Annotated in this window: 47 protein-coding genes (2 of these 47 only partly in view); 24 read left to right on the forward strand and 23 right to left on the reverse strand. The window is 72.6% G+C overall.

Translation table 11 applies throughout. The features are described 5' to 3' along the window. A protein-coding gene (locus tag ACZ79I_RS31840; protein ID WP_471501916.1) for a xanthine dehydrogenase family protein molybdopterin-binding subunit crosses the window boundary here: on the forward strand, positions 1 to 81 show its 3' end. The gene continues 2301 nt to the left of window position 1, outside the view; 81 of the gene's 2382 nt are visible here — the last part of the coding sequence; the start codon falls outside the window, past its left edge; it ends in the stop codon at positions 79 to 81. Here ACZ79I_RS31840 and ACZ79I_RS31845 read toward each other — a convergent pair. From ACZ79I_RS31845 to ACZ79I_RS31905, 13 genes are all read right to left on the reverse strand, one after another. Then, positions 68 to 724 (reverse strand): class I SAM-dependent methyltransferase, encoded by a 657-nt coding sequence (locus ACZ79I_RS31845; protein WP_471501918.1) that lies wholly within the window; start codon positions 722 to 724, stop codon positions 68 to 70. The two genes, ACZ79I_RS31840 and ACZ79I_RS31845, sit on opposite strands and share 14 nt — an antisense overlap. 55 nt (positions 725 to 779) lie before the next feature. After that, on the reverse strand, positions 780 to 1229 hold the full coding sequence (locus ACZ79I_RS31850; RefSeq protein ID WP_471501920.1) for an SRPBCC family protein: 450 nt from the start codon (positions 1227 to 1229) through the stop codon (positions 780 to 782). Between the two features lie 106 nt (positions 1230 to 1335). Beyond that, entirely contained in the window at positions 1336 to 1815 is a 480-nt protein-coding gene (locus tag ACZ79I_RS31855) for an acyl-CoA thioesterase (protein ID WP_471501922.1), read from the reverse strand. 39 nt (positions 1816 to 1854) lie between these two features. After that, positions 1855 to 2634, reverse strand: coding sequence for a polysaccharide deacetylase family protein (locus tag ACZ79I_RS31860; protein ID WP_471501924.1), 780 nt, complete (start codon positions 2632 to 2634; stop codon positions 1855 to 1857). A 78-nt stretch (positions 2635 to 2712) separates the two neighbouring features. Further along, complete coding sequence (locus ACZ79I_RS31865) at positions 2713 to 3165, reverse strand: YbhB/YbcL family Raf kinase inhibitor-like protein (RefSeq protein WP_471501926.1); 453 nt, start codon at positions 3163 to 3165, stop codon at positions 2713 to 2715. Positions 3166 to 3279: 114 nt separating this feature from the next. Then, complete coding sequence (locus ACZ79I_RS31870; RefSeq protein WP_381079343.1) at positions 3280 to 3426, reverse strand: hypothetical protein; 147 nt, start codon at positions 3424 to 3426, stop codon at positions 3280 to 3282. A gap of 67 nt (positions 3427 to 3493) precedes the next feature. Further along, positions 3494 to 3700: a hypothetical protein gene (locus ACZ79I_RS31875; RefSeq protein ID WP_471501928.1), complete on the reverse strand. Its 207-nt coding sequence runs from the start codon at positions 3698 to 3700 to the stop codon at positions 3494 to 3496. A gap of 19 nt (positions 3701 to 3719) precedes the next feature. After that, the gene (locus ACZ79I_RS31880) at positions 3720 to 4307 is read right to left on the reverse strand and encodes a DUF5947 family protein (RefSeq protein WP_471501930.1); all 588 of its coding nucleotides are present in this window, start codon (positions 4305 to 4307) and stop codon (positions 3720 to 3722) included. Then, on the reverse strand, positions 4304 to 4855 hold the full coding sequence (locus ACZ79I_RS31885) for a NifU family protein (protein ID WP_471501932.1): 552 nt from the start codon (positions 4853 to 4855) through the stop codon (positions 4304 to 4306). Before ACZ79I_RS31885 ends, ACZ79I_RS31880 begins: the two co-directional genes overlap by 4 nt. Then, on the reverse strand, positions 4848 to 6641 hold the full coding sequence (locus ACZ79I_RS31890; protein ID WP_471501934.1) for a nickel-dependent hydrogenase large subunit: 1794 nt from the start codon (positions 6639 to 6641) through the stop codon (positions 4848 to 4850). The genes ACZ79I_RS31885 and ACZ79I_RS31890 overlap by 8 nt, the downstream gene beginning before the upstream one ends. Positions 6642 to 6719: 78 nt before the next feature. Continuing rightward, positions 6720 to 7808: an NADH-quinone oxidoreductase subunit B family protein gene (locus ACZ79I_RS31895; RefSeq protein ID WP_471501936.1), complete on the reverse strand. Its 1089-nt coding sequence runs from the start codon at positions 7806 to 7808 to the stop codon at positions 6720 to 6722. Then, positions 7805 to 8350 (reverse strand): hemerythrin domain-containing protein, encoded by a 546-nt coding sequence (locus ACZ79I_RS31900; protein ID WP_471501938.1) that lies wholly within the window; start codon positions 8348 to 8350, stop codon positions 7805 to 7807. Before ACZ79I_RS31900 ends, ACZ79I_RS31895 begins: the two co-directional genes overlap by 4 nt. Further along, on the reverse strand, positions 8322 to 9914 hold the full coding sequence (locus ACZ79I_RS31905) for a hypothetical protein (RefSeq protein WP_471505334.1): 1593 nt from the start codon (positions 9912 to 9914) through the stop codon (positions 8322 to 8324). The genes ACZ79I_RS31900 and ACZ79I_RS31905 overlap by 29 nt, the downstream gene beginning before the upstream one ends. 218 nt (positions 9915 to 10132) lie before the next feature. Here ACZ79I_RS31905 and sqr point away from each other — a divergent pair, with 218 nt between their 5' ends. The 3 genes from sqr to ACZ79I_RS31920 are packed head-to-tail and all read left to right on the forward strand — an operon-like array spanning position 10133 to position 12217. Beyond that, positions 10133 to 11374 (forward strand): type III sulfide quinone reductase, selenoprotein subtype, encoded by a 1242-nt coding sequence (gene sqr / locus ACZ79I_RS31910; protein WP_471501940.1) that lies wholly within the window; start codon positions 10133 to 10135, stop codon positions 11372 to 11374. A 19-nt stretch (positions 11375 to 11393) separates the two neighbouring features. Next, positions 11394 to 11711 (forward strand): TusE/DsrC/DsvC family sulfur relay protein, encoded by a 318-nt coding sequence (locus ACZ79I_RS31915; protein ID WP_471501942.1) that lies wholly within the window; start codon positions 11394 to 11396, stop codon positions 11709 to 11711. A 32-nt stretch (positions 11712 to 11743) separates the two neighbouring features. Continuing rightward, on the forward strand, positions 11744 to 12217 hold the full coding sequence (locus ACZ79I_RS31920) for a DsrE/DsrF/DrsH-like family protein (protein WP_471501944.1): 474 nt from the start codon (positions 11744 to 11746) through the stop codon (positions 12215 to 12217). A gap of 96 nt (positions 12218 to 12313) precedes the next feature. Here ACZ79I_RS31920 and ACZ79I_RS31925 read toward each other — a convergent pair whose 3' ends face one another. Then, a complete protein-coding gene (locus ACZ79I_RS31925; protein WP_471501946.1) occupies positions 12314 to 13336 on the reverse strand; it encodes a LacI family DNA-binding transcriptional regulator in 1023 nt (340 codons plus the stop codon). Between the two features lie 138 nt (positions 13337 to 13474). On the opposite strand from ACZ79I_RS31925, the gene ACZ79I_RS31930 reads away from it, so the two are divergent. The 4 genes from ACZ79I_RS31930 to ACZ79I_RS31945 are packed head-to-tail and all read left to right on the forward strand — an operon-like array spanning position 13475 to position 18939. Next, entirely contained in the window at positions 13475 to 14782 is a 1308-nt protein-coding gene (locus ACZ79I_RS31930) for an ABC transporter substrate-binding protein (protein ID WP_471501948.1), read from the forward strand. Between the two features lie 7 nt (positions 14783 to 14789). Next, complete coding sequence (locus ACZ79I_RS31935) at positions 14790 to 15746, forward strand: carbohydrate ABC transporter permease (RefSeq protein WP_471501950.1); 957 nt, start codon at positions 14790 to 14792, stop codon at positions 15744 to 15746. Continuing rightward, positions 15743 to 16561, forward strand: a complete 819-nt coding sequence (locus ACZ79I_RS31940) for a carbohydrate ABC transporter permease (protein WP_471501952.1) — start codon at positions 15743 to 15745, stop codon at positions 16559 to 16561. The genes ACZ79I_RS31935 and ACZ79I_RS31940 overlap by 4 nt, the downstream gene beginning before the upstream one ends. Next, complete coding sequence (locus tag ACZ79I_RS31945; RefSeq protein WP_471501954.1) at positions 16558 to 18939, forward strand: beta-xylosidase/alpha-l-arabinosidase; 2382 nt, start codon at positions 16558 to 16560, stop codon at positions 18937 to 18939. Before ACZ79I_RS31940 ends, ACZ79I_RS31945 begins: the two co-directional genes overlap by 4 nt. Before the next feature lie 142 nt (positions 18940 to 19081). On the opposite strand, the gene ACZ79I_RS31950 is transcribed toward ACZ79I_RS31945, so the two are convergent. The 5 genes from ACZ79I_RS31950 to ACZ79I_RS31970 are packed head-to-tail and all read right to left on the reverse strand — an operon-like array spanning position 19082 to position 23915. Next, a complete protein-coding gene (locus ACZ79I_RS31950; RefSeq protein WP_471501956.1) occupies positions 19082 to 19876 on the reverse strand; it encodes a citryl-CoA lyase in 795 nt (264 codons plus the stop codon). Beyond that, entirely contained in the window at positions 19869 to 21038 is a 1170-nt protein-coding gene (locus tag ACZ79I_RS31955) for a CaiB/BaiF CoA transferase family protein (protein ID WP_471501958.1), read from the reverse strand. The genes ACZ79I_RS31950 and ACZ79I_RS31955 overlap by 8 nt, the downstream gene beginning before the upstream one ends. 3 nt (positions 21039 to 21041) lie before the next feature. Beyond that, on the reverse strand, positions 21042 to 22517 hold the full coding sequence (locus tag ACZ79I_RS31960) for an amidohydrolase family protein (protein WP_471501960.1): 1476 nt from the start codon (positions 22515 to 22517) through the stop codon (positions 21042 to 21044). A gap of 4 nt (positions 22518 to 22521) precedes the next feature. Next, positions 22522 to 23037: a DoxX family protein gene (locus ACZ79I_RS31965; RefSeq protein WP_471501962.1), complete on the reverse strand. Its 516-nt coding sequence runs from the start codon at positions 23035 to 23037 to the stop codon at positions 22522 to 22524. After that, on the reverse strand, positions 23034 to 23915 hold the full coding sequence (locus ACZ79I_RS31970) for a dioxygenase family protein (RefSeq protein WP_471501964.1): 882 nt from the start codon (positions 23913 to 23915) through the stop codon (positions 23034 to 23036). The genes ACZ79I_RS31965 and ACZ79I_RS31970 overlap by 4 nt, the downstream gene beginning before the upstream one ends. A 153-nt stretch (positions 23916 to 24068) precedes the next feature. Here ACZ79I_RS31970 and ACZ79I_RS31975 point away from each other — a divergent pair, with 153 nt between their 5' ends. Further along, positions 24069 to 24875, forward strand: a complete 807-nt coding sequence (locus ACZ79I_RS31975) for an IclR family transcriptional regulator domain-containing protein (protein WP_471501966.1) — start codon at positions 24069 to 24071, stop codon at positions 24873 to 24875. A 33-nt stretch (positions 24876 to 24908) separates the two neighbouring features. Here ACZ79I_RS31975 and ACZ79I_RS31980 read toward each other — a convergent pair whose 3' ends face one another. Then, a complete protein-coding gene (locus tag ACZ79I_RS31980; protein ID WP_471501968.1) occupies positions 24909 to 25553 on the reverse strand; it encodes a YbhB/YbcL family Raf kinase inhibitor-like protein in 645 nt (214 codons plus the stop codon). A 144-nt stretch (positions 25554 to 25697) separates the two neighbouring features. Here ACZ79I_RS31980 and ACZ79I_RS31985 point away from each other — a divergent pair, with 144 nt between their 5' ends. Next, a complete protein-coding gene (locus ACZ79I_RS31985) occupies positions 25698 to 26249 on the forward strand; it encodes a DUF1697 domain-containing protein (RefSeq protein ID WP_471501970.1) in 552 nt (183 codons plus the stop codon). Positions 26250 to 26322: 73 nt separating this feature from the next. Then, complete coding sequence (locus tag ACZ79I_RS31990; protein WP_471501972.1) at positions 26323 to 27234, forward strand: DUF6039 family protein; 912 nt, start codon at positions 26323 to 26325, stop codon at positions 27232 to 27234. A gap of 65 nt (positions 27235 to 27299) precedes the next feature. On the opposite strand, the gene ACZ79I_RS31995 is transcribed toward ACZ79I_RS31990, so the two are convergent. Then, positions 27300 to 28016 (reverse strand): PIG-L deacetylase family protein, encoded by a 717-nt coding sequence (locus ACZ79I_RS31995; protein WP_471501974.1) that lies wholly within the window; start codon positions 28014 to 28016, stop codon positions 27300 to 27302. 130 nt (positions 28017 to 28146) lie between these two features. On the opposite strand from ACZ79I_RS31995, the gene ACZ79I_RS32000 reads away from it, so the two are divergent. Genes ACZ79I_RS32000 through ACZ79I_RS32015 form a run of 4 tightly spaced genes read left to right on the forward strand, consistent with a single transcriptional unit; the run spans position 28147 to position 34538 of the window. Next, on the forward strand, positions 28147 to 32100 hold the full coding sequence (locus ACZ79I_RS32000) for an alpha/beta fold hydrolase (RefSeq protein ID WP_471501976.1): 3954 nt from the start codon (positions 28147 to 28149) through the stop codon (positions 32098 to 32100). Next, a complete protein-coding gene (locus ACZ79I_RS32005; protein WP_471501978.1) occupies positions 32090 to 33064 on the forward strand; it encodes an LnmK family bifunctional acyltransferase/decarboxylase in 975 nt (324 codons plus the stop codon). The genes ACZ79I_RS32000 and ACZ79I_RS32005 overlap by 11 nt, the downstream gene beginning before the upstream one ends. Beyond that, complete coding sequence (locus ACZ79I_RS32010) at positions 33061 to 33303, forward strand: phosphopantetheine-binding protein (protein ID WP_471501980.1); 243 nt, start codon at positions 33061 to 33063, stop codon at positions 33301 to 33303. Before ACZ79I_RS32005 ends, ACZ79I_RS32010 begins: the two co-directional genes overlap by 4 nt. Beyond that, positions 33300 to 34538 (forward strand): hydroxymethylglutaryl-CoA synthase family protein, encoded by a 1239-nt coding sequence (locus ACZ79I_RS32015; RefSeq protein ID WP_471501982.1) that lies wholly within the window; start codon positions 33300 to 33302, stop codon positions 34536 to 34538. Before ACZ79I_RS32010 ends, ACZ79I_RS32015 begins: the two co-directional genes overlap by 4 nt. On the opposite strand, the gene ACZ79I_RS32020 is transcribed toward ACZ79I_RS32015, so the two are convergent. Then, positions 34514 to 34735: a ferredoxin gene (locus ACZ79I_RS32020; RefSeq protein WP_471501984.1), complete on the reverse strand. Its 222-nt coding sequence runs from the start codon at positions 34733 to 34735 to the stop codon at positions 34514 to 34516. The two genes, ACZ79I_RS32015 and ACZ79I_RS32020, sit on opposite strands and share 25 nt — an antisense overlap. A 153-nt stretch (positions 34736 to 34888) precedes the next feature. Here ACZ79I_RS32020 and ACZ79I_RS32025 point away from each other — a divergent pair, with 153 nt between their 5' ends. The 5 genes from ACZ79I_RS32025 to ACZ79I_RS32045 all read left to right on the forward strand — a co-directional run bounded on the left by ACZ79I_RS32025 (position 34889) and on the right by ACZ79I_RS32045 (position 45697). Continuing rightward, positions 34889 to 36067 carry a cytochrome P450 gene (locus tag ACZ79I_RS32025; RefSeq protein ID WP_471501986.1) on the forward strand — a complete coding sequence of 393 codons (1179 nt, stop codon included), beginning with the start codon at positions 34889 to 34891 and terminating at the stop codon, positions 36065 to 36067. Between the two features lie 69 nt (positions 36068 to 36136). Then, on the forward strand, positions 36137 to 37021 hold the full coding sequence (locus tag ACZ79I_RS32030; RefSeq protein ID WP_471501988.1) for a DUF6039 family protein: 885 nt from the start codon (positions 36137 to 36139) through the stop codon (positions 37019 to 37021). Positions 37022 to 37058: 37 nt separating this feature from the next. After that, entirely contained in the window at positions 37059 to 37739 is a 681-nt protein-coding gene (locus ACZ79I_RS32035) for a Crp/Fnr family transcriptional regulator (RefSeq protein WP_471501990.1), read from the forward strand. Positions 37740 to 37754: 15 nt separating this feature from the next. Then, positions 37755 to 44924, forward strand: a complete 7170-nt coding sequence (locus ACZ79I_RS32040) for an amino acid adenylation domain-containing protein (protein ID WP_471501992.1) — start codon at positions 37755 to 37757, stop codon at positions 44922 to 44924. Then, positions 44921 to 45697: a thioesterase II family protein gene (locus ACZ79I_RS32045; RefSeq protein WP_471501994.1), complete on the forward strand. Its 777-nt coding sequence runs from the start codon at positions 44921 to 44923 to the stop codon at positions 45695 to 45697. The genes ACZ79I_RS32040 and ACZ79I_RS32045 overlap by 4 nt, the downstream gene beginning before the upstream one ends. On the opposite strand, the gene ACZ79I_RS32050 is transcribed toward ACZ79I_RS32045, so the two are convergent. After that, a complete protein-coding gene (locus ACZ79I_RS32050; protein ID WP_471501996.1) occupies positions 45604 to 46377 on the reverse strand; it encodes a 4'-phosphopantetheinyl transferase family protein in 774 nt (257 codons plus the stop codon). The genes ACZ79I_RS32045 and ACZ79I_RS32050 overlap by 94 nt on opposite strands. Positions 46378 to 46463: 86 nt before the next feature. Here ACZ79I_RS32050 and ACZ79I_RS32055 point away from each other — a divergent pair, with 86 nt between their 5' ends. The 4 genes in view from ACZ79I_RS32055 to ACZ79I_RS32070 are tightly spaced (at most 2 nt apart) and all read left to right on the forward strand, a layout consistent with a single transcriptional unit that may run on beyond the window. Then, positions 46464 to 47699 carry a hydroxymethylglutaryl-CoA synthase family protein gene (locus ACZ79I_RS32055; protein ID WP_471501998.1) on the forward strand — a complete coding sequence of 412 codons (1236 nt, stop codon included), beginning with the start codon at positions 46464 to 46466 and terminating at the stop codon, positions 47697 to 47699. A gap of 2 nt (positions 47700 to 47701) precedes the next feature. Then, positions 47702 to 48499 (forward strand): enoyl-CoA hydratase-related protein, encoded by a 798-nt coding sequence (locus ACZ79I_RS32060; RefSeq protein ID WP_471502000.1) that lies wholly within the window; start codon positions 47702 to 47704, stop codon positions 48497 to 48499. Then, positions 48496 to 55131, forward strand: a complete 6636-nt coding sequence (gene fabD, locus ACZ79I_RS32065; protein WP_471502002.1) for an ACP S-malonyltransferase — start codon at positions 48496 to 48498, stop codon at positions 55129 to 55131. Before ACZ79I_RS32060 ends, fabD begins: the two co-directional genes overlap by 4 nt. After that, positions 55128 to 57074 carry the 5' portion of a PfaD family polyunsaturated fatty acid/polyketide biosynthesis protein gene (locus ACZ79I_RS32070; RefSeq protein WP_471502004.1) on the forward strand. The gene runs 489 nt beyond the window's last position, so 1947 of the gene's 2436 nt are visible here — the first part of the coding sequence; the start codon lies at positions 55128 to 55130; its stop codon lies beyond the right edge, outside the window. Before fabD ends, ACZ79I_RS32070 begins: the two co-directional genes overlap by 4 nt.

Consider the following 57074-nt stretch of genomic DNA (forward strand, 5'->3'; position numbering starts at 1 on the left):
GTCCTCGCGGCGATCCGCGACGCGACGGGCCTGGAGCTGAACAGGGCGCCGGTGCGCCCGGAACACCTCACCGGCAGGTGAGAGGCTTCCGGGCCAGGAGGTACCCCTGTGGGGTCTTCTCCCCTTCCTCGGCCGCCCGCACGAGGCGGGCGACCTCGTCGAAACCGGCCCGGCCCAGCAGCTCGGACACCCGCTCCGGAGGAAAGCGGTAGACGTCGAGGGACACGTCGTGGCCGTACGCGTGGTCCAGGTGCACCCGTTCGTCGCCGGCCTTGAAGGCCAGCAGCAGATGGCCGCCCGGAGCCAGCACGCGGTGGAACTCGGCGAACAGCACCGGCAGTTCGTGCGGAGGGGTGTGCACCGTCGAGTACCAGGCGAGGGCTCCCGCGAGCGAGCCGTCCGCGAGGTCGAGGCCGGTCATGGACCCCACCTCGAACCGCAGCCCGGGGTACGCCCGCCGGGCCACGGCCACCATCCCCGGCGACAGGTCGATCCCGAAGGCGTCCAGCCCGAGCTTGTCGAGATACGTGGTCACCCGACCCGGCCCGCACCCCAGGTCCCCGACCGGCCCGCCCCCGCCGGCCAGCACCCGCTCGGCGAACACCCCCAGCATCGCCCGGTCGAAGGGCTTGGCGTCCATCAGGTTCCTGAGCAGCCGGTCGTAGTCCTCGGCCACGGTGTCGTACGACGCCTTGGTGAGGTGCAGATGTGAGGTCTCGGTCATGGGCCAGGACTGTAGGGGCCGCCACCGACATCGATGGTGCCGGGCGGGTTCGGACCTACCGGTGCCGCGCCTCGGGGCCGGGGCCGGACCGCAGCAGTCCGTCCACCGCGCGCCCGAACGTCCGCCGGGCCACCCACCCGAGCGGCCGGTCGAAGAGGCCCGGCAGCAGGCTCACGGACAGGTCCGCCCGCCACACCACATGCGAGCGTTCCGCGCCGTGCGGATGCACCTCGATCTCCGCCCAGCCGGTGACGACACGGCCCCGCTTGGCCATCCGGCACAGGGTCGGCGGCCGCCAGGCGACCACCTCCATCGTGTCGTCGAAGGCGAGCGGACCCACACCGGAGCGGGCCACGAACACGGTGCCCACGGCCGTCGGCGGCGGGGTGAGCACCGTGACCCGGGTCAGCGGGACCACGTCCGTGTGGCGCGGCCAGTCCGTGAGCCGCAGCCATGCCTGCTCGGCGGGGAGCGGCGCGACGCGTTCGAGGCGGAAGAGGACCACCGGGGGATCGTATGCGGTGGGTCCCGCGTTTCCCGGTCCCGACTCACCCGGGTGATCCAGGGGCGCGTCCCGCGTCGCGGGCGTGGCCCGCGTGAGGTGGCGTGGATCAGGAAGCCGCCCGGGTGAGGAGGCTCTTGGCGCGGGCGAGGTGCTCCGCGGGCAGCGGGCATGAACGCCGTGTCCTCGTGTCGAGATGCACTCCGGTCAGGACGGTGACGGCCGCCACCTCGCCGGTCGCCGCGTTCTCCATCTGGTGGCGGAAGCGCATGACCTTGTCACGTACTTCCAGGATCGCCGAGCGGACCAGCACGACGTCTCCGGCGACCAGTTCCCGGCGGTAGGAGATCTGCTGATCGACCGCGACCATGCCGCGGTGGTCCGACCTCAGATACGCGGGCGTGATGCCGATGTGCGACATGAGGTTCCATGTCGCCTCGTCGAACTTCCCGACGTACCACATGACGTTCATGTGTCCCATGTGATCGCAGTGCCAGGGGTAGACCGTCCCCCGGTAGGTCACGTCCAGGCCGTCCACCAGCGCCTCCCGAGTCGGCGGCTCGTCAAGGCCCACATGGTCACACGGCATGTGAGTTAACGTTAACTCACATGCCGTGTGACGTGTGTCTCAGGGCCGGTACACCGTGCCCGGCTCGGCCTTGCCCGGGGCCAGCAGTTGGGGCACCGTGACGAACGCGTATCCCCGCTCCTTGAGCGCGTCGATGATGCCGGGCACCGCGGGCACGGTGCCCGGGTAGATGTCGTGCAGCAGGATGATCCCGTCCCTGGACGCCTGCTCCAGCACACGCTTCTGGATCAGCCGCGAGTCGTCGGTCGTGTAGTCCTTGGCGGTCACGCTCCACAGCACCTCGGCGAGGCCCTCCTCGCGGCAGATCCGGTGCACGGTGTCGTCCGTGCGCCCCTGGGGCGGGCGCATCAGCGTGGGCCGGCGACCGGTGAGCCTCTCTATCGCGTCGTCCGGCTTGCGCAGCTCCTCGCGTATCTCCCGGGCCGGGATCCCGGTGAGTATCTTGTGGTCCCAGGTGTGGCTGGCCACCTCGTGCCCCTCGGCGGCCATTCGCCTGACCAGCTCCGGGTACTTCTCGATGTGCCGTTTGCCGAGCAGGAAGAAGGTCGCGGGGACCTGCTTCTCCTTCAGGATGTCCAGCAGACGCGGAGAGTTCTCGCTGGGTCCGGCATCGAAGGTCAGCGCGATGCACTTGGCCCGGCGGCAGTCCACGGTCCCGAACCGTGCCGGTGCGCCCGCGGCGGCGTGCGCGCGCACGGCGCTGGGCGCGGTGGTGTGGAGCGTGGTGCATCCCGAGAGCGCGAAGGCGCTCGCCGCGACGACCACGGACGCGGCACGCAACCCGGCCGCACGTCTGTTCGTCTTCCCCGTCGAAAACATGCGGCGACTATACATGCGGAGTATACGCGCCATGTATAGTCGGTCGGTGCTGCCCGGCCACGCCCCGGGGACGCGGGCTCAGCGGTGGTAAAGGCCCATCAGCGTGCCGTCGGCGATCTCTCGCCTCCCCACGGCCTCGTGCACCTGGTCGGCGCTGGGGGCGTCCGGCAGGGCGCACGGCTCCGAGAGGGCGTAGAGGTGGAAGACGTAGCGGTGCGCCTCGTCCCCGGGCGGTGGATGGGGCCCGCCCCAGCCCTGCCGGTGGAAGCCGTTGACGAGTTCGGTGCCGCCCGGTGGGCACCGCCCCGCCGCCACGCCGTCGCTGTGCGGATCGACACCGACCACGATCCAGTGCACGAAGGTGCCCGACGGGGCGTCGGGATCCTCGCACAGCAGGACCAGTTCGGCCGCGTCCTGGGGCACGCCCGACCAGGTGAGGGGAGGCGAGAGGTTCTCGCCCTCCAGCGCGTACCGGCGCGGCAGGAAGGCGTGGTCACTGAAGGCGCTGCTCATGAGTTCGATGCCGGCCATGCGGCCCGGGTACCCCGGAGCGAGGGGCCCATCGCACCGCGGCCGGCGCCGTTCGCACGCCGCCGCCCGGCAGGGGAGACGGAGGGCGCCGGGAACGGCACCGGCCGCCGGGGCTCAGCGGGGCCGCCGGGAGCCCGCGCGGACTCCCACCATCCGCCAGATCCGCACCTCGCGGACCAGCCCCGGGAACTCCCTGGCCAGCAGGGTCAGGGCGATGCCGCCCACGACCACCGCCTGTGCGATCAGCACGCGTCGTGCCATGTCCCGTACTCCTTCGGTCGTCGTGTCGCTACCGCGCCCGCTCGGGGCGCCCGTCCTGATCGCCGCGTCATCCCGGGGGAAGGCTCGGCATGATCTTCATGAGCGCGTCGTGCTTTTTCCAGTGGATCCCGGTCGAGCGGCGGGCGTCGGCCGTTCCGTCCTTGTGATGGCCGGGCTGCCGGTGGTAGGGCCCCTTGTTGCCCTGGTGCAGCCCGGTGACGGTGGCGGGCGTGTCGGGTTTCACCTGTCGTCTGCCGACTCGGATGCTGCCCATGTCTGCTCCTCGTGGTCCGTTACGGCCGTTCGGTCAGTTCCGCGAAGAACCGCTCGATCTCGGGCCACACCCGGCCCCCGCCGGACAGGCCCCGCCACTCCCGCCGTACGACGGCGACCAGCCGGAAGCAGTCGTCGACCGGGACGATCCAGTGGTGCTTCGCCGCGCGCGCGGTGTTGACCAGCAGCGCCTCCACATCGGGTTCGAGGCCGGCGAGCGGCGGGCAGTGCGCAACCGCGTCACGCCACGCCTGTGGCTCGGCCTCCCAGCGGGTGGCCCCCGCCGGGCTCGGGTAGTGCGCGGTCACGGTGCCGTCGCCGCGCGGCACGAAGTAGGCCAGCCCGACGGGGACGCCCAGTGCCCGCGTCCCGACCGGAGGCAGCCGCACCCGCCGCCGGGGCACCAGCCGGTAGCGGCCCTGCGCCGCTTCCCCGCCGGCGAAGAGGAGGGAGCACGGCCGGCAGGCGCACAGCAGGCCCTCGCGGTCGGTGTCCAGCAGGTGGCGGTGCCCGGGCGGCACGTCAGCGCCGCACAGGTCGCACCGCTCCGCGTCCGGGCGCCGGCCGGCGGCGGAGCGGATGACGCGGGCCAGCGCACCGGAGGTCATGACCGCTTCCCGGCGGGAGCGGCCCGCAGGGTGACCGTGTCGACGGGCACGAAGGCGGCCTGCCGCCCGCCGGCCGACGGCGCCCGCTCGACGCCGGACAGTTCGGGGGCCAGGGCGAGCACGGCCTCGCGGACCGCGTCCTCGAACCCGGCCGAGGAGGACCCGCAGCCCTTGGCGGACAGCCGCACACGGGCCACGCCCTCCTCCACACCCGTCAGTTCGACGTCCCCGCCGCGCTCGCGCACCGCCGGCCGGAGGCGGTCGACGGCACGGGCGGCCCGGCGCTCGGGCGGCTCCGGGTGGATCCCGTGCAGCACCAGGAGATGGCCGACGAGGTCGTCACCGGCCATACGGTCGGTGAGCCGGGCGTCGGCGTGGTCCAGCACCCGGGCCAGCGCCTCGCCGTAGAGCTCGGTCAGGGCCTGCACCGCCTCGATCGCCGCGCCGGTCATCGCGCCGGGAGCGCCCTCGATCTGTTCCAGCAGCCGGTCGAGGCGGGACAGCCGCTCCGCGACCGCCGCCTCGTCCAGGCGCCCGGTGTCAGCCATGGACTGCCCCGAAGGTGGGCGAGTGCGTCGTGGTCAGCGTCCTGCCCTTGCCGACGTACATGTGCACACCGCAGGGCAGACAGGGGTCGAAGCTGCGTACGGTGCGCATGATGTCGACGCCCTTGAAGTCGTCGGGGCCGTTCTCCTCGAAGATCGGCTGCCCCTGGACGGCGTCCTCGTACGGGCCGGGCGTGCCGTAGACGTCCCGCGGGCTGGCGTTCCACGGGGTCGGCGGGTACGGGTGGTAGTTCGCGATCTTCTTGTCCTTGATGACCAGGTGGTGCGAGAGGACACCGCGGACCGCCTCGTGGAAGCCGCAGCCGATCGCCTCGTCCGGCACCTCGTAGTTCTCGAAGATCTTGGTGTCGCCCGCGCGGACGTGCTCCATCGCCCGCTCCAGGAAGAAGAAGGCCATGGCGGCGGAGTACGCCACGAAGTACGGCCGGGCCCGGTCGCGCTCGATGGTGTTGCTCCACTGGGGGATCTTCCACTCCAGCGTCATCTCGGGCAGTTGCTCGCTCTTGGGCAGCGAGATCCGCACGCTGTGCCCGGTGGCCTTCACATAGGGCGTGTCGACCAGTCCGTTGAGCGCCGTCGACCACAGGCGGGCCAGGGCACCGCCACCGGTGTCGAGTGCGAGGTGCTGGTCGCTGGTCCTGTCGTACCAGCGGGGGCTCATCACCCAGCTGTACTTGTCGTCGAAGTTGCGCTTCTGGGGCACCGGGACCGTGGTCTGGTTCCAGGGGTGGCGCATGTCGACCGGGTTGCCGAGCGGGTCGTGGGTGACGAACGGCTCCTCGGCGGCCCAGTCGTCGTAGTAGGAGCTGCCCAGCAGGATCCTCATGCCCAGGTTGATGTCGACGAGGTCGTTGGTCAGGAGCTTGCCGTCCACGATGATGCCCGGGGTGACGTACATGGCACGGCCCCAGTCGCCCATCGTCTCGTAGCGGTAGTCGCACACGTCCGGGTCCTGCCAGGCGCCCCAGCAGCCGAGCAGGGTCCGCCGGCGCCCCACCTCCTCGTAGCCGGGCAGTGCCTCGTAGAAGAAGTCGAAGACGTCGTCGTTCATGGCGACGGCCCGCTTCACGAAGTCGATGACCCGCAGCAGCCGCGAGAGGTAGTCGGTGAAGGTGGTCGGCTCGGGCATGGTGCCGACCCCGCCGGGGTACAGCGTGGACGGATGGACGTGGCGCCCCTCCATCAGGCAGAACATCTCCCGGGTGACCCGGCTGATCCTGAGGGACTCCTTGTACACCTCGCCCTCGAACGGGTTGTAGGCGCGCATGATGTCGGCGACGGTCCGGTAGCCGTGGATGCGGCCGCCCCGGGCCTCGGTGCGCTCGGCCCGGGCCAGCACGCCGGGGTTGGTGGCCTTGACCATGGCCTCGCAGAAGTCGACGAACACCATGTTGTCCTGAAAGATGGTGTGGTCGAACATGTACTCGGCCGCTTCGCCCAGGTTGACGATGGTGTCGGCCAGCTTCGGTGGTTTGACGCCGTAGGCCATCTGCTGGGCGTAGTTGGAGCACGTGGTGTGGTTGTCCCCGCAGATGCCGCAGATGCGGGAGGTGATGAAACCCGCGTCGCGCGGGTCCTTCCCCTTCATGAACACGGAGTAGCCCCGGAAGAGCGACGAGGTGCTGTGGCACTCCACCACCTCGCGGTTCGCGAAGTCGATCTTCGTATAGATGCCGAGATTGCCGATGATCCGGGTGATCGGATCCCAGGACATGTCCACGAGTTGCGCCGGTTTGCGCTCCGTGGGCCGCGCCGCGGTTGCCGTCATGGTCGTTCCTGCCTCGCTCTCTGTGCATGGGCGTGCTGCGGGGGGCACCGGTGCGTGGTGCGGGGCGCCTTGCGTGCTTCAGGGGCGCCAGTACGGGTCGTAGCCGCTGGTCACCTTGTCCCGGTTGTGGCGCCACTTGGGCTCCCGGTTCACGGCGATGTTGGTGATGCCGCGCAGACGGCGGATGACGGCGCCGTAGGGCCTGATGATCGCGGAGGACAGGGTGCCGCCGGTGGGCTCGTCCATGAACGGCATGAAGGCGTCCGGGAAGCCGGGCATCGTGCAGCCGATGCAGACACCGCCGACGTTGGGGCAGCCGCCCACGCCCGACATCCAGCCGCGCTTGGGCACGTTGCAGTTCACCACCGGGCCCCAGCAGCCCACCTTCACCTGGCACTTGGGCGAGTTGTAGTCCTTCGCGAAGTCGCCCTGCTCGTAGTACGCGGCCCGGTCGCAGCCCTCGTGGACCGTCTTCCCGAACAGCCACTGCGGACGCAGCATGTGGTCGAGCGGGGGCGGCGGCGCGGACCCGGCCGCATGGTGGAGCAGCCAGGTCAGCGTCTCCATGAAGTTCTCCGGCTGGATCGGGCAGCCGGGCACGTTGACGACCGGCAGCGCGCCCTGCGACTTGAAGTCCCAGCCCAGATAGTCGGACAGGCCCATGGAGCCGGTGGGATTGCCCGCCATCGCATGGATCCCGCCGTAGGCGGCGCACGTGCCGACGGCGACGACCGCCCATGCCTTGGGGGCGAGGTGGTCCAGCCACCAGTTGAGGGTGAGCGGCTCCCCGGTGTCCGGGTCGTTGCCGAACGACGTCCAGAACCCGTCGCCCTCGATGATGTTCTGGTTGGGGACGGACCCCTCGATGACGAGGATGAACGGGGCCAGTTCGCCGCGGGCCGCGGCGCGGAAGGGCGTGAGGAAGTCCTCGCCTCCCTCGCTGGGCGAGAGCACCTTGTTGTACAGGTGGACCTTCGGCAGGCCCGGCACGAGGCCGAGGACGATGTCCTCGATCGCCGGCTGGCCGGACGCCGTCATCGACACCGTGTCGCCGTCGCAGCTCATGCCCTCCGAGATCCACAGGACATGGATCTCGTCGAAACCGCCCCTGTCCGAAGCCCCTGCGGGCTGTTGGCTGACTTCCGTGGTACCGCTTTCAACGGTCATGTCTTCGGCCTCCCTTGCAGTCGGTCCCGGAGCCGGTCGTATGCCGCGGCCACCGGGCCGACGAGCGTCAGCGCCGGAGGCTGGTCCGGCGCGTTGGGGTGCGGGCGGGTGGGGGCGGCCTGCTTGGCCCGTGCGAGGAGCTGCCCCAGCTCGTCCAGCTCCTTCTGGTCGACCGCCTCGCGCACTCTCGGCAGCAGTTCGTCCTCCTCCTCGCGCACGTGCTCGCCGATCTGCCGGCGCAGGCGCTCCATGAGCTCGTCCGTGCGCTCGTCGCCGGCGGACAGCTTGTCCAGGGCCAGGAGGGTCCCCTTGACCGCCTGGTGCTGGGCCAGGTGCTCCTGGATCTCTCCTTCGCCGTCCGGGAGAACCCTCCTGGCCAGCGGATAGACCATCAGCTCCTCCAGCGCCGCGTGCTTGGACAGCTCGCGGACCAGCGTCTCGACCACGGCCCGGCGCTGGGCGCCGGAGGCCGCGATCCCGTAGTCGCGGAACAACTGTTCGATCATCCGGTGGTCATGCTTCAGCAACTCGATGGCGTCCATCGCACCCTTCCTCGTCTGGGACGCGGGCCGGCCGCTCGTCCGGCTCCACGGCCGACGGCCGCACCTCGTCCGGGCGGAAGTAGAGGTAGCGGCCGTACCAGCTGTGGAGTTCGGCCGCGGGATCGTCCTCGAGCGTCACGGCGAGGTGCACGCTCCCGTCGACGTCGTGGTGGACGGCCGCCACCCGGGCGGAGCGGCCGGCCAGGAACATGTCCTGTGCGTCGGCTCCCCGGCCGCGCGGACACAGCAGCACCCGGCTGCCGCCCGCCAGCGCGACCCCGTCGACCAGGACGCTGTCCGTGGCCGGTGACAGGCCCTCGTCGCCGCCGCCCTCCTGCCACCATGCGACCGACACGCGCCGGGGGACGGCCTCCTCGTGCGCCGTCCCGTCCCCGGGCTGCGGTCCCTCCGGGACGCGGGGGACCGCGCAGGGGACGGGCCCGGACGCGGGCGCACCGGCCGGAGCCCCGGCGGGAGCGAGGGAACGGATCGCTCCGTGCAGTCGGGCGAACACCTCGGACGGCATGGTCTCGACCCGGTCCAGGATGTGCGCGGCCCGCGGATCGGTCGCCCGCGCCTCACGCTTCTCGTCGTCCGTCAGCAGGAGGGTGCGCAGGGTCAGGATCTCGTCGATCTCCGCGGCGTCGTGCAGATCGCCGGGGCTCTCCGGCGCCACCTGCGGATGGTCGGGGAGGATGATCGGCGCCGACAGCACGAGGCCGTCGGACCCCTCCGCGCCGGCGAGCACCGGGAAGGTGTGCAGATTGACGCTGTCCCGCACATGGGCGGCCACCTCGTCGGGCGGGTCGATCGCGGAGAAGAACCGCACACCGTCGCCGCCGAGGAGGGTGTGCGCCGCGACGAGCGCATGGCGCAGGGCCTCCTCGCGGCCGGCTCCGGGCGCCGTGGACCGCCCGGTGTTCTCGGTGCGCACCCGCAGCCGGTACAGGGAGCCGGAGTCGTCGAGCCGCTGGGCGTGCAGCGTCGTCCGCGCCTCGACCGGGTGGCACCGGCGCACCAGGCGCCCCACCCCGCCCGGGAGCGCATCGGTCACCAGGCCGCCGGGGGCGCCGACCGGGAACTCCCGGTCCCCCGGCAGGAGCGCGGCCAGCGGGACGGCGAGGTCGTGCTCGCGGGGGACCGCCTCGTCGAAGGCCAGGTGCACCTCCCCGCCGGCCGAGAGGGACTCCACCGGCTCGTACCGGCCCTCGCCGGTCCGGCGCTCCACGCCGCGGTGCTGCACCTGCAGATAGCGCACGCGCACGCGCACCACGGCATCCGGCTCCGCCCGCAGCACGCACTCGGTCTGCTGCTGCCACGTCTCGACGGAACCCGAGACGCCCGGGGCCACCGGGCCGCGCGCCTCCGCCCAGGCGCGCGGGGCGAGGATGCCGAACTGCCATCGCACCCGGTTCTTGGGCGACGACCTCCGGTACGGGTACAGCAGGTAGCCCTCGTAGAGGACGGCGTCCGCCACCGCGCATGCCTGGTCGAACGCGGAACGTGCGTGGGGCGCCCTACCGGGCGTGGGGGCGGGGTGGCTCACGCTCGCTCCTCGCTCCATCGGCTGGCTCACGGTCACTGTCTTCTCAGTATTCACATCATTTACACGCATAAGCGACTATTCGCTGCATATGAGTGACAGTGCCCCCCCGGTCACCCCTGGGGCCGCCTCGGACCTGCGGACATCCGCATCCGGCCCTCCCGGGATACCCCTACCGGTACCGGAGCGGGGACCACCGGACCCTGACGCCTCCTCACCGTCCTGACGACAGTGGAGGCATGGGCAAACACATAGTGGTTCTCGGAGGCGGTACCGCCGGCACGCTCACGGCCAACCGGCTGCGCCGGATGTACGACGAACGCGACTGCGGTATCACGGTCGTCGACCAGGACGACGACCACATCTACCAGCCGGGACTGCTGTTCGTGCCCTTCGGGCTCGCCCAGCCGCGGCACCTGGTCCGCTCCCGGCCGCAGCAACTGCACACCGGCATCGACTACCGGCGGGCGGGGATCGACCGGGTGGACCTGGACGCGCGGACGGTGTACTTCACGGCGGGCGGCTGGGTCCGCTACGACGTGCTGGTGGTGGCGACCGGGGCCAGGCTGCTGCCGGAGGAGACGGAGGGGCTGACCGGTCCCGGCTGGGGCGAGAACGTCTTCACCTTCTACGACCTGCCCGGCGCCATCGGCCTGCACCACGCGCTGGAGCGCTTCGACGGCGGCCGGATCGTGATCGACGTGGCCGACCTGCCCATCAAGTGCCCCGTCGCGCCCCTGGAGTTCGCCTTCCTCGCCGACTGGTACTTCCAGCGGCTGGGCATCCGCGACCGTGTCCGGCTGAGCTACGTCACCCCGCTCGACGCCGCCTTCACCAAGCCGGTCGCGGCCAAGGCGCTCGGTGGCCTGCTGGAGGAGAAGGGCGTCGAACTGGTCACCGAGTTCACCCTCGGCGAGGTCGACGGGACGGGCGGCCGCCTGGTGTCCTACGACGAGCGCGAGGTTCCGTTCGACCTGGCCGTCGTCGTCCCGCTGCACGGCGGCGCGGAGTACGTCGGGCGCTCCCCGGGCCTGGGCGACGAACTCGGCTTCGTGCCCGTGGACCCGCACACCCTCCAGCACCCCGACCGCCCCGAGGTGTTCGCCATCGGGGACGCGGCGGGACTGCCCGCCTCCAAGGCCGGCTCGGTGGCCCACTTCGAGGGCGAGGTGCTGGTGCACAACATCGGCGCCTTCCTCGCCGGACGCCCGCTGGACGGCTCCTTCGACGGGCACGCCAACTGCTTCGTCGAGACCGGCCACCACAAGGCCCTGCTCATCGACTTCAACTACGACACCGAGCCGCTGCCCGGACACTTCCCGGCCTTGGTCGGCCTGCCGCTTCTGAAGGAGTCGCACGCCAACCACCTCGGCAAGCTCGCCTTCGAGTGGCTGTACTGGCACAGCCTGCTGCCCGGCCGGGAACTGCCCGGCATCGGCTCGGCGATGCCCGAGCACGGCAAGACCCGCACCTCCGCCTGATCCCGGGAAGGACACCATCATGCCCACCGCCATCTACGCCGACACCACCGTCCCGGTCGACGACGAGGGCTTCTTCACCGACCCCGACCGCTGGACCGAGCCCATGGCCGAGCAGATCGCCCGCGAGGCCGGCATCGAGGCGCTGACCGAGCAGCACTGGAAGGTCATCCGCTTCATGCGCGCGGAATACGCCGCCAAGGGCACCGGGCCGACCGTGCGGGTGCTCGGCAAGACCTCCGGCGTGAGCGTCAAGGAGCTGTACCAGCTCTTCCCCAAGGGGCCGGCGAAGACCGCCGCGAAGGTCGCCGGGATCCCCAAGCCGCGTGGCTGCATCTGACCCGTCCGCCGCAAACCGAAGGAGCACCTGCCATGGCCGCCACCGGCACGATCGAGAAGGTCTCGGTCATCGTGTCCAAGGGGTCCCTGGAAGGGATCTACCCGGCCCTGATCATGGCCAACGGCGCCCGCGCCGAGGGGATCGAGGCCGACCTGTTCTTCACGTTCTTCGGCCTCGACGCGATCACGAAGAGGCGCTGGGAGCACATCAAGCTGGCCACCGTCGGCAACCCCGGCCTCCATCTGCCGACCCTGCTGGGCGGTCTGCCCGGCATGCCGGACCTGCTCACCCGTTACATGGAACGCAAGATGGACAAGCTCGACATCCCGCCGATCCCCGAGTTCATCGAGATGATCTCCGACACCGGCGCGGGCATCTACGCCTGCAAGGCGTCGGTGGACCTGTTCGAACTCGACAAGGACGACCTGATCGAGCAGGTCCAGGGCATCATCACGGTCGGCGAGTTCTACGAGCGCGCCGCCGGCGCCCGGATCATCTACACCTGAGCCGCGCGTCCCGCGAACCGGGTCCAGGGCCGTTCATGGGCTGAGCCTCATGAGCGGCCCTGCCGCATGAGCGTGCGCACCGCGCCCGCGGAGTGCTCAGGCACCCTTCGGCGGTGCGGTGCTCTGCCGTACCACCAGGCGGGTGGCGAGTTCGATGCGCAGGGCGGACGTGCCGGCGTCGCGGGGGCGCAGCAGCATCCGGGCCGCTTCCTCGGCCATCTGCCGCAGCGGCTGGTGGACCGTGGTCAGCGCGGGGCTCGACCACTGGGCGAGCGGCACGTCGTCGTATCCGACGACCGACAGGTCCTCCGGCACGCTCAGGCCCTTCAGACGCGCCGCCTCCAGGACGCCGAGCGCCTGCAGGTCGCTGCCGGCGAAGATGGCGGTCGGCCGGTCCGGGCCCTCCAGCAGGTCCATGGCGTGCTCGAAGCCGCCCTGCACATGGAAGTCGCCGTAGCGCACGAGGCGCGGATCGACCTCCAGGCCCGCCATCGCCATGGCCGAGCGGTAGCCGTCGAGCCGGGCGAGGGAGCACATCATGTCGTCGGGGCCGGTGATGATGGCGATGCGCTCGTGCTGGTAGTCGGTGAGATGGCGGGTGGCCGCCAGGCCGCCGGCCCAGTTGGCCGAGCCGACGGACGGCACGTCCGGGTCGGGGTCGCCGGCCGGGTCGACGATGACGAACGGGATGGCCCGCGACCTCAGTTGCTTCTTCACCTTGTCCGGGAGGGCGGAGAAGACCAGGACCACGCCCAGCGGCCGGCGCCGCAGGACCCCCTCGATCCAGTCGGGCGCGGGCGCGTGCCGGGTGCCGCTCTCGGTGAGGACCACGCTCGCCTTGTTGTCCTTCGCGACGTTCTCCACGCCGCGGATGAGTTCCATCGCCCAGATGCTCTCCAGCTCGTGGAAGACCAGTTCGATGAGCGGCGCCTGGGGCGCGCCCTGGGCCCGGCGTCGGTACCCGTGGTTGTCCAGAAGCTGTTCGACCTTGGTGCGGGTCGCCTCGGAGACATCGGAACGGCCGTTGAGGACTTTCGAAACCGTTGACAGCGACACGCCGGCCTGTCTGGCCACTGCGGCCAGGGTCACCCGGCCGTCCGCCTCGTCGTTTTCGCGCATGTCCGAAGGATAGGGCACGAGCCGCCGGTAACGGTTTGGTCGCGCGCGTGCACGCCCGTTGACCCCCTGGGGTGCCTCCCTTACTGTCCGACAGCAGCGACTTTCGGCAATGCTGCCGAAACTTTCGAAAGGTAGACGATGAAGATACGTGCGCGGGTGCCCCGTTTGCTCGCCGGTGGTGTGACACTCGCCCTGGCGCTGAGCCTTTCGGCATGCGGGAGCGGAACCGGCGGGGGATCGTCGGACGACGGGAAGATCCACGTCCTCGTCTACGGAGACGCCAGCAACAAGGTCGAGCGGCAGATCGTCGACACCTTCAACAAGACGTCCGACGTCAAGGTCGTCCTCGACACCATCCCGGGCGCGGACTACCAGCAGAAGCTGCAGACGATCATCAACACCCCGCAGGCCCCCGACGTCTTCTTCAACTGGGGCGGCGGCAGCATCAAGCCGTTCGTCAAGGCCGGCCTGCTGTTGCCGCTGGACGACCTCATGGCGAAGGACCCGGGCCTGAAGTCCAACTTCCTGCCCACGGTGCTCGACAGCGCGAGCGTCGACGGCAAGCACTACGGCATCCCGATGCGCGGTACCCAGCCGGTCCTGCTCTTCAGCAACAAGAACGTGCTGGCCGACGCCGGAGTGCAGCCGCCCAAGACGTGGGACGACCTGCTCGCCGTGGTCAAGAAGCTCAAGGAGAAGGGGAAGACCCCGATCGCTCTCGGCGGCGGCGACCAGTGGCCGACGCTGATGTGGTTCGAGTACGTCTACGACCGTGTCGCGGGGCCGGAACTGTTCCAGAAGGCCCTCGGCGGCGACAAGAGCGCCTGGGCCGGCCCGGACAGCAAGAAGGCGCTGGGCATGCTCAAGCAGCTCGTCGACGCAGGCGCCTTCGGCACCAAGTTCGACTCCGTGAAGTACACGAACGGCCAGTCGGTGGCACTGGTCTCCAGGGGCAAGGCCGGCTTCGAGCTGATGGGCTCCTGGTACTACTCCCAGCAGCAGCAGGACGCCAAGGAGTTCGCCGAGAAGGGACTGGGCTACAGCACCTTCCCCACCATCGCGGGCGGCAAGGGCGACCCGGCCGACATCGTCGGCAACACCAACAACTTCTACTCGGTCATGAAGAAGGCGAAGCACCCCGAGGCCATCGCCAGGTTCCTGAAGCTCATGTACTCCGCCGAGTTCGCCAAGGCGTCGCTGGCCATCGGCAACCTGCCGACCACGACCAACGCCGGGACGTTCATCGACAGCGCCTCCGCCAGCCCCGCGTACTCGCACTTCCAGTACGACATGGTGAAGCAGGCCCCGTCGTTCCAGCTGTCCTGGGACCAGGCCTACCCGCAGTCGGCCAGCACGGCGATGCACCAGGCGGTGCAGCAGTTCTTCGACGGCCAGATCGACGCCGACGGCTTCATCAAGGCCATGCAGGCCCTCCCCACCGAATGAACCCCTCATGACCACAGAAACGACGAGCGTTCCCACCGTCGCCGGGCCCCGGAAGGCGGCCCGGCGACGGCCGGAGGGCTCCTACACCGCCCGCGTGGGACGCCCCGGCTTCGTCTGGGCCGTCCCCGCCACCGTGTTCTTCGCCGTCTTCGCCATCGCCCCGCTGGTCATGGTGGCGGTGCTGTCCTTCATGAGCTGGAACGGCCTGGGCTCACCCCGGTTCGTCGGCATGGACAACTGGAACCGGGTCCTCGACGACCCGGTGATGATCCAGAGCATCTGGCTGACCCTGCTGGTCACCGTCCTCGGCGTCGTCGTCCAGACCCCCCTGAGCATCCTGCTCGGCGTCTGGGCCGCCGGACACCAGCGCAACCGCGCGGTGCTGTCGGTCATCTACTTCATCCCGCTGCTGCTGTCCGCCACCGCCGTGTCGGTGGTGTGGCGGGCACTGCTCGACCCCAACTTCGGCATTCCGGCTCAGGCCACCTGGCTGTTCGGTGACGGCAACCTGTTCGGCAGGCAGGCCACCGCGATCGGTGTGCTGGCCTTCGTGAGCACCTGGCAGTACACGCCGTTCCACACACTGATCTACCAGGGCGCCGCCCGCGCGATCCCCGAAGTCCTGTACCAGGCGGCCGAGATCGACGGCGCGGGGCGCTACCGCCAGTTCTTCCACATCACCCTGCCGCAGCTGCGCAACTCGGTCATCACCTCGATGATCATCATGATCGTCGGAGGGCTCACCACGTTCGAGACGGTCCTGATCCTCACCCAGGGCGGACCGGGCACGGACACCACGATCAGCGCGTACTACATGTACCAAAAGGCGTTCAAGAGCTTCGACTTCGGCGCCGGCGCCGCCATCGCCCTCGTGCTGGTCGTCGCGGCCACGGTCATCTCGCTGATCGTCGTGCGGGTGTCCGGCTACGACAAGATGCGCAGCGACATGGAGGGTCTGTCATGAGGCGGCGCCCCAACCACCTGGCCGGATTCGCCTCGCTTCTCTGGCTGTTCGTGGTCGGGCTGCCGCTGTACGTGATGGTCGTGGCGACGGTGCAGCCCCAGTCGGACTACGCCAGGAACGGGCCGCTGTCCTTCCCGGACCACTTCACCTTCCACAACTACAGCAGCGCCTTCGACTCGGGCTTCGGCCGGTACTTCCTCAACACGCTGGTCGTCACCGTGTGCGTGGTCGGCCTGGTGCTGCTGCTCGTCCCGCCGCTCGCCTACGCGATCGTGCGCAGCCGCAGCAGGATCACCTCGCAGGTCTTCCGGCTGTTCCTGCTCGGACTCGCCATCCCGGCGCAGGCCGTGATCGTCCCGATGTTCTACCTGATCAGCGAGGCCGGCCTCTATGACAACCTTGTCGGTGTCATCCTGCCGACCGCCGCCTTCTGCCTGCCGATGTCGGCGCTGATCCTCAGCGGCGCCATGCGGGACATCTCCCCCGAGCTGTTCGAGGCCATGGCCATGGACGGCGCCACCCCCCGGCGGATGTTCTTCCAGCTGGTGCTCCCGCTCTCCCGGGGCGGACTGTCCACCATCGTGGTCTTCTCCGCGCTCCAGGCGTGGAACGGCTTCCTGTTCCCCCTGGTCCTGACCCAGTCCGACGCCACCAAGGTGATCACCCTGGGGCTGTACAACTTCCAAACCGAACACGGCATCAACATCCCCGGGCTGCTGGCGGCCGTCGTGCTGTCCATGGTGCCCGTCCTGCTCGTCTACCTGTTCGCCCGTCGCGCCCTCATCCAGGGCCTCATGGGCGTCGGAGGAAAGTGACCGCCAACGTGGCAGTTGAGACCACCCCCGAAACCCCTGTCTGGAACGATCCCGCCCGCGACATCGGCACCCGGGTGTCCGCCCTGATCGGTGCCATGACCCTTGAGGAGAAGATCGCCCAGCTCTACGGTGTCTGGGTCGGCGCATCCGACGAGGGCGGCGAAGTGGCCCCCCACCAGCACGACATGGAGGAGGCCGTCGACCTCGACAGCCTCCTGCCGGCCGGACTCGGCCAGCTCACCCGTCCCTTCGGCACCGCCCCCGTCGACCCCGCGCTCGGCGCGCTGTCCCTGCTGCGCACCCAGGCGCGCATCGTCTCGGCCAACCGCTTCGGCATCCCCGCCGTCGCGCACGAGGAGTGCCTGGCCGGCTTCGCGACCTGGAAGGCCACCGCCTACCCCGTCCCGCTGTCCTGGGGAGCCACCTTCGACCCGGACCTGATCCACCGGATGGCCGCCGCCATCGGCCGGGACATGCGGTCCGTGGGCGTGCACCAGGGCCTCGCGCCCGTGCTCGACGTGGTCCGCGACCCCCGCTGGGGCCGCGTCGAGGAGACCATCGGCGAGGACCCGTACCTCGTGGGCAGCGTCGCCACGGCATACGTGCGGGGACTGCAGTCCGCAGGCGTCATCGCCACGCTCAAGCACTTCGTCGGCTACTCGGCATCGCGCGCCGGGCGCAACCTCGCGCCGGTGGAAATGGGTCCGCGCGAGGTGGCCGACATCCTGCTCCCGCCGTTCGAGATGGCCCTGCGCGAGGGCGGCGCACGGTCCGTGATGTCCGCCTACAACGACACCGACGGCGTGCCCGCGGCGGCCGACGAGGAACTGCTGACCGGACTGCTGCGCGACACGTGGGGCTTCGAAGGCACCGTCGTGGCCGACTACTTCGGCATCGCCTTCCTCAGGACCCTGCACGGGATCGCGGGCGACTGGGCGGGCGCCGCGGGCGCCGCGCTCCATGCCGGCGTCGACGTCGAACTGCCCACCGTCAAGACGTTCGGCGCGCCCCTCGTCGAGGCCGTCACCGCCGGCCGGGTGCCCGAGGCCCTCATCGACCGCGCCCTGCGCCGGGTGCTCGCCGAGAAGGCCCGGCTCGGCCTGCTCGACGCGGACTTCAGCCCGGTGCCGCCCGCGCTCGCCGGCGCCGACCTGGACGACCCGGACGCACTGCGCGGCACGGTGGACCTGGACACGCCCGGCAACCGGGAGCTGGCCCGTGAGGTGGCCGAGCGGGCGGTGGTGCTGCTCGCCAACGACGGCACCCTGCCGCTCGGCCGGCCGCGCCGCATCGCCCTGGTCGGCCCCAACGCCGAGGAGCCCGCCGCCGTGCTGGGCTGCTACTCCTTCCCCCTCCACGTCGGCGTCCACCACCCCGGCACCCCGGCCGGGATCGAACTGCCCAGCCTGCGGGAGGCCGTGGCACGCGAGTTCCCCGGCGCCGAGGTCACCGTGGCGCGCGGCACCGGGATCGACGACGGCGACACCTCCCAGATCGCCGAGGCCGTCCGTGCGGCGCGCGAGGCCGACATCGTCCTCGCGGTGCTGGGCGACCGTGCCGGACTGTTCGGCCGCGGCACCAGCGGCGAGGGCTGCGACGCCGCCTCACTGGCGCTGCCCGGCGCCCAGCAGGAGCTGCTCGACGCGGTCCTGGACGCCGGTACGCCGGTGGTGACGGTGCTGCTCGCCGGACGGCCGTACGCGCTCGGCCGCGCCGTCACGGAGGCCGCCGCGATCGTGCAGTCCTTCTTCCCGGGCGTCGAGGGCACCACCGCCCTCGCGGGCGTGCTGAGCGGCCGGACCGACCCCTCCGGACGGCTGCCCGTCAGCGTGCCGCGGGGGCCGGACGCCCAGCCCGCCACGTATCTCGGCGCGCGGCTCGCCCAGGCGAGCGAGGTGTCCAACATCGACCCGACCGCGGCCTTCGGCTTCGGGCACGGCCTGTCCTACACGGACTTCGCCTGGAGCGGCCTCGCGGTCGACGAGAAGGAGACCGGCACGGACGGTGCGTTCCGGCTGGCGTTCACGGTCCGCAACACGGGGGAGCGGCACGGCACCGAGGTGGTGCAGCTGTACCTGCACGACCCGGTCGCCTCGGTCGTCCAGCCGGTGCAGCGCCTGATCGGCTACACCCGGGTGCCGCTGGCCCCCGGCGAGGCGCGGCGGGTGAGCGTGACCGTGCCGGCCGACCTCGCCTCCTTCACCGGACGCGACGGGCGGCGCGTGGTCGAGCCGGGGGAGCTGGAGCTGCGCCTGGCCGCCTCCAGCACCGCCCCGCGGCTGACGGCGACGGTCACGCTGACCGGCCCCGCGCGGTACGTGGACCACACCAGGCGGTTCCACGCCGACTTCGGCCAGGAGCCCGTGCGGGTGGGGTGACCGTGTGCGTGCGGCCCGGGTGACCGTGCCCGTACGGCCCGGGGGACCGCCACCCCGCCCGGGCCGGGTGGTGGTGACAGGGCGGCGGCCCGGACCGGTTGCGAGCGGTCCGGGCCGCCTTCCTCGGGCGCGGCGCCGACCGCTACGTGCCGTACGGCCGCGGCGGCACGGACCGGTTGTTGAGGTCCACCGACAGGAAGATGTCGTTCGCCACGGGGTTGCGCAGTTCCTCGGCGAGCTGCCCGATGAGCCCGGCGGTGCGGGCGAGCAGCGCGAAGGCGCGCAGCAGCTCCAGCGGCAGGCCGAGGTCGGCGAGCGCGGCGCCGCAGACGCCCGCGCCGTTGAGCGGCAGCGTCCGGCCCAGCACCTCGGGGTGGACCCGGCCGATGGCCGCGAACAGCGACAGATGCGGGCCGAAGAGCCCCTCCTCGGCGGCGATCTCGAACAGTCTCGCGGTGCGCGGATCCCCCTGTTTGTGGACGTGGTGCCCGAGCCCGGGGACGAACCTGCCGGCCTCCCGCGCGGACCGCACGGCGGCGAGGGCGAGTTCGTCCCAGCCCTCCTCGTCGTCCGGGTGGGCGCCCGCCACGGTGGACAGGACGTCGTGCAGGAACCGGCCGCAGTCCTCGGTGACACCGAGGAAGCGCGAGCCGCCGCCGAGCAGCCCGGCGGCGAGCGCCCCCTGGACGGAGTCGGGAGCCGACAGATAGGTCAGCCGGGCGGCGATCGCGGTCGGGGTGAACCCGTGGTCGGCGAGCGCGGCCAGCACGGCCTCGAACACCCGGGTCTCACCCGGCTTCGGGCGGCGCTGCGTGGCGAGCCAGAACGCCAGCTCGCCGAAGCCCACCTCGCCCATGACATCGGCGGCGAGGTCCTGGCCGAGCAGGGTGATCCGGTCCAGCGACGACGCGCCGAGCGCCGTCGGGTACTCAGGCATCGCCGTCCTCCCGGTCGTTCTGCAGCCACTTGCGCAGTTCCGCACCGTGCTCGTCGAGTTCCGGCGGAGGGAGCCGGTAGGCCGCGGGCGTCTCGGAGAAGCGGATGGGGTGCCGTGTGGTGGGCACCGCCCGGTCCCCCTCGCCGACCTCCACGACGGGTTCGAGCCCGAAGCGCTCGGCCATCGCGAACCCTCCGTCGATGGTGTTGATCGGCGCGCACGGCACACCGGCGTCGACGAGGAGGTCGAACCACTCCAGCGCGCCGCGCGTCCTGAGCCGCTCCACCAGGACCGGCCGGAGCTCCTCGCGGCGCCGGGTGCGGTCGGCGTTGCGCCGGAAGCGGGGGTCGTCGGCGACCTCGGGGATGCCCAGTACCTCGCACAGCCTGCGGAACTGGCCGTCGTTGGCCGCGGTGACGATCAGGTCCTGGTCGGCCGTCGGCAGCGGCTCGTAGGGGAAGACGCTGGGGTGGGCGTTGCCCATGCGGTACGGCACGGTGCCGCCGGCGACGTACGCCGAGCTGTGGTTGACCAGTCCGGTCAGTGCCGAGGACAGCAGGTTCACCTCGACGAGCTGGCCCCGGCCGGTGGTGTCGCGGTGCCGCAGCGCGGCGAGGATGCCGATGGCCGCGTGATTGCCGGCCATCACGTCGAAGACCGAGATCCCGGCCCGGTACGGGGGCCCCGCGGGGTCACCGGTGAGGCTCATCAGCCCGGAGATCGCCTGCACCATCAGGTCGTAGCCGGGGACCCGCCGTCCGGGGCCCGACCCGAACCCGCTGATCGACGCGTACACCACGCCCGGGTTGGCGGCGCTCACCGAGGCGTGGTCCAGACCGTATCCGGCGAGTCCGCCGGGCTTGAAGTTCTCGATCACCACGTCCGCGCGCCGGGCCAGGGCCCTGGCCAGGCGCGCGTCCTCCGCGTCGCGGAAGTCGAGCGCGATCGACCGCTTCCCGCGGTTGATCCCCAGGTAGTAGGTCGACACGCCGTCCCGCACCGGGGGCATCCAGGTGCGTGTGTCGTCCCCTCCGGGAGACTCGACCTTCACGACGTCGGCGCCGAGGTCCGCCAGCAGCATCGTCGCGTACGGTCCCGCGAGGATCCGCGAGAAGTCCGCCACCAGCAGTCCGTCCAGCGGCCCGCGGGCACCACCGCTCATCACTTACGACTCCTCGTGCCGCACGGCCACGCCCTCACCGCGGTACGTGCTGTAGGTGTAGGGGTTCGGGATCAGCTCGCGCTGCGGTATCTCGGGCTCCATCGCCTCCCGCCAGGCGTCCTCGCCCAGCGTGCCGCGCGCGTACTCGACGGTGGCCGCCACGGCGTCGCGCGCCCGCCGCACGTCCACGCCGACCAGTTCGTGCCGGTACTTCACCACCGTGCCGCCCACGAGCACGGTGTCCACGTCGGCGCGCCCGGCCTGGTAGACCACGTGCCCGTAGGGGTGCAGGAGCGGGAACATGGCCGGGTCCCGGTCGTTCCTGATCAGCACGAGGTCGGCCTTCTTGCCCGGCGTCAGCGAGCCGATCCGGTCGTCGAGGCCGAGCACCCGGGCCCCGCCGATGGTGGCCCACTCGACGACGTCCTGTGCGCGCAGCTTGTGGTGCACCACCGTCTCGCCGGCCGCGTGGGCCTCCAGGTGGTCGCGTGCGCGGTCGGCCGACAGCGTGGCGCGCATGGCGGAGAAGAGGTCGGCGCTGAACCAGACGCTGGTGTCCATCGACAGCGACGCGGGGATGCCGTACCGCCGCAGCCGCCAGGTGGGCGGGTAGCCCTGCCCGGCGTTCTGCTCGCTCTCGGCCGACACCGACACGGTGCCGCCGGAGGCGGCGATCCGCTGGTAGGAGTCCTCGCTGAGGGTGGCCGAGTGCACGTAGGTGACGTCGGGCGTCATGAACCCGTGGTCCCACATGAGCCGGATGCCGTCGTCGCCGGTCGCGCCCCAGACCCCGGCGTGCGTGGTCACGCGCAGACCCAGCTCGCGGGCCGCCTCGAACGCCCCCTTCTCCGGGAACGTCTCGTCGCCCGTGACGTCGAAGGCCAGCTGGAGGCCGAGCATGTCGTCGCGCGAGGAGAAGTGCCGGTCCACGAACGACCGGAACTCCGGGGCGTTCGCCCACTCCCAGGGGGCGCCGAGCAGGTTGCCGTAGGCGAGCACGAAGCGGCCCGGTACGGAGCGCAGCGCCTCGACCGCGGCGTCACCGTGCTCGGGTGTCTGCAGGCCGTGCGACCAGTCCACCGTCGTCGTCACGCCCGAGTCGAGCGCGTCGACGGCCGACAGCAGATTGCCCGCGTGGATGTCCTCGGGGCGGAAGATCTTGCCCCAGTTGAGGTAGTAGAAGACGAAGTACTGCGACAGCGTCCAGTCGGCGCCGAGGCCGCGCAGCGCCGTCTGCCACATGTGCCGGTGGGTGTCGACCATGCCCGGCATGAGGATGCCGCCGGAGGCGTCCACCACGGCCGCGTCCCGAGGTGCCTCGAGGTTCCGTCCGACGGCCTCGATCCGCTCCCCGCGGACCAGGACGTCGCCGCGGTCGAGCAGGCCGATGGCGGGATCCATGCTCAGCACGGTCGCGTCGCGGAAGAGGATGGGGCGCCCGGCGGTGAGCTCGTCCGGCCGTGGGTCGTTGATCGTCATGTGGTCACCTCGTTGTGTTCTGTGGGCGGGCGCGCAGCACCCGGGAACGGAGGGTCAGCGGGACGGCGGCCGCGGCGAGGCCGAGCGCCAGCGCCCCGCCTCCCCACCCGTAGCCGTCGAGACCGTCCAGTCCGGCGGCGTGGTCGAGCGACCAGCCGCCCGGGCCGGTGAAGGCGAGGACCGCCGCCACCGCGCCGTACCAGAAGGGGACTTCGCAGCCGCCCTGCTGGGCCCAGAAGCCGTTGGGAGAGCTCGCCACGGCGGCGACGGTCATCGTCCCGACGACGACGGCGCAGCCGCCGGGCGTCAGGAGTCCGGCCGCGACGGACGCGGCCCCGGTGAGTTCCGCCGCGCCCGCGACGAGCACCATCCGCCGGCCGGGGACGAAGCCCCACCGCTCGAAGACGACGGCGGTGCCGTCGGGGCCCGCGCCGCCGAACCAGCCGAACAACTTCTGGGTGCCGTGGCCGCACAGCAGCGCGGCGAGCAGCAGCCTGAGCAGGAGCAGCCCGAAGGTCACGACGGTGTCCCGTCGGTGCCGGACGGCTGGAGCACGAAGTCGTACTCGGCGTGCAGGTAGGGCTCCCCGATGGTGCCCCCGCCGGGGCAGTCGCCGGCCGGCTTCTCGGCGAACTCCACGACCAGTTCGTCCTTGGTGCCGAACACGACGTCGCTGTCGAGGTAGTCGGAGCCCTCACGGAACAGATGGGTGATGAGCCTGTCGTGGCCGGGGTGGTCGATGAGGAAGTGGATGTGCGCGGGCCGGAAGTGGCTGATGCCGGTCCTGCGGACGAGGTCGCCGACCGGGCCGTCCATCGGGATCGCGTAGCCGAGCGGCGCGATGGTGCGCACGCAGTAGGTTCCGTCGGCCCGGGTGCGGTACTTGGCGCGCAGCCGCGCCTCGTCGACCTCCGGTAGCTGGGCCTCGTAGGCGCCGTCGGCGTCGGCCTGCCAGACGTCCAGGACGACGTCGGGCAGCGGGGCGCCGTGGACGTCGAGCACACGGCCGGTCACGAACAGGGGGATGCCCTGGATGCCGTCGGACATGTCGAAGGCGTACGGCGCCGTCGGGGAACCGTCGATGTGGAACGGGCCGAGGACCGTGGCCGGCGTGGCGCGCGCCGAGAACCGGTTGTTGAGCTGGACGACCAGGGTGCTCAGACCGAGCACGTCGGAGGCGAGGATGAACTCCTGGCGCTTGTCGTCGCTGATCCGGCCGGTCGCGGCGAGCCATTCGACCGCGGCCGTCCACTCGTCCTCGGTGAGACGGACCTCGCGGGCGAACGCGTGCAGATGCCGCACCAGCGCCGTCATGAGCTCGGCGAGCCTGGGCGAATGGGCGGTGGCCCAGCGTTTCTCCGCGAGGTCGGTGAGGTTCTCCTCCGTCACGAAGGCCATGGAATCCTCCTTGATCCGGCCTGCACGACTGCGTCCGGACGACTGTCCGCACAGCGGTCAATCTGCCGTAAGTTCGAGATTCAATCAAGGCCCTTGCGCAGGTGAGATCAGAGGGGTGATGCCGGACCGATGTCCGTCCGATAGCCTTGGCGTATGCGCCGAGACGGAAATCCCGAGTTCATCGAGGCCCTCGCCAGGGGGCTGGACGTACTGCGCTGCTTCCGGCCCGGCACGGAATCGATGACACTGAGCGAGATCGCGACCGCCACCGGCCTCGCCCGGCCCACCGCCCGGCGGATCCTCATCACGCTGGAGCAGCTCGGCTACGTCCGGTCCGGGGAGCGGGGCTTCTCGCTCACGCCCCGGGTGCTCGACCTCGGCACGGCGTACATAGGCTCGAAGAACCTGTGGGAGCTCGCCCGCCCCCACCTGCGTGAACTGGTCGCGCAGACCGGCGAGTCCTGCTCCATCGCCCAGCTCGACGGCTCCGACATCGTCTACGTCGCCCGTGTCGCGGTGCCGAAGCTGGTCGCGCTCGCCGTCACCATCGGCACCCGCTTCCCCGCACTGCAGACCTCACTCGGCAAGGTCCTGCTGGCCACCCTCTCCCGCGAGGAGCTCGACAAGGTCCTGGCCGAGCCCGGCAGATCCGGCGTCACCCCGCGCTGGACGCCCGGGCGCGACGAGATCGACGCCGTGCTGCGCGACGTCCGGGCCAAGGGCTGGGCGGTCACCGACCAGGACCTCGCGCTCGGCATCCGCTCCGTCGCCGCCCCGGTGCGGGACGGCGACGGGAACGTCGTCGCCGCCGTCAACGTCAACGCCCACGCCGCGGAGACCACGGTGGAGACCCTCGTCGAGCACCATCTGCCGCTGCTCCTGCGGACCGCGAGCGCGATCAGCGCCGACTGGGCGGCCTGGCGGGCGCGCCCCCTGGAGACGGTCGACGGCACGGGCTGAGGCCCTGGGTACGGCGGTGTGCCGTGGGGCGGGTCAGCGGCCGAACACCACCGTGCGGTAGCCCGCGGCCAGGGCGTGCTCGCGCATGACGACGTTGACCGCGGCCATGGGCAGGTCCTGGGGTATCCCGAGGTCGGCGGTGTCCAGCGCGGCCACGGTGAACACATACCGGTGGGGGCGGTCCCCGGGGGGCGGGCAGGCGCCGCCGTATCCGGTCGTCCCGAAGTCGCTCCGGCCGAGCACGGCGGGCGCCGGCAGGCCCGGGTCGCCCGGTGTGCCGGCACCCGCGGGCAGCGCGTGGGTGCTCGCCGGGATGTTCCAGACGGACCAGTGCCAGAAACCGCTGGAGGTCTCGGAGTCGACGTCGAACAGGGAGATCAGGTAACTCCTGGTCCCGGAGGGCGCGCCGTGCCATGTGATCGCGGGCGACCTGTTCTTGCCGGTGCACCCGTACCAGTCGAGCATCTCGTCCTCCCCGAACGTCCCTCCGGGCGGGATGCCGGGAAGGGTGACGGGGAAGCCCGGGAGGCCGGCGGGGAGGGCCGGCCGCTGAGCCACGGTGACCGTCCGGTGCGAGCTCCTCGACGCGGCGGGGGGATCGGCCACGGCGGCGGTGGTGAGCAGGGCGGCGGTGGCGGCTGCGACCGCGGTGGCGGTGAGCGTTCGCTTCAGACGCACGTCTGGTCCTCTCTGGCACGTGTCCGGTGCGCAGGAGACTCCCAGGACGGGTGGGGCCCCGCTGCCCAAAGTTGAGCAACCCCCGGCGGCGGGGCCGCGGCTACACTGGTGCGGCCCACGACCAGGGTCCCCACGGATAGGGTGATGGTGTTGCTCTACATCGCGTTTCTGCGAGGCATGAACGTCCCCGGCCGTTCCGTGAAGATGGACTATCTCCGGGGCCTGTTCCGGGACATGGGCTTCGACTCGGTGCGCAGCCACATCCAGAGCGGGAACGTCTTCTTCGAAACCGACGAGGAGGACCGGGCGGTGCTGAGCACCACCATCAGCACCCATCTGCGGGAGGTCCTCGGCTACGAGGTCGCGGTCTGTCTGCGCACCGTTCCGGAGGTGGAGGACCTCATCGCGCTCGACCCGTTCAAGGACATCACCGTCACCTCCGACATGCGCTGCTGCGTGGTGTTCACGACCGAGCGGATCGATCCGGCGATGGAGCTTCCGCTGCTCTCCCCGAAGAAGGACATGGAGGTCATCCACACCACCGCGTACGAGGCGTTCGTGGTCTGGTACCTCATCAACGGCAGGGCGCCCGCCGCCAAGGGATTCCAGGAACGGCACCTCGGGCGCGACGCGACGACGCGCTACTTCCACACCGTCGTCGACATCCTCGCCGCCGCCAAGAAGGGCGCGGCCTGACGCTCAATAGTGGGCGGTTGCCCCGTCTCCCCATCCCCTAGAACGGGGTGAGCCGACGAGAGGGCAGCATCCCATGACCGTCACCGAACCCACCCGGGCCACCGCGCACACGGTCCCCACCGCGCTGGACCAGACCTCGCTCCCGCCCGAGGACCTGTTGCACTCGGCCAACGCCGGGATGATCATCCACCGCACCGGCCAGCTGGAGTACGTGTTCTCGGCCGAGGGCCGGCAGTGGAGCGTGGACCTCCTGGACCACATCAACAAGGCGCAGCTCGGCATCTGCACGACCTTCTGCTACGAGGAGGTCTTCGGCACCCGGGACCGGCTGCACTGGCTGATCCAGATGAAGGCCCCCAACGACTACAGCAAGCTCCTCGACATGGTCGAGCACGACGACAAGTACCTCGACATCGCGACCAGCGAGGACCGTCTCCCCCAGGCCAAGGGAGGCGGCAACTGGGAGCGGATGTTCACCTACGGCTCGCTGCGGGAGCGCATCCTGCTCGGCCAGCACGGCCTGGTCCAGGAGGAGCACGCCCACGAGGACACCGGGACGTTCGTCCCGCCGGCGGGCGCCCAGCTCAGCCAGCCGGCCGAGCTGCAGCTCAACTCGGCCAACGCCGGGGCGATCGTGATGCGCAGCGCCGAGGTGCTCTACCAGTTCCGCGAGGAGGGCAGGCAGTTCGCGTTCAACTGGCAGGGGCACGTGAACCAGGAACTCGCCGGCCGGGTGACCTCGATGCTGTACGAGGAGACCTTCGGGCAGCAGGACCGCATCCACTGGCTGATCCATCTGCGCACCCTCGCGGACTACCGGGCGCTCACCGAGTTCGACCGGTCCGGCCGCATGGCCGCGGACGTGTACGGCGCCGAGCGGGTGCACAGCAGCAAGGGCGGCGGGAAGTGGGACCGGCTGTTCCGCCCGGCCAGCATCCAGGACACGCTGCTGATACCGCATCAGCGCAGTACGCCCCTGCGCTGAGCGGGCGACGGCCCCGCCGAAGGCCCGTACACGCCGTGTACGGGCCTCGCCCCGCTGAGCCGGCGTCAGCGGACCAGGAGCTCGAACGGCACCGCGGCCTCGACCCCGGCGCGCTTGCCGGTCGCCCGCAGATAGGCGGTGAGCGGGCCGCGCACATCCGCGAACCGCGGTCCCAGCGCCGCCAGATAGGCGGCATGCGCCTGCACCGAGGCCACCGCGGCGTCGAGGTGCGCACCGACGTCGGCGGCATGGGTGGGCCGGGGCGAGGAGGCGATGGCCACATAGCGGACGCCCTGCCACGGCTCGTGCTCCGGATCCGGGAAGATCCAGCGGTTTCCGGCGTCCGCCACGGCGTCCAGGACGGCCCGGCCCGTGTTGCGGTGGTCGGCCGTGTTCCAGCCGCCGCCGATGGCGGTGTCGTGGTGGTTGCAGGTGATGACGAGCTCCGGCCGGTGCCTGCGGATGGCGGCGGCGATGTCACGGCGGAGCCGCGGGCCGTGCTCGACGACCCCGTCGGTGTGGTCGAGGAACTCCACCGGGTCCGCCCCGACGACCGCGGCACTGGCCCGCTGTTCGTCCTCGCGCACCTTGGCGGCCTCCGCGGGGCTCATGCTCTCGATCCCGGCCTCTCCACGGGTGACGAGGAGGTAGCCGACGCTCTTGCCCGCCGTGGTCCAGGCGGCGACCGCGCCGGAGGAGCCGAACTCCATGTCGTCCGGGTGTGCGACCACCGCGAGCGCCCGGGACCAGTCGTCGGGCATCGGCTCGAGAGTGTCGGCCATGGCTGTTCTCCATCCCTGTGAGTGGGCGGTGCGACCGTCCATGTAAGCGACCACCGGGGCGCCCGCTCTGCTCAGATTTGGGCAGGCGGCCCGGATCACGCTCGTTAGCGTCGGGACGTGGAGGTGGCCGATGATGCCGACGGAACTGACCACCCTGGTCCGTGACCGGCTCGCCGAGGTGATCGGTGTGCCCGCCCAGGACATCGCCGATGGCGTGCCGTTCGACGACCTCGGGGTCGACTCCATCCTGCGGATGGAACTGGTCAGGTCCCTCAGCCAGGACCTGGGGGTCGAACTGCAGGCGGCCGAGGCGTACGACCACGACACCGTGACCTTGCTGGCGAAGCTGTTCGGCGAGGCGGTCGCGGCCCGGACCGCCGGAGCCGGGGGCTTCGGCCTGGCCGGGGGAGCCGAGGATGCGGGCGGGGCCGGTGGCTTCGGCGGGGCCGGGAGTGTCGTGGGGGCCGGTGGGGCTGCGGTGGGGCCTGGGAGCGTCGGCGGGGCCGGGAATGTCGCGGAGGCCGGTGGGGCTGCGGTGGCCGGTGGGCCTGGGAGCGTCGGCGGGGCCGGGAGTGTCGCGGAGGCGGGCGGGGCCGGTGGCTTCGGCGGGGCCGGGAGTGTCGTGGGGGCCGGTGGGGCCGGGCGCGTTGAGGAGGCCGGTGGGGCTGGGGAGGCCGGTGGGGTGGCGGAGGCGGAGCCGTCGGTCGTCGCGGCCGTGGGCGGGCCGGGCCCGGACCTCGCGGGGGAACTGGCCGCGCTGGCCGCCGAGATCACCGGGCGGCCCTTCGACCGGGACACCGGATTCGCCGACAACGGGCTGACCTCGTTCGACATGCTCCGGATGATCAGCAGGCTGGAGCAGCGGCTGGGATCGCTGCCCAAGACACTGCTCTTCGACCGGGCGACGGTCGACGCGCTGGCCGCGCACCTGGCCGACCGGCACGGCCTGCATGCGCTCGGTGCGACGGAGGACGCCCCCGCGAACGACGGGGCGCGGCGGCTGCCGGCCCCGGCCGGCCCGGCCGCGGACGGCGAGCCGGCAGTCCTCGTCAAACGCGACCTCGGCGCCCGGCCCGAACTGGGCGCCGTCCTGGACGACCTGCACGCGCGACACGCGATGGAGAGCGGCCTCGCCGGACGCGACATCGCGCCGCTGGCGTTCCTCGGCTCCGGCCGGTCGGCCTACTTCAACTTCTCGGAGCGGAACGGCAACCTCCTCGCCTGGAGTTATGTCGGACGTGACGAGGACTTCGCGGCCCTCGCCGGCGAGTACGTGGCCTACGCGCGCAGCAACGGCCTCAAGGCGAACTTCCTCGCCCTGATCCCGCTGGCGGAGGCCGGCGGCGTTCCGCTGACGGCGACTCCGTTCGGCGCCGTGCAACGGCTGGAGGACCTGGGCTCGTTCAGCCTCGCGGGCGGGTCCATGTCGAGGCTGCGCTATCTGGTCCGGCGAGCCGAACGGCTGGGGACGTGGCGCACGGCCGAGTACCGCAGCGGCAGCGACCCGGCCACCGACGAGCGGATCGCGTCCATGATCGACGCGTGGGCCGGCGGCAAGCAGATGACCAATCCGTATGTGTCGGTGGTCAAGGAGGAGATCCGCGCCGGACGACTGGCCGCGCGCTACCGGCCCTTCCTGACCTACCTCGACGACGAACTGCTCAACGTCGTGATCGTCACCGATCTGCCCGCCGCCAACGGCTATCTGCTGGACCTGGAGTTCTACCCGCCCGACATGCCGCTGGGCGGCCTCGACCTGGCGATCGTACGCATCATCGAGCAGCTGGTCGCCGAGGGGTGCGACACCTTCAGCTTCGGGGCGAGCTTCGGGGTGAGCATCGCCGATTCGCCGACGAGCGAGCCCGAGGTCGAGAGGGGACTGGCGGAACTGCACTCGGCCGGGATCTTCGGCGAGGGCAACTTCCGGTTCAAGAACAAGTTCCGGCCGGTCAACATCCCCGTCTACCTGTGCCGTCCGGCCGACGAGGACCGCACATCGGTCTCGGAGGTGATCCTCATGATCGCCGACCCCCGCTTCGCCCCCGCCGTGGCCCCGGCCCCGGCCCCGGAGCCCCGGCGGACACCGGCCCCGGCGGCGGGTCCCGTACCGGACGGCCCGGAGGCCCCGGCGGCCGGTCCCGTACCGGACGCCCCGGAGGCCCCGCCGCCGGGCACCGCGGCGGCCCGGGTGCCGGACACCCCGGCGGACCGTCTCGCGGTCCTCACCGCCCACCACTTCAACACCGCTCTCCTCCCCGCCGGCTGCCCCGGCCTCGACCTGTCCGCCGAGACCTGGTGGTACCCCGGGGACGGCGCGCCCGCGCGCCGGATGACGGAGCTCGCCGCGCTCGCCGGGACCGCCCCCGCGGAGCCGGTCCCGGACTGGATCCCGCAGCCGCACCTCACGCTGTTCGCCTCCCGTTCCGCCGCCCTGGCCGCGCTGGGCCGCTGCCTGCCGGCGCGGGGGACCGAGCCGTACCTCCTGGTCCGTCCCGCCTCCGGTGGCCGGCCGGCCGGAGCGGAGGGGGCCGCCGCGGACTCCCCGGGCACCGTGCCGGTGCTGGACGCCACCCGGGTGCTGGAGCATGCGGCAGCTGCGGGCACCGGCGACGTGCGGAAGGCCGTCACCGCGGCCCTCGCGCCCGCCGACCTTGTGCTGCTGGACCTGACGGCGGAGCACGGCGTCCCGTACGGCGCCCTGCTCGCGACCCGCGACGACCGGCTGGCGGCCGGGATCGAGGAGCAGGTGCTGCTGTACGGCGAGGGCCTGAGCCTGGGCGCGCGCCGGACGGCCCGCGCGGCGCTGGCGGACCTGGAGACCTCCGCCGTGCGCGTCGCGGAGCGCACCGCCGCGGTGCGCCGTCTCGGGCAGCGGCTGGCCGAGGCCGGTCTGCCGGTCGTCCGCCCCGGCCCCCGCCACCAGGTCGTCCTCGACCTGGGGAAGCTGCCCCCGTTCTCCGGCCACGACCACCGGGTCGTCTCCGCGCTCGCCTGGATCTACCAGGAGGCGGGCGTCCGGGCGGGCCCGGTCACGGACGACGGCGCCGACCGCCTCGTACGGTTCGCGGTGCCGCCGGGGCTGCCCTCCGAACGGCTCGGCGCGGCGGCCGACGCGCTGGCCGCGCTGGCCGGAGCCCGGGAGGTGCCGGACCTGATGGCGGTGGACGGCGGCGCCGGGTTCCACCCCCGCCGCGATGTGCCCGAGGACATCCAGCGGGAACTGGAGGAGGGGTACGCGCCGGGCGACGACAACGGGGCAGTGCTCCGTGAACGGCGGCCGGACGTCCGGCGCGAGCTGCTGCGGATCGGCGACGCCGACGTCGAGGTGTTCACCGCGGGCTCGGGACCCGTGCTGCTGCTGATGCCGCCGTTCAACATCGGTGCCGGGGTGTTCGCGGAACAGTTCGCCGCGTTCGCCGACCGGTACACCGTCCTGTGTGTCCACCACCCGGGCGTCGGGGCGTCCACGGCGGGCGGCGAACTGAGCCTCGCGACCATGGCCCGCACAGGCCGGGCGGCGGCGCGCCGACTGGGGGCCGAGGGGCCGGTGCATGTCGCCGGGGCGTCGTTCGGCGGTCTGACCGCCCTCACCTTCGCCCTCGAACACCCCGCGGACACCGCGTCCCTGACCCTGATCGGCAGTTCCGACACCCTCGGCAACCGGGAGGGCGAGATCAACCGTCTCGACGCGGTCGCCGAGCGGGACCTGTCGTACGCGGCCCAGGGCAGCGGCTCCCGCCGGCTGCGCCGCGAACGCGAGCGGCACCGGAGCCTCCTGCTGCGCTGCGAGAGCATGGACCCCTACTGCGGGCTGCGCTATCTCGACGTGTTCGCCGCCAGGCCCGACCTCGGGCCGCGGCTCGCGGAGATCCGGGTGCCGGTCCAGATCGTGCACGGACGCTGGGACACGGTCGTCCCCGTCGCGACCGGGCGCCGGCTGCACGCGGCGATCCCGGGCTCCCGCTTCCACGAGATCCGCGACGCCGGCCACTTCCCGACCGTGACCTGCGCGAAGTCCCTGAACGCGGTCCTGTCCGGATTCCTCACCGTCGTCGGGCGGGGAGGTGGCGCGGATGAAGGATGAGACGCGGACGGCACCGCCGCCGGGCTGGACGCCACCACACGTCCTGGACCGCAGCACCATGAGCCGGACGGTGACCGTCACGCCGGGCATGTGCGGCCCCGGCCTGTTCGTCGGGCAACTGGGCGACTGGACCTGGGAGACGGTGAGCGCGCTGTGCGAGGTCGATGTGTTCGCCGCACGCAACCGCCGGGGCGAGCCGGCCTATCTGTCGTTCTACTACTTCCGGATCCGGGCCGGCCGCCGCTTCCACATCGGCGCGCTGGCCTTCGGCGACCGCCTCCGGGTGACGTCCGGCCTGTTCGACTTCGGGAGCGAGTCGGTGCTGGCACTGCACACCGTGCGCAGGGAGAACGGCACCGCCCCCGTGGACGGCCCGCTCGACCCGGAGGAGTTCTACACGGGCGAGGACGAGGACTGCCTGTACGTCGAGAACTTCAACCGCTGGATCAGCCGCGGCCGTTCCGGCAGCAACGAGGACCTCGTACGCGCCTCGCCCCCCGACTTCCGCCACGCCGGCCTGCCCCGGCTGCCGGCGGTCCACTCGCCGCGCGCCGCCTACGAGAACGCCAGGACCCACCGGACCTTCCTCGACGGCGCGCCCCCGGGGCGGGTGCCGACGGGGGCGACCCGGCTGAGGTACGCGGTCGACGTGACCCGCGACATCAACGGTGTCGGGCTGCTGTACTTCGCCGCCTACTTCTCCATCGCCGACTGGGCGTTGCTGCGCCACTGGCGGCGCCTGGGCCGAGGCGTCGGGGAGTTCATGCGCCGGACCGTGCTGGACCAGCGGATGTGCTACCTCGGCAACGCCGACCCGGAGACCGAGCTGGCCATCGAGGTCACCGGCTGGGCCAGACCGGACGAGCCGCGGGACGAGATCGTGACCGTGGTCCTGGAGAACACCGGCACGGGGCAGACCATCGCGGTCAGCACCCTGCACGTCCTGGCGGGGGGAGCACGGTGACCAGGGACGAGATCGAGCGGCTCGTGCACGAGTCGATCAACGACATCCTGCCGTCAGTGGAGCCCGCCCAAATCACGGCCGCGGCGCATCTGCGGGACCTGGGCGCAGACTCGGTGGACCGCGTGGAGATCATCATCTCCCTGCTCGACCGGCTCGGCCTCGACCAGCCGATGGCGGCGTTCAGCGACATCCCGGACATCGGCGCGCTCGTCGACTTTCTCTGGAGGGTGAGGCAGTGATCGGCATCGAGGCGATGAACGTCTACTGCGGCCCCGCCCGGATCCGTGTGCCGGTCCTGTTCGAGGGCCGGGGGCTGGACACCGGGCGGCTCGGCAATCTGATGATGGACGAACGCGCGGTGAACCTGCCGATCGAGGACCCGGTGACCAACGCGGTCAACGCCGCGGCCCCCCTCGTCCGGCGGCTCGACGACGAGAGCAGGGCGCGGATCAGCCTGCTGATCGTGTCCACGGAGTCGGGCGTCGACTACAGCAAGTCCGTGACGTCGTACGTGCACAAGTACCTGGGACTGAGCCGCAACTGCCGGATGGTCGAGGTCAAACAGGCGTGCTACGCCGCCACCGCCGCGCTCCAGCTGTGCGCGGGCTATCTCGCCTCGGCCGCCTCACCCGGCGACAAGGCACTCGTCATCGGCAGCGACGTGGCGCTGGTCGACGGCCGCGCCCAGTACGCGGAACCCGCCACGGGCGCGGGCGCCGCGGCCCTGCTGATCGGCGGCGACCCGCGGATCCTCCGGCTGGACCTCGGCGCGTTCGGCACCTACGGCTATGAGACGCTCGACTCGGCGCGCCCCGGCCCGGAGTTCGACATCGCCGACTCGGACCGCTCCCTGTTCACCTACCTCGACTGCCTGGCCAACTCCTACCGGGACTACGCCGCCAAGGTGGAGGCGGTGGACCTGCGCAAGACGTTCGACCACCTGGCGATGCACACCCCGTTCGCGGGCATGGTCCGGGCCGCCCACCGCAAGCTGATGCGCGATCACACCGACGCCGCCGCACGGGAGATCGCCGAGGACTTCGAACGCCGGGTGGTCCCCTCCCTCCACTATCCGCGGCAGGTGGGCAACCTCTGCTCGGCCTCCGTCTACCTGGCCCTGTGCAGCCTCATCGACCGGGCGGCGGACACCGCGGGCGCGCGGGTCGGGCTGTTCTCGTACGGCTCCGGCTGCGCCTCCGAGTTCTTCAGCGGGGTCATCGCGCCGGGCGCGGCGGCCGAACTCGCCGGACTGCGGATCGGGGCCCGGCTGCGCGAGCGGACGGAACTGACCTTCGCCCAGTACGAGGCGCTCCTCACCGAGAACATCCGGTGTCTGACGCCCGTGGCCGACCGTGCGACGGACGTCGGCCGCTACGCTCCGCTCGCCCGCCGGGCGCGGGGCGGGGAGCCGATGCTGGTCTTCACCGGCACCAAGGGCTACCACCGGGGCTACGACTGGCTCGCGGACGACTGAGCGTCCTCCTCGTCCAGGACGATGGCCTGGGCCGGGCACATCGTGACCGCCTCGTACACCCGGTCCGCCAGCTCCTCGGGCGGGCCGGCTTCGAGGAGTACCACGAAGCCGTCCTCGTCCTGGTCGAACACCTCCGGCGCCGCCCATGCGCAGCGACCCGCCCCGATGCAGCTCTCGTGGTCCACCTCAATACGCATGCCGCAAGGCTAGGCAGCCGCAGGGGCCCGCCGCTGAACAGAATTGAGCACGTTTTCGGTCTTCGAGCGAAATGCTCAATCTTGAGTGGTGGCGGATTTCCGGCCAGGCCAGGCTGCGCTCTGTCCCGGATTTCTGGAAGAGGTGACGCGGCTGTGCCGGATTCCTACCCGATGGAACGCACCTGCCCCTTCGATCCCGCGCCGGGGCTCGCGGAACTGCGTCGCCGGCCGTCGATCTCCAAGGTCCGGCTGGACTTCGACGGCAGCATGGTCTGGCTGATCACCAAGTACGAGGACGCCTGCACCGTGCTGCGCGACACCCGGTTCAGCTCGGACTTCACCCGGCCCGGGTTCCCCGCCCGGCTGACCTCCCGGCCGCCCGGGCCGGGGACGTTCATCAGGATGGACCCGCCGGACCAGACCAGGCTGCGCGGGCTGCTGGTTCCGGAGTTCAAGCTCAGGCGGGTCCAGGAGCTGCGCCCGACGATCCAGCGGGTCGTCGACCGGCTGCTCGACGAGATGACCGAGAAGGGCTCGCCGGCCGATCTGATCGAGTCGTTCGCCCTGCCGCTGCCCTTCGTGATCATCACGGAACTGCTCGGTGTGCCGGATGAACACAGGGAGTTCTTCTACGAGACCACCAACATGATCGGCGATCAGAACATCAGCACCACCGAGCGCATGGCGGTACGGACCAGACTCAGGTCCTTCCTGGAAGAACTCGTCAGCAGCAAGGAGGCCCGTCCCACCGGGGACCTCCTCAGCCGGATTCTGGAGCGCCGCGAAGGGGCCGGTGTCAGCCGCGAGGAGGTCATCGGCATCGCCACGCTCCTGATGGTCGCCGGCTACGAGACCGTGGCCAGTCAGATCGGCGTCAGCGCGCTCGTGCTGCTGCAGCATCCGGAGCAGCTCGCCGAACTGAGGGCGGACCCCTCCCTGATGGACGGAGCGATCGAGGAGTTCGTGCGCCACCAGACCGTCACCGACTACGGCGCCCGCCGCGTGGCCACCGAGGACGTCACCGTCGGGGGCCGGCTGATCAGGGCGGGCGAGGGAGTCCTCGTGGTCCTGGCGTCCGCGAACCGTGACGAGTCGGTGTTCCCCGACCCGGACCGGTGGGACATGCGCCGGGGGGCACGCGAGCACCTCGGCTTCGGTTTCGGTCCGCACCAGTGCCCGGGCCAGCTGCTGGCACGGGCCCAACTGGAGATCGCGCTCAACACCTTGTTCCGAAGGCTGCCCGGCCTGAAAGTGGCCACGCCGATCGAGGAGGTGCCCTTCCGTGGAGACATGTTCGTCTACGGCGTCCACCGGCTTCCCGTTACGTGGTGACGATCGCACCGGGTCGGTTCCTGCCAGGTCTGTCCTCAAGGCAACGATGTACGGAATGGAGTGAGCACCGTGTCGCTAGCACCCCAGAGCCAGGACCCGACAGGCCGCACCGCACTGCACCAGGCGGCGGCCGCGGACGGTGACGTGCTGCAGTCCGCCAACGCGGGCGTCGTCGTCGAACGCACGGCGGTGATCGCCGCCGGGCTCGCCACCGAGGCGCATCTGTTCGCGCGCCAGCTCACCGAGGCAGTCAACAAGGGGAATCCGGGGACGGCGACCGCGTTCGTCTACGACGAGGTGTTCGGTGTCCAGGGGCGGCTGCACTGGATGGTGCACCTGCGCTCGATGGGCGAGTACGAGCAGATCATGCAGACCGCCGCGACCGGTCCCGAGCCGTGGAGCCGGCTGTTCGTGCCCGGCAGCGTCAAGGACCGGGTCATGCTGCCGCAGTTCTGGGGCATGTACAACACCAGCACGGACGCCGATCTGGAGAAGCAGAGCGCCGTGTTCCAGGGGACCGAGCGCATCACCGGCCTGCCCCCCGCCTACCAGCAGACCTCGATCCCGGTCGACCGGCTGCTCAACTCCGCCAACTGCGGTGTGCTGATCCACCGCACCGGCGTGCTCGACTACGACCTGCGTTCGGAGGGGCGGCAGTTCGCCCGCCAGGTCGCCGAGTCGATCAACACCCATGTCGGCGAGGACGTGTCGGTGTTCGTGTACGAGGGTGCCTTCGGGCCCGCCGACCACCTGCACTGGCTGATCCACATGCGGTCGATGGACGCGTACTTCCGGCTGCTGGAGATGCACGTACGCAACGAGGACGTCAGAGACCTGTACTTCCGTGAGCTGATCGCACCCGAGAAGGGCGGCGGCACCTGGGCGCGGATGTTCCTGCCGGGCAGCCTGGTGGACACCGCCATGACGCCGCAGCAGTGGACTTCTGCGGTCTGAGTTCTGCTGTCAACGGGACCGGAAGTACGGGGGATCAATGGCACTGAACGTGGCGGAGCACAAGTGTCTCACCGACCGGATAGGCGCGATCTGTCGCCGTGAGTGTATCGGCGCGACGCCGATCACGGTCAGACGTCGCTGCAACATCTACAACAGCGGGCAGGTCGACTCCCACGTGTACTTCGTGGAGAGCGGCCGGGTGAACCAGATGATGTTCTCCCCGGACGGAAAGGTCTGCCTGCTGTCCGTGCACGGCCCCGACGAGATCTTCGGGGAGAGCTGTCTTCTCGACCCGGAACAGCGGGCGACGGCAAGCGCGATGAAGGACACGGTGCTGCGCAGAGTACCGGCCGAGAGGTTCCTCACCGCCCTGGGCGAGGAGCACCTGCTGGAGGCGTTCATCCGCTACCTGGTCAACCAGATGGTCGAGCAGCAGCAGGTGATCCTCGGGTTCGCCACCATGGACAGCAAGCAGCGCCTGGCCGCGGTACTGCTGCAACTCGGCCGGAAGTTCGGCAGGCGGCATCCGCAGGGACTGTGCATCACCGAGCGGCTCACCCAGGAGGAGCTGTCCGGAATGGTGGGGACGACCCGCTCCCGGGTCGGGTTCTTCCTCAAGACCTTCGGTGCGGTCGGTCTGGTGAAGCTCGACCGGAGCGGTTTCCTCGTCGTCGACGAGAAGCGGCTGACGGACTACGTGGGCATGGCAGCCTGTTGAATGGAGGGGACGTCGGTGCCGCACGTACACACATCGGCCGACGGTGACACGGCCGCCGCGATCACGGCCGGGATCATCGCGATCCTTGAGGAACTCACCGACCGGACCGGCATCGAGGACACCGATGCGCTGCGGAGCGTCGGCCTGAGTTCCATCATGGCGGCCCGGCTGCTCCTGGAGATCCACGCCAGGTACGGCTTCGACCTGCCGCTCGACCGCTTCGACCCGTCGGTCACCGTGGCCGGGCTGGCCACCGCGGTGGCCCGGGGGACCGGGGAGCAGACCGGCCCGACCGGCCCGCCCGCCGCAACCGGACCCCTCGACGGGCCGGCCCGTCCCGTGACGGCGGAGGAGGACGGCGACTTTCCGCTCACGCCCGTGCAGCAGTCCTATGTGGTCGGCAAACACCGGGAGCTGAGCCCGGACGCCGTCGGCTGCCACCACTACCGGGAGCTCACGCTCACGGACGCCGACGCCGCCCGGCTGCGGGACGCCTGGGAGGCGGTGCTCGGTCACCACGAGATGCTGCGCGTAGTGGTGACCGGCAGCCGGCAGCGGATCGCCGCCGCCGGTGCCCTGGCGTGGGACATCCCGGCGCACGACCTGAGGTCCGCGTCCCCCGCGGACTTCGACGCCCACGTGGCGTCGGTGCGCGCGCGGATGTCCCACCACTGCTATCCGGCCGACGCGGCACCGCTGTTCGCACTCGAGGTGTCCCATGGACCGGGCGGGCGGGACGTCGTGCACTTCAGCGTCGACGGCCTGGTGACCGACGGCTACGGCCTCGAACTGCTGCTCGACCACTGGGGGGTGCGCTACCGCGACCCGGACGCGGTCCTGCCCACCGCCGCGACCGGTGCCCGCGCCTGCGTCCGGGCGACGGTGGAACACCGCGGGACACCGCGGTTCGCGGCGGACCTCGGCCACTGGACGGACCGCCTGCGGGACGCCCCCGGGGCGCCCGGCATCCTGCTGCCGGACCCCCCGCCGCCCGGGGACGGCCTGGCCTGCCACTGCCGGGAGCCCTACGAGGCGGTGCTCACAGCAGGGCAGTGGCAGGCCCTGCGGGAGCGGGCCACCACCTGGGGGGTGTCGCCGACGTCGCTGGTGCTGACCGTCTTCGGTGAAGCCCTCCACCGCGCGGGCGCCGGGGAGGAGTTCCTCCTCGTGCTGACCACGAGCGACCGGATCCGCCTGCCCGCGGACACCGGCGGGCTGGTGGCACCGCTCACCTCGACCATGCTGCTGCCGGTGCGGCCCGAGCCCGGCCGTCCGCTCGCGGAACCGGCCGTGCGCACGCACCGGGAGCTGTGGCAGGGGCTCGCGCACTCCTCGGTGTCCGGGATCGAGGTGCTCAGGGCGTCCGGCACCCGGGGACCGGGCGCAGGACGGCCACTGCCGGTCGTCTTCACCAGCATGCTCGACCTGAGGCCGCCGCGGCACGCCGACGGGTTCGGCGGGCTGGTCTCCTACGCGGTCAGCCAGACCTCGGGCGTCGCCCTCGACCACCAGATGTGGGAAGAGGACGGCACGCTCCGGGTGCGCTGGGACCTGGCGCCGGAACTCTTCCCGCCGGGCCGGCCCGCGACCTTGTTCGCGGACTTCGTCAACGCCCTGGTGGCGACGGCCGCGGCGGAGGAGGGCGAGGAACGGCCCCTCAACGACCTGCAGCAGGGCTATCTCGTGGACCGGCTCGCCGGTACCGGGGACGGCTGCCAGGTCCATCAGAGCCTCCCGCTCGGCACGTTCGACCCGGAGCGGCTGGAGACCGCCTGGCTGCGGCTCGTCCAGGCATGGGAGCCGCTGCGCACGGAGGTGACGCCCGGCGGACGGCTCCGGGTGCGCCCGTCCGCGCCCGGGCGCTGGCGCATTCCGGTCCTCCCGTCCGCCGTCGCCGAGCGGCTGCCCGCGGAGATGACCCGGCGGCCGTTCCGGCCCGGCCGGTGGCCCCTGTGGGACGTGCGCGTGACCGCCGACGAGCCCGGCGGCCCGGCCCTCGTGCACCTGGCGGTCGACCTGCTGGCCGCCGACGGGCTGAGCATCCAGCTCATCGGCCGCGCCCTGCTGCGTGCACTGGACGGCGGCGAACCACCGCCCGCTGCCGTGCCCCTCGCCCCGGCGGGGCGCACGGCGGGCGGCCCCGACGCCGAGGAGCACTGGGCCAAGCGCGCCGGCGCCCTTCCGCCGGGGCCCCGGCTGTCCCACGGCACCGGGCCGCGGACCCGTCTGGAGGGCGTCCGCACGGGGTGGCGCGCCGCCGCCGCGGCCCTGCGCGAGGACGGGCTGCGGGCCGACCCGGTGCTGCTCGCCGCGCTCACGGACGCCCTCACCGGGCTGGTGCCCCAGCCGTACGGGCTGGAGGTGGTCCGCTGGCCGCGGGCGCCGCGGCCGGCCGAGCGCACCGCGCTGAGCTGGCTGGCGGCCAAACCTCAACTGCCGCCCGCCGAACGGGCCGCGCACTATCAGCGCCTCCTGGACGAGGACGCCGCCGCGGACGGCGCGTCCGGGCTCGCCGCCGTGCGGGCGGCCGCCCGCGGCGGCACCCCACCCGCCTTCCCGGTGGTCTACACGAGCGCCTACGACCTGTCCGCCGCACCGCTGCCCGCGGGCCACCGGCCCGGGCCCGGACTGACCTGCACGCCGGGAGTGGCCCTCGACTGCATCGTGACCATCGACGGCGACGGGCTGCACTACTGCTGGGACGTCGCCCCCGGTGCCTTCGGCGCCGAAGCCCTCCGGGCGGCCTTCGCCCGCTTCGGGGACCTCGTCACCCGCATCGGCGACGCGGAGCAGAACGGCACCGGGACGCTCCACCCGGTCGTGCGCCAGGCCAACGACACCGCGGTCGACTTCCCCGCGGAGGGCCCCGTGCACCGCCTGTTCGAGGAGCAGGCGCGCGCCCGGCCCCGGGCGGAGGCGGTGCGCTGGGCCGGCGGAGCGCCCGTGACGTACGGGGAGCTGAACCGGCGGGCGAACAGGATCGCCTGGCGGCTGCGCGACCTGGGCGTCGGCCCTGGCCGGGTGGTGGGCATCAGCCTGCCCAGGACCCCCGACATGATCGCCGCCGTCTTCGGCGTGCTCAAGGCCGGCGGAACGTATCTGCCCCTGGAGCCGCACCTGCCCCCCGAGCGCGCCTCCGCGATGCTCGCCGACGCGGCCGCCGGTATCGTCCTGGTCGCCGGCGACGGCCCCCACCGGCTCCCGGCGGAGCACGCGCCCACGACGGTGGACGTGCGGGCGCTGGCCCACGACATCCGCGAGACCGCCGACCCCCCGGCCCACGCCACACCCTCCGACCTCGCGTACGTCATCTTCACCTCCGGCAGCAGCGGCCGTCCCAAGGGCGTCGCGGTGGCCCACCGGGCCGTCCACAACCTCCTCAACTGGTGCTACCGGACCTGGGACTTCGCCCCCGGTGACCTGGGCATGTGCGTGACCTCACTCGGATTCGACCTGTCGGTCTTCGACATCCTCGGGCTGCTCGGACGCGGCGCCGCGCTCTACCTCGCCGACGAGGCGCAGCAGCACGATCCCGGATTGCTGCTGCGTGCCCTGGTCGAGGAGCCGGTGACCTTCTGGAACTCCGCCCCGACCACACTCGCCCAACTGGCGCCCCGGCTCCCGGGCTACTCGGGCCATCCCGGGACCGGACGCCTCCGGCTGGTGTTCCTGAGCGGGGACTACACACCCCTGACCCTGCCCGACGAGGTGCGGGCGGTGTTCCCCGAGGCCCGCGTCGTCAGCCTCGGCGGGGCGACGGAGGCGACGGTCTGGTCGAACTACTTCCCCGTCGACGAGGTCGATCCGCAGTGGCGGAGCATCCCGTACGGCAAGCCCATCGACAACTCCCGCTACTACGTGCTCGACGAACGGCTGCGGCCGTGCCCGCCCGGAACCGAGGGCGACCTGTTCATCGCCGGGGAGTGCCTCAGCGAGGGCTACTACCGGCGGCCCGAACTCACCGCCGAGCGGTTCGTGCGGGATCCGTTCGCCGGCCGCGACGGAGAGCGGATGTACCGGACCGGCGACCGGGCCGCCCACCGGCCGGACGGGAACCTGGTCTTCCTCGGCAGGTCCGACAGCCAGGTCAAGATCCGGGGCTTCCGGGTGGAGCTGGAGGAGATCGAGCACCGGCTGCGCAGGCATCCGGACGTCAAGGACGCGGTCGTGCTGGTGCGGCACCAGAACGGCGACACCAAGCTGGCCGCGCATGTGATCCCCGCGGGCGAGCGGACCCCGGCGGTCCGCGAGCTGCGCGCCTTCGCGGCGCAGGCGCTGCCGGACTACATGGTGCCCAACATCGTCGAATACCTCGCGGAGTTCCCCGCCACGGCCAACGGCAAGCTCGACCGCGCCGCGCTCGCCCGGGGCCCGCGGGAGGCACCGCAGAAGCCCCGGGCGCTACGGGCGGAGGACATCGCCGCCGTGTTCGCCGGGCTGCTGGGGCTGCCCGGACTCGATCCGGCCGCGGACCTCTGGGACAGCGGTGCCACCTCTTTCACGATGGTGCAGGCATCCGCCGTGATCGAGGAACGCTACGGCCGGCGGCTGGAGGTGGCGGTCCTGCTCACCGAGGCCACCGCGGAATCGATCGCCCGGCACCTGACCACGCACTCCACCACACCTGTCGCACCCGCGCCGGGGGCGCTCGCCGCGACCGGGGTGGTCGCCGCGCCTGCCGCGCCGGCCGGCTCTGCTGGACCTGCGGCGCCCGTCCCGCCGGTCGCGCCTGCGGCGCCTGCCGGGCCCAGGGCACCTGCGGCGCCTGCCGTGTATGGGTCGGTCGCCGCGCCCGAGGTGCCTGCCGCGCCTGCCGTGCCTGTGGCGCCTGTCGCGCCTGTCGTGCCTGCCGTGCCTGCGGCGCCCGTCCCGCCTGTCGGGCCCCCGGCAGTCGTCGCGCCGGTCGCGCCGGTGGCGTCTGTGGCGTCTGTGGCGCCTGCCGTGCCTGCCGTGCCTGCCGTGCCTGTGGCGCCTGTCGCGCACGGGGCGGTCGCCGGGTCTGCCGTGCCGGTCGGCCCTGCTGGACCTGCGGCGCCGCTCCCGCCTGCCGGGCCTGCCGGGCCTGTCGGGCCCGAGGTGTTCGCCGGGCCCGCCTTCGGAGGTGCGGGCACGGCACAGGTGCGGGTTGACTTCTTCTCCCCGGAGGACCGGGAGCGCTTCAAGGCCGCCGGGCATGCCGTGCGCCCCGCTGCCGCGCGCGGCGTGCTGCCGCTCCAGCCGGTCCGGTTCGCCGCCGAGACCTACGACTGGCGCGCCACGCAGCGGGAGTTCGGCACCGGGCCGGTGCCCTCCGAGTCCCTGGCCCGGCTGCTCGGCCTGCTGCGCCAGGAGACGGTGGGCCCACGGCCCCGTCACCTGTACCCGTCGGCCGGCGACACCTACGCGGTGCAGGTCTACCTGCGCGTTCGGGACGGCGGCGTCACAGGCGTCGACCCGGGCGTCTACTACTACCGCCCGGACCGCCACGAGCTGGAACTGCTCACCCCGGACCCGGTGTTCGACCGCACGGTGCACGTCTTCTACAACCGGCCGGTGTTCGACCGTGCGGCCTTCGAACTCTTCCTCATCGGGCAGCGCCACGGCATCGCGCCGCTGTACGGCGAGGACGCGGACCTGTACCTGGCCCTGGAGGCCGGCTACATGGGCCAGCTGCTCACCGGCGGCCAGGCCGCCTGCGGCATCGGGCTGTGCCCGATCGGGTCGCTGGACTTCGACCGGATCCGGGACGAGTTCCGGCTGGACACCGGGCACCGGGTCCTGCACTCGTTCCTCGCGGGCGCCCGGGTCGACGATCCCGCCGCGGCCCCCGGCGCGCAGCCGCCCTATCCGGCCACCGCCGACAGCCCGCGGCAGCCGCAGGCCGCGCCCCGGGCAACCGTCCGCCCACCCGCGACGGCCCGGTCCGACGAGCCACGGCAGGCGGACGTCATCGCGGTCCTGGGTGCCGCCGGACGCTTCCCCGGTGCCGACGACCTGTCCGCGTACTGGCGCAACCTGGCCGCCGGGCACATCGCGATCGGACCGCCCCCGCCGGCCCGCCGCGCCGCCCTCGGGAAGGACGCCCCCGACGGCGGCTATCTGCCGGACACCGAAGACTTCGACAGCCTGCTCTTCCACATCTCCCCGGCCGAGGCCCGTACGCTCGACCCGCAGACCAGACTGTCCCTGCAGACCGTCTGGGAGTGCCTGGAGGACGCGGGCCTGACCGCCGCCGCACTGCGTGCCACGGCGCCGCGGATCGGGGTGTTCACCGGCGTCATGTGGCAGGACTACCAGCATGTCGGGGCCGACGCGTGGCGCCTCGGCGGCAGGGCGGAGATCTTCGGCGGCACCTCGGACATCCCGAACCGCGTCTCGCACCACTTCGGGTTCCGCGGGCCGAGCGTGGCGGTCGACACCTCCTGCTCCTCCTCACTGACCGCGCTGCACCAGGCGGTGCGCAGCCTGCGCGCCGGCGAGTGCGACGCGGCCGTGGTCACCGGCGCCAACCTCGTCTCGCACCGCTACCACCTCGACCTGCTCGCGGACGCCGGTCTGCTCCGGCCCCCCGGCGAGCCCGGCGCGTTCTCCGCGGGAGCCTCCGGCTGGGTGCCGGGCGAGGGCATCGGCGCCCTGCTGCTGCAGCGCCGGCCGGCCGCCGGCCCGCCGCCCGGAGCGGGCGGCGTACCGGTGCGCGGGATCGTGGAGACGACCTGGACCGGGCACATCGGCGGGGCCGGACGCTACGGAACGGCGAACAAGGACGCGCTGGCGTCCTCCATGGCCGCCACGCTCGCGGGCGCCGGACTGAGCCCGGGCGACATCGGGTACGTGGAGTGCGCCGCCGCCGGCGCGAGCCTGGCCGACGCCGCCGAGATCACGGCCGTGAGCGAGGTCCTCGGGAACGCCGGGCGCCCCCTGGTCGGCACGGTCAAACCCGGTATCGGTCACCTGGAGGCCGCGGCCGGGATGTCCCAACTGATCAAGGTGCTCCTGCAGTTCGAGCACCGCCGGATCGCGCCCACCATCCGCGCCCGGTCCGTCAGCCCGCTGGCCGGTCTCGACCGGGTCGAGCTCGTGGACACCCTGCGCGGCTGGGATCCGCCCGCGCCCGGCGCCCCGCTGCGCGCCCTGGTCAACGTGACCGGAGCGTCCGGCAGCCTCGGTCACGCGGTGCTGCGGTCCGCACCGGAGGAGCGGTCGTGACCGGCCGGATCTGGACGTCCACCGGGGCCGGGTTCGACGAGGCGCCGATCCGGCTGCTGTGTTTCGCGCACGCCGGCGGCGGATCCCTGTTCTACCGCTCCTGGCGGGGTCCGCTGCTCCCGGAGGTCGGTGTGCTGGCCGCCGTTCTCCCGGGCCGGGAGACCAGGATCCGGGAGCAGCCCCACCGACGGCTGGAGGAACTGCTGCCGCCCCTGTTCGAGGCGCTGCGGCCGTACGCGGACCGGCCGTTCGCGCTGTTCGGGCACAGCCTGGGCGCGATCGTCGCCTACGAGGTCGCCCGGCTGTTCTGCGACAGCCCGGCCGGCCCTCCGATGCGCCTGTTCGTCTCCGGCCGCCGGGCGCCCCAGCTGCCCGCCCGGCACCGGCCCCGCCACACCCTCACCGACGACGACCTCATCAGCCTGCTGACGGGTCTCGGCGGCACCCCGCCCGAGGTGCTGCGACAGCCGGGGACGGCCCGGCTGTTCCTGCCGGCGCTGCGCGCCGACCTCCAGCTCAACGAGACCTACGATCCGGCGCCGGACCGCCCGCCGCTGCCCTGCCCGGTGTCGGCGCTCACCGGCGACGCCGACCCCGAGGTCACTCCGGGGGACATCGCCGCCTGGTCGGCGGTGACCGGCAGGGACTTCCGGATGCACACCTTCAGCGGGGACCACTTCTACCTCAAGTCCGCGCCGCCGCCGGTGGTTTCGGCCATCCGCTCCGACCTCGGGCTGCGGGCGCCGGCGTCCGCGGCCGGCGGCGCGCCGTGATGCACGGGCTCCGGCCGGTGCCCCCGGCCGCCGTCCCACGCCAGCGCGGCGACATGCCGGGACGTCGGCCGCCACTGCTGGAACCGCCACGGCCGCGGGGCATCGGGCAGCCGGGCGCGTAACGGGCCGGGGCCCAGCAGGAATCCGCACGCGTCGAAGGGCAGCCGCAGGCCGAGCCCGCGCGCCTTGGCGTACGCCTCCTTCAGCACCCAGTGCTGGTAGAAGCGGCGCGTCCGCACGCCCGGGGGCAGCGCGGCGAGTTCGGCGCGCTCCTCCGGGCTGAGGACCCGGCGGGCCAGGGCGGTGACGTCGGTGCGGTCGGCGACCGCCTCCACGTCGATGCCGCAGTCCGTTCCGTCCGTCACCACGCACGCCACGAGACCGTCCGTGTGCGAGATGTTGAACCGCATCCCGGCGTACCCGCGCGGCCCGGCGATCTCCGGGCGGCCGTGCGCGGACGCGGCGAACCTCCAGCGCCGGGGCGGAACATCGGGCGCGCACCAGCTCAGCGCCGTACGCAGCAGCCCGTGGGCGGCGACATACTCGCGGCCGTCGCGGGTGCGGCGCGCGGCGGCGGCCCGCTCCTCGGGGGACAGCACGGACAGGTACCCGGCGGGCACCGCGGGCAGGGCGCAGGTCCACACGTGCACGGGGCAGCCGGGCCACCCGCTCGGTGACATCACCGCCCCATCGTCGCCGCCCGGGCCCGCACCGCCTGCTCAATGCTGCGCAGACCCGTACGGTGCCCCGTGGTTACAACAGGTCCGTGGGAACTGGCAGCACAGTCGGCATCGAAGCCATCAACGCGTATGTCGGGCCGGCCAGCGTCGACGTACGGGAACTCTTCGTGGCCCGCGGTCTCGACCTGAGCAGGTTCGACAACCTCATGATGCGGCGCAAGTCCGTCAACCTCCCGTGCGAGGACCCGGTCACCAACGCGGTCAACGCGGCGCGGCCGCTCCTGGCCGACCTGGACGACGACGCACGCGACCGCATCGAACTGCTCGTCGTGGCCACGGAGTCCGGCCTCGACCTGGGCAAGCCCCTCAGCACGTATGTGCACCGGTACCTGGAGCTCGGCAACGCCTGCCGGTCCTTCGAGGTCAAACACGCCTGCTACGGCGGCACCGCCGCGCTGCAGACCGCCGCCGCGCTGACGGCCGCGAGCCCGGTGCCGGGCGCGCTGGCCCTCGTCGTCGCCACCGACGCACCGGGCCCCGCCTCGCGCGGCACCACCTGGGAGCCCGCCGAGGGGGCCGGCGCGGTGGCGATGCTCGTCGGCCGGACCGGGCGGGTGCTGCGGCTCGATCCCGGCGGCAGCGGATTCCACACCTTCGAGGTGATGGACACCGCCCGGCCGCACCCCGACGTCGACGTGGTCAACGCCGACGCGTCGCTGCTGGCGTACATGACGTGCCTGGAGAAGAGCTACGAGGACTACGGCCGCCGCGTGTCGGGCGTCGACCTGCGCACGACCTTCTCGTACCTGCTCATGCACACCCCGTTCCCCGGGATGGTCAAGGGAGGGCACCGCATGCTCATGCGCAAGAGGGCGGGAGCCGGCGCCGAGGACATCGAGCGGGACTTCGCCGAGCGGGTCGCACCCTCGCTGGAGTACTGCGCCGAGACCGGCAACCTGTTCTCCGGGGCGCTGTACCTGGCGCTGTGCTCCCTCCTCGACCACGCCCGCATCGACGGGCCCCGCCGGGCCGGGCTGTTCTCGTACGGCTCCGGCTGCGCCTCGGAGTTCTTCAGCGCGGTGGTGGGGGAGGGATCGGCCGCGCGGCGCGGCATCGGCGAGCAACTGGCCGACCGCTACGCGCTGACGGTGACCGAGCACGACCGGATCACCGGCCTGACCGACGAGCGGGGCTTCGGCACCCGGGACGCCGTCTTCGACCCCCGGCCGTACGCGTCCGCCTACGAGCGGCGGATCGCCGGGCGCGGTCTGCTGGTGCTCGACCGGATCGACGCCTACCACCGCAGCTACCGGTGGAGCTGACCATGACGTCACGGATCGCGGTCCACGACGAGGGGCCGCTGCTGCGGCTCACCCTGGACCGCCCGGACCGCCGCAACGCGATGGACGCCGCCCTCATCGAGGAACTCGACGCCGCGCTCGACCGGGCCGAACGCAGCCCCGAGTGCCGGATCGTGGTCCTGCAGGGCCAGGACGGCGTCTTCTGCACCGGGATGGACATCGCCCGGGCCGCCCGGGACACGGCCGACGACGACGAGCGCACCGCCCACCGCTTCTTCGCGCTGATGACGCGGCTGACCACCATCCCCCGGATCGTGGTCGCCCTGGTGGACGGCCAGGTCACCGGCGGCGGCGTCGGCCTGGCCGCGGCCTGCGACCTGACGTACGCGAGCCGGCGCGCCTCCTTCGGCCTGCCCGAGGGGCTGTGGGGGCTGCTGCCGTGCTGTGTGCTGCCGTTCCTGATCCGCCGGGCGGGCCGGCACACGGCGTACACGATGGCCCTGACGACCCTTCCGCTGGCGGCGGCCGACGCCGCACACCACCGGCTCGTGGACGCGGTCGCCGACGATCCGGAGACGCTCCTGCGGCGCCTGTCGTTCCGGGCGGGCAAGGTCGCGCCGGACGTCGTGGGCGACCTGAAGAACTACGTGACGAGGCTGCGGCCGATGCCCCCCGAGACCGAGCGCGTGGCGGTGGCCGAACTGATGCGGCTGACCTCGTCGGAGCGGGTGCGCCGGAACTTCGGCGCGTACGCGGCCGACGGCACCTTTCCGTGGGAGAGCGGCACCAGCACCCCCCCGACCGCGAGGAGATGGGAATGACGACCGCATGGGTGTTCCCGGGCCAGGGATCGCAGCGCAAGGGCATGGGAGCGCAGGTCCTCGACCGGTACCCGGACCTGTGCGCGATCGCGGACGAGGTCATCGGCCACCCGGTGCGGGCGCTGTGCCTGGACGACGACGAGGACGGGCTGCTGCACCATGTGCGCTACGCGCAGCCGGTGATGTTCGCGGTGAACGCGCTGGGGTTCCTCGCCGCCCGCGACGACGGTGATCCGCCGCCCGATTTCCTGGCCGGGCACAGCCTCGGCGAGTACGCGGCACTGTTCGCCGCCGGCTGCTTCGACTTCGAGACCGGACTGCGGCTGGTGCGCCGGCGAGGCGAGGTGATGGACGGCGTCACCGGGGGCGGCATGCTCGCGGTCATGGGCCTCACCGCCGAGCGGGTCACCGGGGTGCTGGCGGCGCACGGCCATGAGGACGTCGAACTCGTCAACTTCAACGGGCCCGAGCAGCACGTGCTGTCCGGGCCCGCCGACCGGGTCCGCGAGGTGCGCGGCGTGCTGCGCGCGGCGGGGGCCAGGTGCGTGCTGCTCAACGTCGCCGTGCCGGCCCACTCCCGGTACATGGAGGCCGCCGCGGAGGAGTTCGCGGCGGATCTGCGGGCGGTGCGGTTCTCCCCGCCGTCGCTGCCCGTCATCGCCAACCTCACCGCACGGCCGTACCCGCACGACGGGATCGCCGACATGCTGCGCCGGCATCTGCACCGGCCGGTGCGCTGGCTGGACAGCATGCGGTACCTGCGGTCCCAGGGGGTCACGTTGCTGCGGGAGATCGGGCCGGGCACGGTGCTCAGCAAGTTCTGGGCCGCGGCGGCGACCTCCGGCCCGCCGGATCCCGGACGGCTGGTGCTGCTCTCCGCCGCCGGCGCCGAGCCGCTGCGGGAGGCCGCACGCCGGCTGCGGGACCATGTGCGGGAGCACGACGAACTGCGGACGGCCGACATCGCGTACACCACCCAGACCGGCCGGACGGCGATGGCGCACCGGCTGCAGGTGGACGCCGGGACGCCGGCCGAACTCGCCGACGCGCTGACGGCCTTCCTCGACGGGAAGGACACGGCGGCGGTGCGTCACACGGTCGTCGGGCCGCAGGCCGCGGCGGCGGCCGGCGCGCCGGCACCGCGTACGCTCGCCGAGGCGAGGGCGGCCTGGCTCGCCGGGGCCGAGATCGACTGGGAACCGTACTGGGACCGGCCGGGCACGCGGGTGCGCCTGCCCGCCTACCCGTTCACGGCCCGGCGGCACGGCCCACCCGCCGCGGCGCCGCCCCCGGCCGCGGACGACCCGATGGAGCGCTACCTCATCGGGATCTACGCCGAGGTCTCCGGCATCCCCGAGGCGGAGCTGCACCCGCGGGTGCCGCTGGAGAACTACGGGCTCAACTCCCTGATCATCAGCGAGCTGAACGCGCGGATCGAGCGCGACCTGGGCCACACCTCCCGCACCCTGTTCTTCACCCACACCGATCTGGCAGGCGTCGCGGCGGCCCTCACCGAGCACGCGGGGGCCGCGGCGCGCGGCGGCACGGACGACGCCGGCGCCCCGTCCCGCGACGCCGCGACCGGCGTGGACGACCGTGCGATCGCCGTCATCGGCCTGGCCGGCCGCTATCCGCAGGCGGCGGACCTCGACGAGTTCTGGGACAACCTGGCCGCCGGGCGCGACTGCGTCACCCAGCTCCCCGCGGCACGCCGGCGCCCGGGCTGGCCGGTCGACATCATGTGGGGCGGCTTCCTCGACGGCGTGGACGAGTTCGATCCGCTGCTGTTCGGCATCACCCCCAGGGACGCGGCCCTGATGGACCCGCAGGAACGGCAGTTCCTCCAGGTCACCTGGGAGGCGCTGGAGAACGCCGGGTACAGCAGGGAGCGGATGCGCGCCCAGCACCGCTCGCAGGTCGCCGTCTACGCGGGCTCCATGTACAACGAGTACCCGTTCTTCGGCGTCGAGCGCTCCCTGGCCGGGGAACCGTCCGACGCCGGGTCGTCGATCGGCGGCATCGCCAACCGGGTGTCGTACTTCTACGACCTGCACGGCCCCAGCATGACCGTCGACACCATGTGCTCCTCCTCGCTCACCGCCATCGACCTCGCGATACGGGATCTGCGCCGGGGCGACTGCGCGATGGCCATCGCCGGCGCCGTCAACCTCTCGCTGCACCCGAACAAGTTCATCCAGCAGCGGCGGATGAAGCTCACCGCGTCCGGTCTGCGGTCGCGCAGCTTCGGCGAGGGCGGGGACGGCTTCGTACCGTCCGAGGGGGTCGGCGTCGTCGTCCTCAAGCCCCTGCGGGCCGCCCTCGCCGACGGCGACCGGGTGCGCGCGGTGATCCGCGGCACGGCGGTCGTGCACGCCGGACGCACCAACGGCTACATCGTGCCGAGCCCGGTCGCGCAGGGCGAGCTCGTGCGGCGGGCGCTCGACGACGCCGGGGTGGACCCGGCGACCATCGGCTACGTCGAAGCGCACGGCGCGGGCACCGCGCTGGGGGACCCGGTGGAGATCGACGGGCTGACCCGCGGCTTCGCCGCGGCGCGGCCGGCACCCGGCAGCATCCGGATCGGCGCGGTCAAGTCGAACATCGGGCATGTGGAGGCGGCGGCGGGCATCGCCGGGCTGACGAAGGTGGTGCTGCAACTGGAGCACCGCACCCTGGTGCCCTCACTGCACGCCGAGCGGCTGAACCCCAACATCGACTGGGGCCACGTCCCCTTCGCCGTGCAGCGCGAACTCGCCCCCTGGCCGCGGCCGGACGGCGCCGGGCCGCGGCGGGCCGGGCTCAGCTCCTTCGGGGCCGGCGGGACCATCACCCATGCCGTCCTGGAGGAGGCCCCGCCCGCGGGCCCGCGCCCGCACCGGCCCGGCCCGAGGCTCGTGGTGCTCTCCGGCTACGACGAGGCACGGCTGCGTGAAGTGGCCCGGCGGCTGGCCCGTTTCGTCACCGCGGAGCGGCCGGAGCCGGCGGAGCCGGCGGAGCTGGCGGACGTGGCCTTCACGACCCAGACCGGCCGCGAACACCTGCGTGAGCGGCTCGCCGTCGTGGCCGCCGACCTCACCGACCTGGCCGGACAACTCGAGCGGTACCTCACCGGCGGGGCGGACGGCGTGATCCGCGGCCGGGCGCCCGCGGGGGCCCGCCCATCGGGCCCCGTGCTGCCCGAACCCGGGGACACCGCGCCCGACCTGCGCCGCCTGGCCCGGCACTGGGCGGACGGCGGCGCGGTGGACTGGGCCGCCCTGTACGCGGCGGACCGGCGGGCCGGCGCGGCGCCGCGCATCGTCGCGCTGCCGTCGTACCCTTTCGCCCGCACCCGCTGCTGGGTGGAGGAGCAGCCGCGCCGGGCGGCGGCGGACACCCTGCTGTACACCAAGGTCTGGGAGCCGGCGCCCGCCGCCGCCCCCTCGGCCCCCTCGGCCGCCCCGTCCGGCGCCGACGGCGAGGGCCTCGTCGTCTGCCTCACCGACAAGCGGTCCGAGCCGGCGGCCCAGGCACTCGCCGCGGTCCTGGACCGCGTCCGGGTCGTGCGCCTGGACGAGAACGAGACGCCGCCGCAACCCGCAGAGCCCGTCGCCGGCTGGATCGACCTGTGCGACCTCGAAGCGGACGAGGCCGACGGCGGGAACTGGCGTGACCGCCTCACCCTGCTGCAGCGACTCGTCGCCGGGCGCAGGGACCGCCCGCTGCGGATCCTGCACCTGACCCGTGGGCTGGTCGACCTGCCGGGTGCCACGCCCACCGTCGCCGGCGCCCGCATGGCGGCCTTCGTACGGTCGCTGGGCGCCGAGTACCGTCCGGTCACGGCCACCACGGTGGACGTCGGCGACGCCGCGCCGGACGACATCGCCCGCTGCGCGGCCGCGGAGTGGCGCCGGCCCAAGGGCATCGGAGAGGTCTGCTACCGCAAGACGGTGCGCTACGAGCCGACGCTGCGCCCGCTGTCCGGCCCCGGCACGCCGCTGCGCTGCGACCCCGCACGGACCTACCTGGTCACCGGCGGCACCCGGGGACTCGGCGCGCGTGTCGCGCGGCATCTCGTCGACCGCGGCGCCACCAGCGTCGCGCTGCTCGGCACCCGGCGGCACGCGGAGGCCGAGGCCACCCTCCGGGAGCTGGAAGAGGCCGGCGCGCGGGTGCACCTCCATACGGGGCCGCTCACCGACCGGGCCGCGCTGGCCGGGTTCCTGACCCGGATCCGGTCCACGGGCCGCCCGGTCGGCGGCATCGTGCACTGCGCGGGGAAGGTGAGGCAGGGGCGTCCCGCCCTGGCGCACAAGACGCCTGAGGACCTGTCGGCGGTGCTCGAACCCAAGACGGACGCGCTGCAGGCCCTCGACGAGCTGTGCCGCGACGAGCCGCTGGACTTCTTCGTCACCTTCTCCTCGGTCTGCGCCTCCGTGCCCGGGCTTGCCGCCGGAGTGCTCGACTACGCGGCCGCCAACGCCTTCATGGACTACTACGCCGGCTACCGCAGGAGGCTCGGCCCGACCCCGCTGCGGTCGGTCGGCTGGGCCATGTGGCGGGACAGCGGCTCGGGCCGCGGCGGGCCCAACGTCTGCGAGCCCGCCGGCCTCGCAGCCCTGGACGACCCCACGGCGCTGCGGCTGCTCGACCAGGTCGTCGCCCTTCCCGGCGGAACGGTGGTCGTGACCTGCCCGCCCCTGAACGGCCCGGTCGACACCGACGCGCTGCTGCGCGTAGGCGCCATGGAGTCGCCCGCGGCCGCCGTACCGCCCGCGGCCGCCGTACCGCCCGCGGCCGCCGTACCGGCGGCGATGCCGTCACCGTCATCCGCGTCCCCGACCGTCCCCGCGTCCCCGACCGTCCCCGCGTCCGCGGGGCGTGTGCCCCGCTGGCTCGCGGAGCTGTTCTCGGTGACGCTCGGCATTCCCGTCGACGAGCTCGACACCGGCGCCGAGTTCGGGGACCTCGGCGTGGAGTCGGTGATGCTGGGGGAACTACTCGAAGGGATCGAGCGCCGGGCCGGACGGCAGCTGGAACCCGCCCTGCTCCTGGACCATCCGACACTGGACCGGCTCTCCGGCAGACTGACGGCGATGGGCATCCCGGCGGAGCCGCCGCAGGAGACGCCCGCTGAACCGGCACCCCCGGTGACCCCGGCGCACGAGACGCGGAACGGACGGCCCACCACCCGGTCCGCTCCGTCGCCGGCCCCGCGGCCCCCGGCGGTCGCGCCCGACGAGCGGGTCGCGATCATCGGGACGGCCTGCCGGTTCCCCGGGGCCGCGGACGTGACGGCGTTCTGGGAGAACCTCACCGCCGGCCGCTGCTCCGTCACCGAGGTGCCCCGCTCCCGCTGGGACACGGACCGCTTCTACCGGCCCACCCCGCAGCCGGGCATGAGCCTGAGCCGGTGGGGCGGGTTCATCGACGGCGTGGAGGACTTCGACGCCGCGTACTTCGGCATGACCGAGGAGGAGGCCGCCTCGCTCGACCCCGCCATCCGGCTGTTCCTGGAGGCGGCGGCGACGGGCCTGTGCGACGCCGGATACGAGCCGGACGAGCTCCGCGGCAGCGATGTGGGGGTGTTCGTCGGCGGCCGCACCTCCGACTACGCGCGCCGGGCCCCGTGGCGCCAGGAGGTCCTCCAGTCCGACCAGCACTTCATCGCCGCCCACGTCGCCCACCACTTCGACTGGCACGGCCCCAACCTCGTGGTGGACAGCGCCTGTTCCTCCTCGCTGGTCGCCGTGCGCCTGGCGATGCAGGCGCTGCTGGCCGGCGACTGCTCGACGGCGCTGGCCGGCGGGGTGGAACTGCTGCTCGACGAGCGGCCCTACCTGGAGTTCAGCGCGGCACGGGCGGTGTCCCCGACCGGCAGGTGCTACGCCTTCGACGAGCGGGCGGACGGATTCGTGCCCGGTGAGGGCTGCGGGCTCGTGGTGCTCAAACCGCTGTCCGCCGCGCTCGCCGACGGTGACCGCATCCATGCCGTCATCGAGTCCGCCGCGGTCAACAACGACGGGCACACCATGGGCCGTACCACGCCCAATCCCGCGGCCCAGGCCGCCGTGGTACGGCGCGCCCTGGCGCGGGCGGGGCGCGAGGCCCGGGAGATCGGGCTGGTCGAGGCGCACGGCACCGGAACCCTGATCGGCGATCCGCTGGAACTGCGCGCGCTCACCGACGTCTTCCGGGAGAGCACCGACGAGACGGGCTTCTGCGCCATCGGCAGCGTCAAGTCCAACGTGGGCCATCTGCTGGCCGCCGCGGGCGCGGCCGGACTGGTGAAGGCGGCACTCGCGGTGGAACACGGGGTGCTTCCGCCCACCCTCTTCTGCGACACCCCCAACCCGCGCTTCGACTTCGCCCGTTCGCCCTTCGTGCCCGCCACCGCGGTGCGGGACTGGCCGGAGGGCCGCCCCAGGGTCGCGGGCGTCAGCTCCTTCGGCCTCGGCGGCACCAACGCGCATCTGATCGTCGCCGCCCTGGACCCGGACCGGCACGGCGTCCCGTCGGCCGTCGTGCGCCGGCCCCTGCCACCGCCCCCGCTGCGGCCGAAGCGACTGTGGCTGGAACCGGGGCCGGGCCCGGCGGCGGAGGAGACCGCCGCTCCCCTCGTACCGTCCCTGCTGCGGCTGGACTTCGCATGACCGGCCGGGCCCGGCGCGCCTGGCTGTTCACCGGCCAGGGCGCCCAGCGCAAGGGCATGGGCGCCGACTGCTTCGACCGGCTGCCCGGGCACTGGGAACTGGCCGACCGGCTGCTCGGCTTCTCCGTACGGGAAGCCTGCGCGGACGACACCGCAGGCCGGCTGCGCGACACCCGCCATCTCCAGCCGGTGATGTTCGTCATGAACGCGATCGCCTCGCTGGAGCTGCTCGACCGTGAGCCCGCACCGGACTTCCTGGCCGGGCACAGCCTGGGCGAGCTCAACGCGCTGTTCGCCGCCGGCTGTTTCGACTTCGAGACCGGAGTGCGGCTGGTGCGGCGCAGGGGCGAACTGATGGCGCGGGCCTCGGGCGGCGCGATGGTCGCGGTGATCGGGCTCGATCCGGACCGGATCGCCGCGCTCGTCGCCGACGGGGAGCCCGCCGTGGAGGTGTCCAACCTCAACTCGCGGGACCAGACCGTCCTGTCCTGCCCCCGTTCCGAGGTCGCCGCGCTCGTCGAGCGCGTCGCCCGCACGGGGGCCGGGCGCGCGGTGCCGCTCAACGTCGGCGCGTCCTTCCACTCCCGCGACATGGCCGCGGCGGAGCGGGAGTTCCGCGACTACCTGGCGGGCGTACCCCTCGACGATCCGCGGATCCCGGTGCTCTCCAACGTCACCGCGCGCCCGCACGTTCCGGGCGCGGTCGCCGCGCAGCTCAGCAGGCAGATACGCCGGCCGGTGCGGTGGCGCGAGTCGATGCTCCGCCTGATCGGCGAAGGCGTCCGGGAGATCACCGAGATCGGGCCCGGGAGGGCGCTGACCGGTTTCTGGGAGTCGGCCCTGGCCGAGTCCCGGCCGCCGGAGCCACCCGCCCGGCCGGCCCCGTCTCCCGCCGCCCCGTCTCCCGCGCCCGCGGCGGCCGGGCCCGCTCCCGCCCCCGTCGCCCCGTCCCCCGCCTCCGCTGCCGTCATCCCGGCGGCCGCGCCCGCCCGCGCGGCGTCCGGGCCCACCGCCGTCGCCCCGGCTCCCGCTCCCGCCCCGGCTCCCGCTCCCGTGCCCGCCCCGATGTCCGTACTGCCGCCGGAGGAGCTGGGCTCCGCCGCGTTCCGGCGTACCTACGGGGTCCGCTGGGCGTACGCGTCCGGCTCGATGTTCCGCGGCATCGCCTCCGCCGGTCTGGTCGCCCGGATGGCGAAGGCCGGGCTCCTGAGCTTCTACGGTGCCGGCGGCATCGCCCTCCCGGACCTCGAACAGGCCGTCAAGACGATTCGGGCCGAGGCGGGCCCCGACGCACCGTTCGGCGTGAACCTGCTCCACGACCCGGAGGATCCCGCGCACGAGAACGCGACGGTGGAACTCTGCCTGCGGAACGACATCCGCTGTGTCGAAGCCGCCGCGTACCTGCGGATCACCGAGCCGCTCGTGTGGTTCCGCTACCGCGGCGCGCACCGGGACGGCGACGGGCGGCCGGTCGCGGTGCGCCACGTCGTCGCCAAGGTGTCACGCCCCGAGGTCGCCGAGGCGTTCGCCCGGCCCGCGCCCGCCGCCGTGCTGGCCCGGCTGGTCGCGGACGGACGGCTGACCGCGCAGGAGGCGGAGGTGGCCGCGCAACTGCCGGTCAGCGCCGACATCTGCGCCGAGGCCGACTCGGCCGGTCACACCGACGGCGCCGTCGCCCTGACCCTGATACCGGCCATGACCCGGCTGCGGGACGCGGCGATGCGGCGGTACGGCTATCCGCAGCGCATCCGGGTGGGCGCCTCCGGCGGCCTCGGCACCCCCGAGGCGGTCGCCGCCGCCTTCGTGCTCGGCGCCGACTTCGTGGTGACCGGCTCGGTCAACCAGTGCACCGTGGAGGCCGCGACGTCCGACGCGGTGAAGGACATCCTCGCCGGACTCGATGTGCAGGACACCGCCTACGCCCCCGCCGGGGACATGTTCGAG

This window comes from Streptomyces sp. PSU-S4-23 (assembly GCF_055632315.1).

Excerpts from the sequence above, each read along its gene's own strand:
- ACZ79I_RS31845 (WP_471501918.1), bottom strand. The coding sequence starts at position 724 with ATGACCGAGACCTCACATCTGCACCTCACCAAGGCGTCGTACGACACC.
- ACZ79I_RS31855 (WP_471501922.1), bottom strand. The coding sequence starts at position 1,815 with ATGCCGTGTGACCATGTGGGCCTTGACGAGCCGCCGACTCGGGAGGCG.
- ACZ79I_RS31860 (WP_471501924.1), bottom strand. The coding sequence starts at position 2,634 with ATGTTTTCGACGGGGAAGACGAACAGACGTGCGGCCGGGTTGCGTGCC.
- ACZ79I_RS31865 (WP_471501926.1), bottom strand. The coding sequence starts at position 3,165 with ATGGCCGGCATCGAACTCATGAGCAGCGCCTTCAGTGACCACGCCTTC.
- ACZ79I_RS31870 (WP_381079343.1), bottom strand. The coding sequence starts at position 3,426 with ATGGCACGACGCGTGCTGATCGCACAGGCGGTGGTCGTGGGCGGCATC.
- ACZ79I_RS31875 (WP_471501928.1), bottom strand. The coding sequence starts at position 3,700 with ATGGGCAGCATCCGAGTCGGCAGACGACAGGTGAAACCCGACACGCCC.
- ACZ79I_RS31880 (WP_471501930.1), bottom strand. The coding sequence starts at position 4,307 with ATGACCTCCGGTGCGCTGGCCCGCGTCATCCGCTCCGCCGCCGGCCGG.
- ACZ79I_RS31885 (WP_471501932.1), bottom strand. The coding sequence starts at position 4,855 with ATGGCTGACACCGGGCGCCTGGACGAGGCGGCGGTCGCGGAGCGGCTG.
- ACZ79I_RS31890 (WP_471501934.1), bottom strand. The coding sequence starts at position 6,641 with ATGACGGCAACCGCGGCGCGGCCCACGGAGCGCAAACCGGCGCAACTC.
- ACZ79I_RS31895 (WP_471501936.1), bottom strand. The coding sequence starts at position 7,808 with ATGACCGTTGAAAGCGGTACCACGGAAGTCAGCCAACAGCCCGCAGGG.
- ACZ79I_RS31900 (WP_471501938.1), bottom strand. The coding sequence starts at position 8,350 with ATGGACGCCATCGAGTTGCTGAAGCATGACCACCGGATGATCGAACAG.
- ACZ79I_RS31905 (WP_471505334.1), bottom strand. The coding sequence starts at position 9,914 with ATGGAGCGAGGAGCGAGCGTGAGCCACCCCGCCCCCACGCCCGGTAGG.
- sqr (WP_471501940.1), top strand. The coding sequence starts at position 10,133 with ATGGGCAAACACATAGTGGTTCTCGGAGGCGGTACCGCCGGCACGCTC.
- ACZ79I_RS31915 (WP_471501942.1), top strand. The coding sequence starts at position 11,394 with ATGCCCACCGCCATCTACGCCGACACCACCGTCCCGGTCGACGACGAG.
- ACZ79I_RS31920 (WP_471501944.1), top strand. The coding sequence starts at position 11,744 with ATGGCCGCCACCGGCACGATCGAGAAGGTCTCGGTCATCGTGTCCAAG.
- ACZ79I_RS31925 (WP_471501946.1), bottom strand. The coding sequence starts at position 13,336 with ATGCGCGAAAACGACGAGGCGGACGGCCGGGTGACCCTGGCCGCAGTG.
- ACZ79I_RS31930 (WP_471501948.1), top strand. The coding sequence starts at position 13,475 with ATGAAGATACGTGCGCGGGTGCCCCGTTTGCTCGCCGGTGGTGTGACA.
- ACZ79I_RS31935 (WP_471501950.1), top strand. The coding sequence starts at position 14,790 with ATGACCACAGAAACGACGAGCGTTCCCACCGTCGCCGGGCCCCGGAAG.
- ACZ79I_RS31940 (WP_471501952.1), top strand. The coding sequence starts at position 15,743 with ATGAGGCGGCGCCCCAACCACCTGGCCGGATTCGCCTCGCTTCTCTGG.
- ACZ79I_RS31950 (WP_471501956.1), bottom strand. The coding sequence starts at position 19,876 with ATGCCTGAGTACCCGACGGCGCTCGGCGCGTCGTCGCTGGACCGGATC.
- ACZ79I_RS31955 (WP_471501958.1), bottom strand. The coding sequence starts at position 21,038 with ATGAGCGGTGGTGCCCGCGGGCCGCTGGACGGACTGCTGGTGGCGGAC.
- ACZ79I_RS31960 (WP_471501960.1), bottom strand. The coding sequence starts at position 22,517 with ATGACGATCAACGACCCACGGCCGGACGAGCTCACCGCCGGGCGCCCC.
- ACZ79I_RS31970 (WP_471501964.1), bottom strand. The coding sequence starts at position 23,915 with ATGGCCTTCGTGACGGAGGAGAACCTCACCGACCTCGCGGAGAAACGC.
- ACZ79I_RS31975 (WP_471501966.1), top strand. The coding sequence starts at position 24,069 with ATGCGCCGAGACGGAAATCCCGAGTTCATCGAGGCCCTCGCCAGGGGG.
- ACZ79I_RS31985 (WP_471501970.1), top strand. The coding sequence starts at position 25,698 with ATGGTGTTGCTCTACATCGCGTTTCTGCGAGGCATGAACGTCCCCGGC.
- ACZ79I_RS31990 (WP_471501972.1), top strand. The coding sequence starts at position 26,323 with ATGACCGTCACCGAACCCACCCGGGCCACCGCGCACACGGTCCCCACC.
- ACZ79I_RS31995 (WP_471501974.1), bottom strand. The coding sequence starts at position 28,016 with ATGGCCGACACTCTCGAGCCGATGCCCGACGACTGGTCCCGGGCGCTC.
- ACZ79I_RS32000 (WP_471501976.1), top strand. The coding sequence starts at position 28,147 with ATGATGCCGACGGAACTGACCACCCTGGTCCGTGACCGGCTCGCCGAG.
- ACZ79I_RS32005 (WP_471501978.1), top strand. The coding sequence starts at position 32,090 with ATGAAGGATGAGACGCGGACGGCACCGCCGCCGGGCTGGACGCCACCA.
- ACZ79I_RS32020 (WP_471501984.1), bottom strand. The coding sequence starts at position 34,735 with ATGCGTATTGAGGTGGACCACGAGAGCTGCATCGGGGCGGGTCGCTGC.
- ACZ79I_RS32035 (WP_471501990.1), top strand. The coding sequence starts at position 37,059 with ATGGCACTGAACGTGGCGGAGCACAAGTGTCTCACCGACCGGATAGGC.
- ACZ79I_RS32050 (WP_471501996.1), bottom strand. The coding sequence starts at position 46,377 with ATGTCACCGAGCGGGTGGCCCGGCTGCCCCGTGCACGTGTGGACCTGC.
- ACZ79I_RS32060 (WP_471502000.1), top strand. The coding sequence starts at position 47,702 with ATGACGTCACGGATCGCGGTCCACGACGAGGGGCCGCTGCTGCGGCTC.
- fabD (WP_471502002.1), top strand. The coding sequence starts at position 48,496 with ATGACGACCGCATGGGTGTTCCCGGGCCAGGGATCGCAGCGCAAGGGC.